This is a genomic window from Hyalangium sp., from assembly GCF_045802625.1.
In the GTDB taxonomy this organism is placed as follows: Bacteria; Myxococcota; Myxococcia; order Myxococcales; family Myxococcaceae; genus Hyalangium.
The window spans coordinates 1-57399 of record NZ_JBJMQP010000058.1 but is presented as its reverse complement, the minus strand read 5'-3'; the positions used below and the strand labels follow the sequence as shown (position 1 = coordinate 57399).

Annotated in this window: 46 protein-coding genes (1 of these 46 only partly in view); 15 read left to right on the top strand and 31 right to left on the bottom strand. The window is 67.8% G+C overall.

The annotated features are described in order from the left end of the window. The 3 genes in view from gltB to ACJ8AT_RS12325 are tightly spaced (at most 29 nt apart) and all read left to right on the top strand, a layout consistent with a single transcriptional unit that may run on beyond the window. Nucleotides 1–1862 carry the end of a glutamate synthase large subunit gene (gene gltB / locus ACJ8AT_RS12335; RefSeq protein WP_407737895.1) on the top strand. It extends 2695 nt beyond the left edge of the window, so the window shows 1862 of its 4557 coding nt (coding positions 2696–4557); its start codon lies beyond the left edge, outside the window; the stop codon is at nucleotides 1860–1862. Between the two features lie 3 nt (nucleotides 1863–1865). After that, the gene (locus tag ACJ8AT_RS12330; RefSeq protein WP_407737894.1) at nucleotides 1866–3329 is read left to right on the top strand and encodes a glutamate synthase subunit beta; all 1464 of its coding nucleotides are present in this window, start codon (nucleotides 1866–1868) and stop codon (nucleotides 3327–3329) included. 29 nt (nucleotides 3330–3358) lie between these two features. Further along, the gene (locus tag ACJ8AT_RS12325) at nucleotides 3359–4024 is read left to right on the top strand and encodes a hypothetical protein (protein ID WP_407737893.1); all 666 of its coding nucleotides are present in this window, start codon (nucleotides 3359–3361) and stop codon (nucleotides 4022–4024) included. A 36-nt stretch (nucleotides 4025–4060) separates the two neighbouring features. Here ACJ8AT_RS12325 and ACJ8AT_RS12320 read toward each other — a convergent pair whose 3' ends face one another. Then, nucleotides 4061–5230, bottom strand: coding sequence for a dipeptidase (locus tag ACJ8AT_RS12320; protein ID WP_407737892.1), 1170 nt, complete (start codon nucleotides 5228–5230; stop codon nucleotides 4061–4063). Nucleotides 5231–5339: 109 nt separating this feature from the next. Here ACJ8AT_RS12320 and ACJ8AT_RS12315 point away from each other — a divergent pair, with 109 nt between their 5' ends. Beyond that, a complete protein-coding gene (locus ACJ8AT_RS12315; RefSeq protein ID WP_407737891.1) occupies nucleotides 5340–7139 on the top strand; it encodes a DUF885 domain-containing protein in 1800 nt (599 codons plus the stop codon). A 45-nt stretch (nucleotides 7140–7184) separates the two neighbouring features. Here ACJ8AT_RS12315 and ACJ8AT_RS12310 read toward each other — a convergent pair whose 3' ends face one another. The 3 genes from ACJ8AT_RS12310 to carB form a co-directional block, all read right to left on the bottom strand. Further along, nucleotides 7185–8111, bottom strand: a complete 927-nt coding sequence (locus tag ACJ8AT_RS12310; RefSeq protein ID WP_407737889.1) for a C39 family peptidase — start codon at nucleotides 8109–8111, stop codon at nucleotides 7185–7187. Between the two features lie 54 nt (nucleotides 8112–8165). After that, nucleotides 8166–9068, bottom strand: coding sequence for a hypothetical protein (locus ACJ8AT_RS12305; protein ID WP_407737888.1), 903 nt, complete (start codon nucleotides 9066–9068; stop codon nucleotides 8166–8168). A gap of 88 nt (nucleotides 9069–9156) precedes the next feature. Then, nucleotides 9157–12396: a carbamoyl-phosphate synthase large subunit gene (carB, locus tag ACJ8AT_RS12300; protein WP_407737887.1), complete on the bottom strand. Its 3240-nt coding sequence runs from the start codon at nucleotides 12394–12396 to the stop codon at nucleotides 9157–9159. Nucleotides 12397–12527: 131 nt separating this feature from the next. Here carB and ACJ8AT_RS12295 point away from each other — a divergent pair, with 131 nt between their 5' ends. The 3 genes from ACJ8AT_RS12295 to ACJ8AT_RS12285 all read left to right on the top strand — a co-directional run bounded on the left by ACJ8AT_RS12295 (nucleotide 12528) and on the right by ACJ8AT_RS12285 (nucleotide 15514). Beyond that, entirely contained in the window at nucleotides 12528–13379 is an 852-nt protein-coding gene (locus ACJ8AT_RS12295; RefSeq protein ID WP_407737886.1) for a hypothetical protein, read from the top strand. Between the two features lie 292 nt (nucleotides 13380–13671). Then, the gene (locus ACJ8AT_RS12290) at nucleotides 13672–15006 is read left to right on the top strand and encodes a hypothetical protein (protein ID WP_407737885.1); all 1335 of its coding nucleotides are present in this window, start codon (nucleotides 13672–13674) and stop codon (nucleotides 15004–15006) included. Nucleotides 15007–15019: 13 nt separating this feature from the next. Further along, nucleotides 15020–15514 carry a hypothetical protein gene (locus tag ACJ8AT_RS12285; protein WP_407737884.1) on the top strand — a complete coding sequence of 165 codons (495 nt, stop codon included), beginning with the start codon at nucleotides 15020–15022 and terminating at the stop codon, nucleotides 15512–15514. A 392-nt stretch (nucleotides 15515–15906) separates the two neighbouring features. Here ACJ8AT_RS12285 and ACJ8AT_RS12280 read toward each other — a convergent pair whose 3' ends face one another. The 4 genes from ACJ8AT_RS12280 to ACJ8AT_RS12265 all read right to left on the bottom strand — a co-directional run bounded on the left by ACJ8AT_RS12280 (nucleotide 15907) and on the right by ACJ8AT_RS12265 (nucleotide 21098). Then, the gene (locus tag ACJ8AT_RS12280; protein ID WP_407737883.1) at nucleotides 15907–17382 is read right to left on the bottom strand and encodes a serine/threonine-protein kinase; all 1476 of its coding nucleotides are present in this window, start codon (nucleotides 17380–17382) and stop codon (nucleotides 15907–15909) included. Between the two features lie 162 nt (nucleotides 17383–17544). Next, complete coding sequence (locus ACJ8AT_RS12275; protein WP_407737882.1) at nucleotides 17545–18411, bottom strand: MBL fold metallo-hydrolase; 867 nt, start codon at nucleotides 18409–18411, stop codon at nucleotides 17545–17547. A gap of 297 nt (nucleotides 18412–18708) precedes the next feature. Further along, on the bottom strand, nucleotides 18709–19980 hold the full coding sequence (locus ACJ8AT_RS12270; RefSeq protein ID WP_407737881.1) for a sensor histidine kinase: 1272 nt from the start codon (nucleotides 19978–19980) through the stop codon (nucleotides 18709–18711). Then, nucleotides 19977–21098, bottom strand: coding sequence for a sensor histidine kinase (locus ACJ8AT_RS12265; protein ID WP_407737880.1), 1122 nt, complete (start codon nucleotides 21096–21098; stop codon nucleotides 19977–19979). The genes ACJ8AT_RS12270 and ACJ8AT_RS12265 overlap by 4 nt, the downstream gene beginning before the upstream one ends. 158 nt (nucleotides 21099–21256) lie before the next feature. On the opposite strand from ACJ8AT_RS12265, the gene ACJ8AT_RS12260 reads away from it, so the two are divergent. Together ACJ8AT_RS12260 and ACJ8AT_RS12255 are read left to right on the top strand one after the other, a co-directional pair. After that, complete coding sequence (locus tag ACJ8AT_RS12260) at nucleotides 21257–22282, top strand: alpha/beta hydrolase (protein WP_407737879.1); 1026 nt, start codon at nucleotides 21257–21259, stop codon at nucleotides 22280–22282. 93 nt (nucleotides 22283–22375) lie between these two features. After that, nucleotides 22376–23308, top strand: coding sequence for a hypothetical protein (locus ACJ8AT_RS12255; RefSeq protein ID WP_407737878.1), 933 nt, complete (start codon nucleotides 22376–22378; stop codon nucleotides 23306–23308). 31 nt (nucleotides 23309–23339) lie between these two features. Here ACJ8AT_RS12255 and ACJ8AT_RS12250 read toward each other — a convergent pair whose 3' ends face one another. From ACJ8AT_RS12250 to ACJ8AT_RS12225, 6 genes are all read right to left on the bottom strand, one after another. Continuing rightward, on the bottom strand, nucleotides 23340–24482 hold the full coding sequence (locus ACJ8AT_RS12250; protein ID WP_407737877.1) for a DnaJ family molecular chaperone: 1143 nt from the start codon (nucleotides 24480–24482) through the stop codon (nucleotides 23340–23342). Nucleotides 24483–24608: 126 nt separating this feature from the next. Next, on the bottom strand, nucleotides 24609–25799 hold the full coding sequence (locus tag ACJ8AT_RS12245; protein ID WP_407737876.1) for a pyridoxal phosphate-dependent aminotransferase: 1191 nt from the start codon (nucleotides 25797–25799) through the stop codon (nucleotides 24609–24611). A gap of 49 nt (nucleotides 25800–25848) precedes the next feature. After that, nucleotides 25849–26331 carry a pantetheine-phosphate adenylyltransferase gene (coaD, locus tag ACJ8AT_RS12240; RefSeq protein ID WP_407737875.1) on the bottom strand — a complete coding sequence of 161 codons (483 nt, stop codon included), beginning with the start codon at nucleotides 26329–26331 and terminating at the stop codon, nucleotides 25849–25851. 33 nt (nucleotides 26332–26364) lie between these two features. After that, a complete protein-coding gene (gene rsmD / locus ACJ8AT_RS12235; RefSeq protein WP_407737874.1) occupies nucleotides 26365–26922 on the bottom strand; it encodes a 16S rRNA (guanine(966)-N(2))-methyltransferase RsmD in 558 nt (185 codons plus the stop codon). 4 nt (nucleotides 26923–26926) lie between these two features. Then, nucleotides 26927–27970 (bottom strand): hypothetical protein, encoded by a 1044-nt coding sequence (locus ACJ8AT_RS12230; protein WP_407737873.1) that lies wholly within the window; start codon nucleotides 27968–27970, stop codon nucleotides 26927–26929. Between the two features lie 83 nt (nucleotides 27971–28053). Further along, nucleotides 28054–29070, bottom strand: a complete 1017-nt coding sequence (locus ACJ8AT_RS12225) for a cation diffusion facilitator family transporter (protein ID WP_407737872.1) — start codon at nucleotides 29068–29070, stop codon at nucleotides 28054–28056. 114 nt (nucleotides 29071–29184) lie between these two features. Between ACJ8AT_RS12225 and ACJ8AT_RS12220 the strand changes: the two genes are divergently transcribed. The 3 genes from ACJ8AT_RS12220 (at nucleotide 29185) to typA (ending at nucleotide 33711) form a co-directional block, all read left to right on the top strand. Beyond that, nucleotides 29185–30765 (top strand): sigma 54-interacting transcriptional regulator, encoded by a 1581-nt coding sequence (locus ACJ8AT_RS12220; RefSeq protein ID WP_407737871.1) that lies wholly within the window; start codon nucleotides 29185–29187, stop codon nucleotides 30763–30765. A gap of 4 nt (nucleotides 30766–30769) precedes the next feature. Then, nucleotides 30770–31681, top strand: a complete 912-nt coding sequence (locus ACJ8AT_RS12215; protein WP_407737870.1) for an alpha/beta fold hydrolase — start codon at nucleotides 30770–30772, stop codon at nucleotides 31679–31681. A 188-nt stretch (nucleotides 31682–31869) separates the two neighbouring features. Next, entirely contained in the window at nucleotides 31870–33711 is a 1842-nt protein-coding gene (gene typA / locus ACJ8AT_RS12210) for a translational GTPase TypA (RefSeq protein WP_407737869.1), read from the top strand. Nucleotides 33712–33716: 5 nt separating this feature from the next. On the opposite strand, the gene ACJ8AT_RS12205 is transcribed toward typA, so the two are convergent. Continuing rightward, nucleotides 33717–34280 (bottom strand): Uma2 family endonuclease, encoded by a 564-nt coding sequence (locus ACJ8AT_RS12205; protein WP_407737868.1) that lies wholly within the window; start codon nucleotides 34278–34280, stop codon nucleotides 33717–33719. 128 nt (nucleotides 34281–34408) lie between these two features. After that, nucleotides 34409–35881 (bottom strand): diguanylate cyclase, encoded by a 1473-nt coding sequence (locus tag ACJ8AT_RS12200; RefSeq protein ID WP_407737867.1) that lies wholly within the window; start codon nucleotides 35879–35881, stop codon nucleotides 34409–34411. Nucleotides 35882–36086: 205 nt separating this feature from the next. Here ACJ8AT_RS12200 and ACJ8AT_RS12195 point away from each other — a divergent pair, with 205 nt between their 5' ends. Then, the gene (locus ACJ8AT_RS12195) at nucleotides 36087–36536 is read left to right on the top strand and encodes a DoxX family protein (protein WP_407737866.1); all 450 of its coding nucleotides are present in this window, start codon (nucleotides 36087–36089) and stop codon (nucleotides 36534–36536) included. A gap of 24 nt (nucleotides 36537–36560) precedes the next feature. Here the strand turns inward: ACJ8AT_RS12195 and ACJ8AT_RS12190 are convergent, their stop codons facing one another. From ACJ8AT_RS12190 to ACJ8AT_RS12150, 9 genes are all read right to left on the bottom strand, one after another. Then, nucleotides 36561–37943, bottom strand: a complete 1383-nt coding sequence (locus ACJ8AT_RS12190; protein ID WP_407737865.1) for an ammonium transporter — start codon at nucleotides 37941–37943, stop codon at nucleotides 36561–36563. 259 nt (nucleotides 37944–38202) lie between these two features. Beyond that, complete coding sequence (cglE, locus tag ACJ8AT_RS12185) at nucleotides 38203–38799, bottom strand: adventurous gliding motility protein CglE (RefSeq protein ID WP_407737864.1); 597 nt, start codon at nucleotides 38797–38799, stop codon at nucleotides 38203–38205. Between the two features lie 222 nt (nucleotides 38800–39021). Next, a complete protein-coding gene (locus ACJ8AT_RS12180; RefSeq protein ID WP_407737863.1) occupies nucleotides 39022–40965 on the bottom strand; it encodes a TonB family protein in 1944 nt (647 codons plus the stop codon). 59 nt (nucleotides 40966–41024) lie between these two features. Then, the gene (locus ACJ8AT_RS12175; RefSeq protein WP_407737862.1) at nucleotides 41025–41300 is read right to left on the bottom strand and encodes a hypothetical protein; all 276 of its coding nucleotides are present in this window, start codon (nucleotides 41298–41300) and stop codon (nucleotides 41025–41027) included. A 188-nt stretch (nucleotides 41301–41488) separates the two neighbouring features. Next, nucleotides 41489–42943 (bottom strand): tetratricopeptide repeat protein, encoded by a 1455-nt coding sequence (locus ACJ8AT_RS12170; protein ID WP_407737861.1) that lies wholly within the window; start codon nucleotides 42941–42943, stop codon nucleotides 41489–41491. Between the two features lie 38 nt (nucleotides 42944–42981). Further along, complete coding sequence (locus ACJ8AT_RS12165; protein WP_407737860.1) at nucleotides 42982–46614, bottom strand: tetratricopeptide repeat protein; 3633 nt, start codon at nucleotides 46612–46614, stop codon at nucleotides 42982–42984. Between the two features lie 202 nt (nucleotides 46615–46816). Next, nucleotides 46817–48376, bottom strand: a complete 1560-nt coding sequence (locus ACJ8AT_RS12160; protein WP_407737859.1) for a tetratricopeptide repeat protein — start codon at nucleotides 48374–48376, stop codon at nucleotides 46817–46819. 14 nt (nucleotides 48377–48390) lie between these two features. After that, on the bottom strand, nucleotides 48391–49635 hold the full coding sequence (locus ACJ8AT_RS12155; RefSeq protein WP_407737858.1) for an outer membrane beta-barrel domain-containing protein: 1245 nt from the start codon (nucleotides 49633–49635) through the stop codon (nucleotides 48391–48393). Nucleotides 49636–49640: 5 nt separating this feature from the next. Next, nucleotides 49641–50426 (bottom strand): outer membrane beta-barrel domain-containing protein, encoded by a 786-nt coding sequence (locus ACJ8AT_RS12150; RefSeq protein WP_407737857.1) that lies wholly within the window; start codon nucleotides 50424–50426, stop codon nucleotides 49641–49643. A 295-nt stretch (nucleotides 50427–50721) separates the two neighbouring features. On the opposite strand from ACJ8AT_RS12150, the gene ACJ8AT_RS12145 reads away from it, so the two are divergent. After that, on the top strand, nucleotides 50722–51060 hold the full coding sequence (locus ACJ8AT_RS12145; RefSeq protein WP_407737856.1) for a PilZ domain-containing protein: 339 nt from the start codon (nucleotides 50722–50724) through the stop codon (nucleotides 51058–51060). Between the two features lie 10 nt (nucleotides 51061–51070). On the opposite strand, the gene ACJ8AT_RS12140 is transcribed toward ACJ8AT_RS12145, so the two are convergent. After that, complete coding sequence (locus ACJ8AT_RS12140) at nucleotides 51071–52078, bottom strand: class I SAM-dependent methyltransferase (RefSeq protein ID WP_407737855.1); 1008 nt, start codon at nucleotides 52076–52078, stop codon at nucleotides 51071–51073. A gap of 82 nt (nucleotides 52079–52160) precedes the next feature. Here ACJ8AT_RS12140 and ACJ8AT_RS12135 point away from each other — a divergent pair, with 82 nt between their 5' ends. Then, the gene (locus ACJ8AT_RS12135; RefSeq protein ID WP_407737854.1) at nucleotides 52161–52751 is read left to right on the top strand and encodes a DUF2378 family protein; all 591 of its coding nucleotides are present in this window, start codon (nucleotides 52161–52163) and stop codon (nucleotides 52749–52751) included. A 24-nt stretch (nucleotides 52752–52775) separates the two neighbouring features. On the opposite strand, the gene ACJ8AT_RS12130 is transcribed toward ACJ8AT_RS12135, so the two are convergent. From ACJ8AT_RS12130 to ACJ8AT_RS12110, 5 genes are all read right to left on the bottom strand, one after another. Next, nucleotides 52776–54044 carry a hypothetical protein gene (locus ACJ8AT_RS12130; RefSeq protein WP_407737853.1) on the bottom strand — a complete coding sequence of 423 codons (1269 nt, stop codon included), beginning with the start codon at nucleotides 54042–54044 and terminating at the stop codon, nucleotides 52776–52778. Between the two features lie 99 nt (nucleotides 54045–54143). Then, nucleotides 54144–55112: a hypothetical protein gene (locus tag ACJ8AT_RS12125; RefSeq protein ID WP_407737852.1), complete on the bottom strand. Its 969-nt coding sequence runs from the start codon at nucleotides 55110–55112 to the stop codon at nucleotides 54144–54146. Between the two features lie 33 nt (nucleotides 55113–55145). Then, nucleotides 55146–55598 carry an ABA4-like family protein gene (locus tag ACJ8AT_RS12120; protein ID WP_407737851.1) on the bottom strand — a complete coding sequence of 151 codons (453 nt, stop codon included), beginning with the start codon at nucleotides 55596–55598 and terminating at the stop codon, nucleotides 55146–55148. 208 nt (nucleotides 55599–55806) lie between these two features. Next, nucleotides 55807–56481, bottom strand: coding sequence for a 50S ribosomal protein L3 (rplC, locus tag ACJ8AT_RS12115; RefSeq protein ID WP_407737850.1), 675 nt, complete (start codon nucleotides 56479–56481; stop codon nucleotides 55807–55809). Between the two features lie 143 nt (nucleotides 56482–56624). Next, nucleotides 56625–57399 (bottom strand): hypothetical protein (locus ACJ8AT_RS12110; protein WP_407737849.1); only part of this gene is annotated, 775 nt, incomplete at its 5' end.

The window sequence follows — 57399 nt, the reverse complement described above, 5'->3', positions numbered from 1 at the left end:
CCATCGCGATGAACCGCATCGGCGGGCGCTCCAACAGCGGCGAGGGCGGCGAGGAGGCCCACCGCTACGTGCTGGACGAGAACGGCGACTCGCGGCGCAGCGCCATCAAGCAGGTGGCCAGCGCGCGGTTCGGCGTCACCACCGAGTACCTTGTCAACGCCGTCGAGCTGCAGATCAAGATCGCCCAGGGCGCCAAGCCCGGCGAGGGCGGACAGCTCCCGGGCCACAAGGTGGATGAGCGCATCGCTCGCGTCCGCTGGTCCAACCCGGGCGTGACGCTCATCTCGCCTCCGCCGCACCACGACATCTACTCCATCGAGGATCTGGCGCAGCTCATCTACGATCTGCAGTCGGTGAACTCGGCGGCGCGGGTGAGCGTGAAGCTGGTGAGCGAGGTGGGCGTGGGCACCATCGCCGCGGGCGTGGCCAAGGCCGGCGCCGGGTGCGTGGTGATCTCCGGGTACGAGGGCGGCACAGGCGCCTCGCCCCTGTCCAGCATCAAGCACGCGGGCCTGCCGTGGGAGCTGGGGCTCGCGGAGACGCAGCAGGTGCTGGTGCACAACGGCCTGCGAGACCGTATCCGCGTGCAGGTGGACGGAGGACTGCGCACCGCGCGGGACGTGCTCGTCGCCGCGCTCCTGGGAGGCGAGGAGTTCGGCATGGCCACCGCGAGCCTCGTGGCGGTGGGCTGCGTCATGTTGCGCAAGTGCCACCTCAACACCTGCTCGGTGGGCATCGCCACCCAGGATCCCGCGCTGCGAGAGCGCTTCCAGGGCAAGCCCGAGCACGTGGTGAACTTCTTCTTCATGGTGGCCGAGGACCTGCGGCGTCAGATGGCGGCGCTCGGAGTCCGCCGCCTGAACGAGCTGGTGGGCCGGGTGGATCTGCTGCGGCAGCGGCCGGGCGCCACGCACTGGAAGGCCCAGCGGGTGGATCTGTCCGCGCTGCTGGAGCCGCCTCGGGCGCCGGAGAGCGAGCCTCGGCGCTGCGACACGTTCCAGCGCAAGGACGTGTCCGACCACCTGGATCATGAGCTGCTCAAGCATGCGCGCGCCACGCTGGAGGGCGGCCCGCCCACGATCCTGACGCGCTCGGTGAGCAACACCCACCGCACCGTCGGGGCGATGCTGTCCGGAGAGATCGCCCGGACCCACGGCGCTCGCGGACTGCCGGACGGGCAGATCCGCATCCGGCTTCAGGGCTCGGCGGGGCAGAGCTTCGGCGCGTTCCTGACCGGCGGGGTGACGCTGGAGCTGGAGGGCGATGCCAACGACTACCTGGGCAAGGGGCTCTCCGGCGGGCGCATCATCGTCTACCCGCCCGCGGGCAGCCGCTTCGTCCCCGAGGAGAACGTGCTCGTGGGCAACACCGTCCTCTATGGCGCAACGGCCGGCGAGGTGTACCTCCGAGGCATGGCCGGCGAGCGCTTCGCGGTGCGCAACAGCGGCGCCCAGGCCGTCGTCGAGGGCGTGGGCGATCACGGCTGCGAGTACATGACGGGTGGCGTGGCGGTGGTGCTCGGGCCCACGGGGCGCAACTTCGCCGCGGGCATGAGCGGCGGCATGGCGTTCGTGCTCGATCGCGAGCGCTCGTTCCGCAAGCGCTGCAACCTGGAGATGGTGGAGCTGGAGTCCCTGGTGGACGAGTCGGAGATCTGGCTCGTCCACGGGATGATCGAGCGCCACTTCCAACACACGGGCAGCACGCTGGCGCGGCGGGTGCTCGACAACTGGGAGCTGATGGTGCCGCAGTTCGTGAAGGTGATGCCCACCGACTACAAGCGCGTGCTGCAGGCGCGCCGGGCAGCGCGCAAGGCGCCCACCATGGTTCCTCAGCGGCGGCATGCCGGGGGAGAGGGCTGAGCCATGGGAAAGCCCACCGGCTTCATGGAGTGGTCCCGAGTCCCTGCCTCCAAGCGGGAGAAGCCCGAGCGCGTCCACGACTCGCGCGAGTTCGTTCTGCCCCTGGCGGCCGAGGAGGCCAAGCGGCAGGCGGGGCGGTGCATGGACTGTGGTGTCCCCTTCTGTCAGCAGGGCTGTCCGCTGGGGAACCCCATCCCGGACTTCAACGAGGCGGTCTACCGCGGGCGCTGGAAGGCGGCGTTCCTCGCGCTGAGCAGCACCAACAACTTCCCGGAGTTCACCGGGCGGCTGTGCCCCGCTCCGTGCGAGGCCGCGTGCGTGCTGTCCATCGACCAGAGCCCGGTCACCATCGAGCAGATGGAGAAGGAGATCGCCGAGCGGGCCTTCGCGGAGGGCTGGGTGCAGGCGCAGCCGCCAGCGCGGCGCACGGGCAAGCGGGTGGCGGTGGTGGGCTCGGGGCCGGCGGGGCTGGCGGCGGCGGCACAGCTCAACCGGGCGGGCCACTCGGTCACCGTGTACGAGCGGGATGATCGGCTCGGTGGGCTGCTGCGCTACGGCATCCCGGACTTCAAGATGGAGAAGGGCGTGCTGGACCGGCGCCTGGCGGTGATGGAGGCCGAGGGCGTGGAGTTCCGCACGGGCGTGGACGTGGGCAAGGAGCCCGGCTACCGCGCCCTGCGCGAGCAGCATGACGCGCTCGTGCTGGCCATCGGGGCGAGGAAGGCTCGGGAGCTGGAGGTGCCGGGGCGCGAGCTGGCGGGCGTGGTGCAGGCCATGGAGTACCTGGAGCACCAGAACCGGGTGGTCTCGGGGCTGGCCACGCTGGAGCCTCGGCTGAACGCCGCGGGCAGGCGGGTGCTCATCCTCGGCGGTGGAGACACGGGCTCGGACTGCCTGGGCACGGCGCTGCGCCAGGGCGCGCAGAGTGTGACGCAGGTGGAGCTGCTCCCGGCCCCGCCGATGACACGAGCCGCCAACAACCCGTGGCCGCGCTGGCCGCTGGTGTTCCGCACCTCTTCCAGCCAGGAAGAAGGCGGCGAGCGCGCGTTCGGGCTCATGACGAAGCACCTGTCCGGCAGCGACGGACGGCTCCAGCAACTGCACGCGGTGAAGGTGGAGTTGCAGCGGCAGGAGGACGGCTCCACGCGGCTGGTGGAGGTGCCGGGCTCCGAGCAGGTGTCCGAGGTGGACCTGCTCATCCTGGCCATGGGGTTCACGGGGCCGGACACGGCCCAGCTTCAGGAGGAGCTGGGGGTGCGGCTCACTGCTCGCGGCGCGGTGCAGGTGGACGGGCGCTTCGCGACTTCGGCGGACGGGGTGTTCTGCGCGGGCGATGCGAGCCGAGGCGCCAGCCTCATCGTCTGGGCCATCTCGGACGGGCGCGAGGCGGCGAAGGCGGCCGATGCGTGGCTCTCCGGAAAGCCCTCCGCACTGCCGACCCGAGGCCGGGACGCTTCGTTCGGCTGAGCACCTGCCTTTGGACTAGCCTGCCGCGCATGAAGCCCTGGGAAGTCCTCGCGCGAGTGCCCGCTCCGGACGGTGGTGAGTTCGTGCTGCACCACCGCGATGGCGAGTACGTCATCCGCGTGCACGGCCAGGAGCTCATGTCCTCGCGGGTGCATGGCTCGGAGGAGGCCATGGCGCGGCTGGGGTGCGCGGGCCTGAGCCCCGTCTCGGGGGCTCGGGTGCTCATCGGTGGATTGGGGCTCGGCTACACGCTGCGCGCGACGCTGGATGTCTTGGGCGCAAAGGCCCAAGTGGTCGTCGCGGAGCTGGCCGAGGCCATCGTCGAGTGGAACCGAGGGCCGCTGGCCCCTCTGGCAGGTCGGCCCCTGGAGGATCCACGTGTCCGAGTGGAGGTCTCGGATGTGAGGCGCGTGATGCGCAGCGCAGCGCCCTGGCACGCGATCCTGCTCGATGTGGACAATGGGCCCGCGGCGCTCACTCGGGCCTCCAACGCGAGCCTCTATGACAAGCAGGGACTCGCCGCGGCACATGAGGCCCTGGCTCCCCGTGGCGCGCTGGTGGTGTGGAGCGCGGGCCCCGACGACCGCTTCACCTCACGGCTCGGGCAGGCGGGCTTCGACGTCGAGACGCACTCGGTGCCCGCGGGCAAGGGCCGAGGCACGCGCCACACGCTCTTCGTCGCACGGCGCCGCTGACAGAAGACGTACACCGTGGAGCAATGAGCCCCGGCCTCACTGCGCCGGCAGATTGCCCTTCAGGACCCGCAGGGCGTTCTCGCCCGCGATCTTCCGGATCTCCCCTTCGCTGAAGCCCTCCGCGATCAGCGCGTCCGTCAGCTCGACCAGGCCCGCCGTATCGAACGGGGCCGCTACGGCACCGTCGTAGTCCGAGCCCAGCCCCACGTGATCGATCCCGGCCACCGTCACCGCATACCGGACCGCTCGGGCGATGGCCTTCGCGTCCTTGCCACAGGTCGCGGTGTCCCAGTACCCGATGCCCACCACTCCACCGTTGCGAGCCACCGCGCGGAGCTGCTCGTCACTCAGGTTCCGGGTGTTGTCGCACGTGCCCTTCACCCCCGTGTGCGAGACGACCAGGGGCCGAGTGGCCATCGCGAGCACCTCCGAGATGGTCTTCGGCGAGGAGTGCGCCAGATCGAGGGTCATCCCCTTCTCCTCCATCCGCTTCACGACGGCGCGCCCCAGCTCCGTCAGGCCGCCCTTCTGGACACCATGGGCCGAACCGCTGACCTCGTTGTCGAAGAAGTGAGCGAACCCCAGCATCCGGAACCCGGCGTCGTAGAGCTCATCCACCGCGTCGATGTTCCCTTCCAGCGCGTGCATCCCTTCCAGGGAGAGCAGCGCCCCCACCCGGCCCTTGTCCTTCTCCCGCTCCGCCAGGAAGCGCTCCAGGTCCGCGCGGGTGCGGATGAACACCAGCTTCCCGTCCGAGGCCTCGGCGGTCTTCGCCAGCTTCTTCGCCTCGTACAGCGCGCGGGCCTTGAGGCTGAACCACGTCTTCGGCGGCCAGCGCTGGGCGAAGGCGAGGAGCTGGATGTCATCCGTCTTGTCGTCGTTGCGCTCCGTGTTCATGTGCTTCGGCGTCTTGGTGACGACGCTGAAGACCTGCAGGGCGACGTTGCCCTCGATGAGGCGGGGCACGTCCACCTGTCCCTGCGTCCCCCGCTGATTCAGGTCGCGGTTCCACAGCAGCGGATCGGCGTGGAGGTCCGCGATGAGGAGCCCCGAGTGCAGCGCGGCCCCTTGCTTCGTGGGCGTGTACGGAGTCTTCCGGAGCACCGGGTTCATCTGCGCGGCGACGCGAGAGGCCTTGATATCGAGGCCCACGGCGGTGCCCGCGAGCAGGACGACCACGACTCCCAGGATGATCCATTTCTTCACGACACCCTCCGGCAACACGAGCATGAGGATTATCACCGAGAGTGCCATCGTCTTGTCGGGCAAGCAGGTATCGGCGAGGCTCCCGCGGCACTTTTCACCCCGAGGCCTCATGTCCCCGCTGCGTGCAACGAGCGCCCTCTCCGCGCTCCTGCTGCTGTCCTCCGCCTGTACCGCTTCGCACCCGCCGTCCCAGACCGAAGCCACCGCTGGCTCCCTGGCCTCCTCCGAGCAGACCGCGAGCCTGTCCCCCGCCCAGGCCGCCCTGCGCACCTTCGTGGACGCGCACTTCGAGGACACCTTCCGGCGCTTCCCCACTCAAGCCACCCAGGCAGGCATCCACACCTATGACGGGGAGCTGCGAGGCTTCACCCCCGAGGATCGCGCCGCGCACCTCGCTCAGCTCAAGGCGGAGCTCGCCGCGCTGCCCCAGCAGGTGAACCGCGCCGCCCTGCCCCCGCTCGACCAGGCCGACTACGACATCCTCGAGAACCACCTGCGCGCTCGCATCCTCGACTACGAGTTCGTGCGCGGCTGGGAGCGCAACCCCAACACCTGGCTCGGCACGGCCTCCTACGCCGTCTTCCAGCTCATCAACCGGGACTTCGCTCCGCTCGATCAGCGCATGCGCTCGGCCGTGAGCCGCATGAAGCAGATCCCCGCCGTGTTCGCCACGGCCCAGGCCACCCTCAAGAACCCGCCGAAGCTGTGGACCGAGATCGCCCTCCAGCAGGCCCAGGGCACTCGAGCCCTGTACGCGGAGACGCTGCCCAAGGCCTTCGAGCCGGTGAAGGACGCCGCCCTCCAGGAGGCCTTCAAGCAGGAGCAAACCCGCTGCCTGGCCTCCATCGATGGCTTCATCCGCTTCCTGCGCGAGGAGCTCCTGCCGCGCTCGAACGGAGACTTCGCCATCGGCGAGGCCGTCTACCGCCAGAAGCTCCAGTACGAGGAGGGCGTCACCGAGGACATCGACTCGCTGCTCGCCTGGGGGAAGGCGGAGCTCCAGCGCACCCAGGATCAGTTCCGCCAGGTGGCTTCGAGGCTCGCGCCGGGCAAGGACCCGATGGACGTCTACCGCGAGCTGGGCAAGGACCACCCCACTCCGGCCGAGCTGGTCCCCTTCACGCGCGCCACGCTGGAGGAGATCCGCCAGTACCTCGTGGATCACCAGATCATCACCATCCCCAGCGAGGTGCGCGCCCTGGTGGCCGAGACGCCCGCCTTCAACCGGGCGCTCTCCTTCGCCAGCATGAGCATGCCCGGCCCCTTCGAGACGCACGCCACGGAGGCCTACTTCTACGTGTCACCGCCGGAGCCCACCTGGAACGCCGAGCAGACCGAGCAGCACATGAGCTTCTACAACCGCTACGCGGTGCCGCTCGTCTCCATCCACGAGGCCTACCCCGGCCACTACGTGCAGTTCCTCTGGACGAACCACCGGGTGCGCTCGAAGGTGCGGCAGATGCTGGGCTCGGGCTCCTTCACCGAGGGCTGGGGGCTCTACACTGAGCAGATGATGCTGGATGCGGGCTTCGGCGGCTCGGGCCCCAACGCGGACAAGCTGCGGCTCAACCAGCTCGCGCTCTACCTGCAGCGGCTGGCGCGCTACCAGGTGGGCCTGTCCCTGCACACGCGCGGGATGACCTACGAGCAGGCCGTGCGCTTCTTCGAGGAGCAGGCCTATATGACGCACACCAACGCCGAGCGCGAGGCCAAGCGGGGCACCTCGGATCCCACCTACCTCGTCTACGCGCTGGGAAAGAAGATGCTGCTGGAGCTGCGCGAGGAGGCCCGCGCGAAGTGGGGCGCGAGCTTCACGCTCCAGCGCTTCCACGATCAGGTCGTCTCGTACGGCTACCCGCCCATCCCCATCCTGCGCCGGCTGGTGCTGGCGGAGGAAGGCGGGCACTGAGGCAGGGCGCTCGGTGAGGAGCGCCCTGTCCCGAGGGCGCTCCTCTCAGCCGAAGATGGAGTGCCAGGCCTTCTTCGCGCCGTCGCCGATGGCCTTGCCCGCGTCCTTGGCGGCGTGCTCGACCTTGTCGGCGGCCGTCGTCACGTCGGTGATGACATCGGTGACGGCGCGAGCCGGGGCGGTCTTGATGGCGCTCCCCAGGCTGGACTTGGGCAGATGGATGTCCGCGGCGTTGCGCGTCGCTCCGTCACCGCCCACCACCTTGCGCCCATCGTTCGGCACCACGGAGATCATCACGTTGCTGAGCCCCGTGCTGATGCCTCCCATCTTGAGGTTGTTCCACTTCTGCTGGAAGTCCTCGGCCGACATCTTGTAGCGGTAGCCGCCGGCGCTGTCCGCGACGACCACGTCGGTGATCTTCCCGCTGTCGTCGCGGTCGTAGCCGGACACCGTCATGTAGTGCATGTTGGCGTTCTTGTTGCTGTCCGGATCCATCAGGATGATCGGCGGCACGCCCTGGTCCACCATGTGCGCGAGATCCTCCACGCTGGCGTCCGTCTTCATCTCGGCGCGCATGCCGTGGTCCCGCGCGTAGCTCACGATCTTGTCCGGCGCGGTGAACAGATCGAAGTGGCGGATGGAGCTGTCCACCTGCTCGTGGGTGGTGGGCTTGCCCCAGTAGGTCAGCACGTTGGCGAGCGACGTGGTGCCGCACGCGTTGGTGTTGCCCTGGTCCTGGGCCAGCACGCCCAGATCATTCGGGGACAGCTTCTCGGCGCCGCTCGGCGCGAAGGCGGACAGCGCGGCCGGGGCGCTGCTGCTGGCCACGCCCTTCTGGAAGGCAGAGTCGCCCGAGAAGCCCGCCGGCTGCGCCGTCGGGGTGCTCGCAGGGGCCTTGGTGGCTTGAGCCGGGCTCGGGCCCTCGACGGTGTGAGGGCGGGGGGGAGCAAGCGGGCTGTTGATGCGAGTCATGGGGGATCTCCGGGGAACGTATGGAGATTATCGCTGAAATTGAAAAGCGGTTGCTCACCGGGGTGCACGAACGACGGTGCCCCCCGCCTCATTCACCCAATAGAGGCTCCCGGAATCGATTGTGATTCCGGTAGGTTCCGCCTGCTCCGCGGCGAAGGTCTCGGGCTTTCCACCCGAGCGCGCCATCCTCCGGATCGTGCCGTCCTTGCTGCCCGCGGCCCAGTAGAGGAAGGAGCCGTCCACGGCGATGGAGCGCGGGTGGCTCTCGCCTTCGGCCAGCTTCTCCAGGGTCCCGCCGGCCAGGGGCACGCGATGGATGCTCCCGAAGAAGGTGGTCCAGTAGACGTGCGTCTCGTCGAGGGCCAGGCTGGTGGCGTTCTGGTCCCCACGCGCCAGGAGCTCCTCGGGCCCGCCGCCCAGCGGAGCGCGGCGGATGGAGCCATCGGCGTTGGTCCAGAACACGTGCGTGGCGTTGGTGGCGACGTCGCCGGGGCCACTGGTCTGATCGCTCACCGCCGAGGCCGCCCCGCTGGAGACCGCCGCCTTCATCATCGTCCCGGACTTGTTGGACCAGAAGACGTAGCCCGCCGCCACCGCCACGTCGCCCGGGTCTGACTGGTGGGTCGCCACGGGGGTGGGCTCCCCTCCCGCGAGCGGAACCTTCAGGACCGACTGGTCGCCAGGGTTGGCCCAGTAGAGGTCCGTCGAGCCGAGCACGATCCCCTGAGGCTGCGACAGCCCCGAGGCCCGCCGCTCGGGCGTGCCTCCCGCGAGCGGCAGGCGCATCACCTCGCCGCCCGAACGGTTGGTCCAGTAGAGGAACGTCCCGTCCGAGGCGAGCGAGGAAGGGCCCGCCTGCCCCGAGGCCAGAACGGTCTCAGGCCGTGGCCCGCTGCTGGTGCAGGCAGCGGCCAGGGACAGCACGACAGCCAGCGCGGCGCGGGTGAGCGAGTGCATGAGCTGCCTCCCGAGAGAAGATGGCCAGTCTGCCACCCTCGGGAAGGGCCTTCCACCCGTCGCCTTTGGCCGCGGGGGCCGCGGGGGGCTACGCGTGCCGCTGCGCCAGCTTGAGGTAGTCCTGCAGCGGCTTCACGCTCAGCTCCGAGCGCCGCAGCGCCTCCAGCGCGCCCACCGCCATGCGCGCCTGCTGCACCGTCGTGTAGTACGGGATGCCGTGCATCAGGGACTCGCGGCGGATCGAGAAGCTGTCGGCGATCTCCTGCTTGCCGAACGTGGTGTTGATCACGAGCATGATCGCCCCATCGACGATCTTGTCGACGATGTTGGGGCGCCCCTCCTTCACCTTCATCACCCGCTGGGCCTGGATGCCCTTGGTGGCCAGGTACGCGTGGGTGCCGCCGGTGGCCACCAGCTCGTAGCCCATGGCGCGCAGGCGCCGGGCCAGATCCACCACCGCCGGCTTGTCCTCGTCCTTGACGGAGATGAACACCCGGCCCGCGCGAGGCAGCTTCACCCCCGCCGCCAGCTGGCTCTTGGCGAAGGCCGACGCGTAGTCATCCGCGATCCCCATCACCTCGCCCGTGGACTTCATCTCCGGGCCGAGGATCACGTCCACGCCCGCGAAGCGCGCGAACGGGAACACGGACTCCTTCACGGCGACGTGCTTGAACTCGACCTCCTGCGTCTGGCCGAGCTCCTCCAGCGTCTTGCCCACCATGCAGAGGGCCGCCAGCTTCGCCAGCGACACGCCGGTGGCCTTCGAGATGAACGGCACGGTGCGGCTGGCGCGCGGGTTCACCTCCAGGATGTAGATGGTCTTCCCCTGGATGGCGAACTGGACGTTCATCAGCCCGACCACGTTCAGCTCGCGGGCCAGGGCGATGGCCTGATCCTTCATCCGCTCCACGAGATCCGGCGACAGCGAGTGCGGCGGCAGCGTCGCGGCCGCGTCTCCCGAGTGCACCCCCGCCTCCTGGATGTGCTCCAGCACCCCGCCCACCAGCACCGCGCCCGTCCGGTCCGCCACCACGTCGAGATCCACCTCGATGGCGTCCTTCAGGAAGCGATCGATCAACACCGGGTGCTCGGGGGACGCGCTCACGGCCTCGCGCATGTAGCGCTCCAGGCTGGCCGCGTCGTACACGGTCTCCATGGCGCGGCCGCCCAGCACGTAGCTGGGCCGCACCATCACCGGGTAGCCGATGCGCTCGGCGATCCGGAACGCCTCCTCGTGGCTGCGGGCCACGCCGTTCTCCGGCTGCGTGAGCCCCAGCTTCTCGATCAGCTTGGCGAAGCGCTCGCGATCCTCGGCCCGGTCGATGGCGTCCGGCGAGGTGCCCAGCACGGCCAGCCCCGCCTTCTCCAGCGGCACGCTCAGCTTGAGCGGCGTCTGGCCGCCAAACTGGACGATGGCGCCAATGGGCTTCTCGCGCTCGGCCACCTCGAGCACGTCCTCGATGGTGAGCGGCTCGAAGTACAGGCGGTCCGAGGTGTCGTAGTCCGTGGACACCGTCTCCGGGTTGCAGTTGACCATCACCGTCTCGTACCCCGCCTCGCGCAGCGCGAACGCGGCGTGCACGCAGCAGTAGTCGAACTCGATGCCCTGGCCGATCCGGATGGGCCCGCTGCCCAGGATGAGCACCTTCTTGCGATCCGTGGGCGGCGCCTCGTCCTCCTCCTCATAGGTGGAGTACAGGTAGGGCGTGTAGGCCTCGAACTCGGCGGCGCAGGTGTCCACCCGCTTGTAGACAGGCCGGATGCCTCGGGCGTGCCGGTGCGCTCGGACGTCGGACTCCGGGTAGCCCAAGAGCTGCCCCAGGTACTTGTCCGAGAAGCCGTGCGCCTTGGCCTCGCGCAGGGCCTCGTCGGGGAGCTGATCCAGCCGGCCGAACTCCTGCAGTTGCTGCGCGCGGTGCACCAGATCCTCGATCTTCCGCAGGAACCACGGATCGATGGCGGACAGCTCGTGCACCTGCTCCACCGTCATGCCCTCGCGGAAGGCCTGGGCGACGTACCAGGGGCGATCGGGGCGAGGCACCCGCAGGGCCTCGTAGAGCACCTTCTCGCGCTCCTCCTTCTCCTGGGGCAGCTCCACCGGCTCCAGCGCCAGGCGCCCGGCCTCCATGGAGCGCAGCGCCTTGAGGTACGCCTCCGAGAACGTCCGGCCAATGGCCATCACCTCGCCCACCGAGCGCATGCTCGTGGTGAGCGTCCGGTCCGCGCGGGGGAACTTCTCGAAGTTGAAGCGAGGGATCTTCACCACCACGTAGTCGATGGTGGGCTCGAACGAGGCCGGCGTGTCGCGCGTAATGTCGTTGCGCAGCTCGTCCAGCGTGTAGCCCAAGGCCAGCTTGGCGGCGATCTTCGCGATGGGGTACCCGGTGGCCTTGGAGGCCAGCGCGCTGGAGCGGGACACGCGCGGGTTCATCTCGATGACGACGATGCGCCCATCCTTCGGGTTGACGCCGAACTGGATGTTGGAGCCGCCGGTGTCCACGCCGATCTCGCGGATGATGCGCAGCGAGGCCTCGCGCAGGCGCTGGTACTCGCGATCCGTGAGCGTCTGCGCGGGGGCCACGGTGATGGAGTCCCCCGTGTGCACGCCCATGGGGTCCAGGTTCTCGATGGAGCAGACGATGATGACGTTGTCGGCCGAGTCCCGGACCACCTCCAGCTCATACTCCTTCCAGCCGAGCACGCTCTCTTCCACCAGGATGGTGGAGGTGGGGCTGGCCTTGAGGCCGGAGCGGCAGATGGCCTCGAACTCGTCGCGGTTGTAGGCGATGCCACCGCCAGTGCCGCCCAGGGTGAACGAGGGGCGGATGATGGCGGGGAAGCCAATCTCCGCCACGACGGCCATGGCCTCGTCGAGCGTCTTCGCGTAGCCGCTCTTGGGCAGCGCCACGCCGATCTTCTGCATGGCGGCCTTGAAGAGCTGACGGTCCTCGGCCTTGTTGATGGCCTCGAGCGAGGCGCCGATCAGCCGCACGCCGTACTTCTCGAGGATGCCCTGCTCGGCCAGGGCCTTGGCGAGGTTGAGAGCAGTTTGTCCGCCCATGGTGGGCAGCAGGGAGTCCGGGCGCTCGGCGGCGAGGATCTTCTCGGCGGCCTCGACGGTGATGGGCTCGATGTAGGTGCGGTGAGCGAACTCGGGGTCCGTCATCACGGTGGCGGGGTTGCTGTTGAGCAGCACCACCTCCACGCCTTCGTCTCGGAGCGCCTTGATGGCTTGGGTCCCCGAGTAGTCGAACTCGACGGCCTGGCCAATGACGATCGGTCCCGACCCGATCACGAGAACCTTGCGGATATCGGTACGCTTGGGCATCGGGGGGCCCCCATAGCACGTCGCTGGGCACATGCACGCGGGGAGTGAACCGGCTTCGTCGCCTGCTCATGGAGTGACACAGGCCAACCGGGCAGGGCTCTGGTAGAACCGGCGCGATCCTTGGAGGTTCCATGCGTCGCTGGTCCCTGGCCTTGCTCGTCACCCTCGCCACTCCTGCACTCGCCCAGGCTCCCGAGCCGGCCCAGGCTCCGCCGGCTGCCCCTGCGCCCGAGGCGAAGGCTCCGGAGAAGAAGGCACCTGCTGCCGCTGAGCCCAAGGCGGCCCCCGAGGCGAAGGCTCCGGAGAAGAAGGCGCCTGCCGCTGCGGAGCCCCAGGCGGCCCCCGAGGCGAAGGCTCCGGAGAAGAAGACGCCTGCCGCTGCTGAGCCCCAGGCTGCTCCAGCAGCGCCTGCTCCTGCGGCGAAGGCTCCCTCCCCTGCTTCCACCGAGGCCAAGCCAACCCCAGCGGCTCCGGCTGCGGCCCCGAAGGCGGAAGCTGCGGCCCCAGCGGCTCCGGCTCCGAAGGCTCAGGCCGCCGCACCGAGTCCTGGGACGGCGGCTCCATCGGGGGCACCGGCGCCACTGGATGCGGTGGAGGCAGACAGGCGGCAGCGGGTGAAGACGGAGGCCCGATTCATCCTCGAGAACCTGCTGACCGGGGACGCGCGCCGGGCCGTGAGCGAGCTGGCCTATCCGTTCCAGCTCGAGGACAAGAAGTACGGCACGCCCGAGGAGCTGGTGGCCGCCTGGGTGAAGCAGTTGCGCGTGAAGCGCACGGACCTCATCTCCCTCTACGACATCGAGGTCCTCCCGCTGGCGGAGATGGAGAAGAAGTACGGCAAGCCGCCGGCACGGCTGGGGCTCGGAAACCTGAAGGACACGGACGTCTACGCGGCGGTGGGCAACCTCTCCGGGCACGCGGCGGTGCTGCTCTTCCGCGCGCCCAAGGATGGGCAGGCGAAGGCATTCGCGTACACGGACTGAAGTCAGCAGTACCCCAGCACTGCGCGACTCAAGTCGCCGTTCTTCGCCCGCGGCGGAGTTCACTCGGGTCGAGCCAGTCTCTACAGACGGGAGGGATGGCCCAACTGAAGTGAGTTGCACGCGGTGCGCTTCCTTCAGGTACCCTTCCAGCCGGTTGGCTTGAGCCAGCGTCCTCTCATCCCGCTTATCCTTGTTACCCGCCAGCTACGTATGGTGTACATGGATTCGAAGTTAGGAGTAGGAAGCGCATGGCTTCCACTCGATGTGGAGGGTTATTTCCTAGGAGACTCAAGTGACTCGGTCGCGTGATTGGGACAACATGTTTGGGGGCTTTGACTCGCTCTTCAAGAGCGTGTCCCGGATGCATGAACTCTCCACGGGACTCAGGAGGGACCATACCTTCGACACGCTGCTCAAGAGCGTGAGCGGCATGAGCGCACTCTCCATGGCAGAGGCAAGCAGCCGCTCCTTTGACTCGCTTCTCAAGAGCGTGAGCGGCATGAGCGCGCTGCGCATGGCCAGCGAAAGTGCTCGAGGCTTCGACTCACTGTTTGAAAGTGTGAGGGACATGAGCGCGCTCACCAAGCCCTTCGAGAGTGCTCGAACCCTCGACTCGCTCTTCAATAATGGTGTCAGGGACATGAGCGCGCTGCGCATGGCTAGCGAGAGCACCCGGGCGTTCGACACACTATTCAAGAGCATGGCTCACTCGCTCACGCTTTCCAACGGATTTGAGAGCGCGGGGGCATTGGATTCGTTGTTCAAGAGCGTGTCTCAGATGAGCACTATGCCCCTTGCTTTCCAGGGCGCCCGAACTCTCGACTCTCTCTTCAAGAGCGTCGCTGGATTGAATGAGTTTGGCGCGGCGGCCGCGATCGCTGGGGTGGTAGGCAACTTCGAAAGGGACCTGACGCGTGCTGCGGTCGCGGCAGCTGCTTTGATTGAGGCAGCAGCCAGCGACCCAGAAGTCCTTGAGGAGGTTCGTGAACAGTCCGCGCTGGTCGACCTGATGACAGATATGGAGGTGCTCGCACAGAGTCCAGCGGACGCTGAGGTGCGAGAGGTGATGCAGCAAACAGGGGCATTGCTTCATGCTCTGTTTGCAAAGCATGAGGCACACCGAAATGCCGCGTCATCCGTCATGGAGAAGCGAGCAATTGAAAAAGTGTTTAAGTTCGCCGTGTCCTTGCTGGTTTCTCTCATCATCACCTACTACGCCAAGTGTGGCCTCCTTAATGGGAAGCAGGCTTCAGAGATTACGAAGCAGGCCTCTGAAGGAGGTGTCCAGGACACAGTGGCACTGCTCTCGAAGGCACCTACGCCTGAGTTGGTACAGGCTGAGGACCTTCCTACGGTACGCGAAGCGCTGGACCACCTCACCGCGAATGAAGAGTCCGCTAAGGCAGCCGATGCTCAAGTCTATATCGTCAGGCGCCATGCGAGGCTGCTGGTGAATCCCTCCGTGAAGTCCACCAAGGTTGCGGATCTCCATCCGGGACAGCAGGTTCTGCTGCTCCAGAAGAAGCACAAGTGGATCCAGATTCAGTACTATAACTATCTGCGTGGTGCGAGCGTGGAGGGCTGGGTGTTGAAGAAGTACGTCTTCGTGGTGTCCACAGCCTTCTAGAAAAGAGCTTGGTGTGGATCCGTTCTGGGAAAAGGTCGTCCTTGCACTCATTGACAAGGGATTGCTCGCGATGGTTGGTACCGGGCTGACCTACTTGGTCACACGTGCCATCGAGAAGTACCGACGGACCCAGGCCATGGTCCTTGAGCTTGGAAAGGCTCGGGCTGCCGCGTACATCCGCATCATCAGCGCCCTGACAGAGTTACAGACCTACTTGGATGATTACCTCATCATGGACAAGAGTGATCCTAAATCTCCGAAACTCGCGGAACTCAGTGAGAAGATCGCAGAAGTCTCAGCCGAGGTTCAAAAGATTGTCAGGCGAGAGAGTGCTCTGATCGAAAAAGAAGTGGGCCATGAGATTGATGAGTACGCTCAGGCCATTGTGCGATTGAAGGAGAGCGTTACAACGTTGACCCCCGCGCAGTTTGAGACACGAAGGGCATCTCTGAGAGAAATCCGCTACCGCCTCCTGCGGTATCTCCCACCACTGACCCTCCCTGATTGAGTAGCGCATGTGAACGGTGATCCTGCTCCGCTCATCAGAACATGTGTATCCGTCCGACGAGCACCGTCGGTTGGCGCGCCGATTGATGCGTGGCAGGTAGTCCTACTTCGCGGCAGACGGATTGAGTATCCCGAGCGCCGCGTAACAGAAGACGTCGGCGTCCAACTCGGTACGCACCTCTGCGCGGTGCATCGCGACCGTCCAATTCGCTGGGCCAAGTCGAGCACGCGCTGCATAGGCCAACTGTGTAGCAGGAACAGCAGATCTCGCAGGTAGCCGAGCGGATCGAGCTCATGGTGCTAACAGTTCGCCAGCAAGGTAATTCCGGCCGCTCCCATTTGCGAGTGGCTTCGCTGAAGAAACCTCTTAAACGAGTTGGTAGGCTGTTCTTTTCATCGTTGATCGCCTGGGCCTGAGGCAGGTTGGCGGTCGTGAGCGAAAAAGGGCACGTAGCACATGCCCTTGAACATCTGACCGTTCACACCTGCGCACTCCTCGGGCTCCAAAGAGAACGTCAACCAGCATCCTCCATTGAGGACGACCTGCCGCTTGCGAGGGCATCTCCCCTTCGCATCAGGCCGCGTCTGCCCTGGCAAGGGTTCGGGGAGCGGGTCCTCGGCCATCACCTCCAGCAAGGACTCGGGTGATTCCTCCTCCGAGGAGCTCGACGCGGCATCGCCGAGCCCCGCCGTGCCCGCATCCGCCCGGCCTTTATTCGCAGCCTCTTTCCGGGCGAAGGACGGCCTCTCTACAGAACGCGGGAGAACTGACCACGCTGCCCACGTGGCCAGCGCCAGGCCTGCGGCGGCTGTCGCAAGCCAGAGCCTCCGAGTCCATGTGCGCACTCGGAGCTTGGCGCGTCTATCTGAGACTCTCGCTCCAGAGAGCTCCTCGCGAACCTGGATTTCCACCTTGGCCGCGTCCCGAGCCTGGGTGCTGAACTCGGTGGGCACTTCCTCGCGGGGCTGTAGCGAAGGTGGCGGCAGTTTCTCCGCCAGACTCGTCGGAATGCTCACCGGCGAGAGTCGCTCCGCGGCCTGCTCTAGCAGTTCAGCCAGATCCGCCGCAGTGCCACGCTCCTCGGGGCGCACCGAGAGCATGCGCAGGATCAACGCCCGCAGCGGCGGAACCACGCGAGCGTCATCCATCAACGCGGGCGGAGCCACCACCGTCTCCACCTTCCAGTTCCCGTGCTCATCCTGGCTGGGCTCGCCCAGCTCCGGGTACTCACCGGTGACGAGCCGGCAGGCCAAGACTCCCAGCGCGTAGAGATCATCCGCTGGCCCAGCGCTGTAGCGAGCCCTGGGATCGCGGAGGAGCCGCAGCTCGAGCAGGGCCGCCTCCGGAGAGCGGTAGGCCAGAGCGCCTGGGATCACGGTGGGCGGCGTGAGTGTCGCGGCCTCCGCGTAGAAGCCCGCGCCGAAGTCCGTGAGGATCGCGCGACCGTCCGTGCGCCGCACCAGGATGTTGCTACCCTTCACGTCCCGATGGAGGCCTCCTTGAGCGTGCAGCGCCTGGAGCGCCCGTGCGAGCTGGGCCATCCACTGGAGCACCTGCTCGGAGCTGGGAGCTTCCAGCCGGGCCCTGTCGTACAGCGACACTCCGTCCACCCACTGCATTACTAGATACGGGTGGCGTGCGCCGCTGGGGTGCTGCCACTCTCCCGAGTCCAGCAGGCGCGGGACACTCGGGTGGTCCACGCGGGAGAGCAGCGTCACCTCGCGTGCGAAGCGCGGATCTCTCGGGTACACGGCGAGCTTGAGCGCCACGGGGCCGACCTGCTCCTGTCCGACTCGCACCGCCTGATACACGGCGCCCTGGATGCCCTGCCCCGCCCACGCCACCACCCGCCAGGGTCCCACCTCCATCCCCGGGGAGAGCAAGGCTGAATGCGGTGCAGAGGTGGGCGGGCTCTTCATGCAGTGCCTCGTCAGGGGTGGGCTCCCACTCTACCCGCGTGCCACACCTGTCAGGACGAAACGTGTGACGTGAAGGCCAGCCAGGAGCGGTCCGGCCGCGATGGAGCACCTTCAGTCGCCAGTGAGCACCGACCAGAAGCACCACTGCACCGTGGGGAGGATGGCCGCGTCGTAGTTCTCCCAGTCTCCATAGGTAGGCTTGAGCGCGTCGATGACTTCGAAGAAGACGCTCCCGAGCTGCTCCGGGGCCGCCAGGAACGTTGATGCCGAGTGCAGATCGTTCAGCCCGCGGCGCTGGAGCGCGGCGACGAACTCCTTGCGGAGATCAGACAGAAACGTCCGGTAGCGAATGACCTCCTGTCGCTTCACGATGGCGCCGTGGCCAGGAACGAAGGTGTCGAAGTCCAGCTGGAGGAGACGATCGAGCGCCCGCTCGACTCCCGAATACGACAGCGGCGCCCCCGGCGGAGGCAGCTGGCCCGGCCATACCAGGTCGACGGCATAGAGGAGACGGCGGCGCGGGAAGTAGCTCGCGACGAGCGCGTCCGTGTGCGCGCCCGCGAGCCGGATCAGCCGGATCTCCTCGCCGCCAATCTCGAGCACGTGCTCGTCTTCATCGAATGTCTCCGTGGGCGCGACGACGTCCGAATACCCGCGCACGCGGATGTCCTCGGCGGTGCGGCGATGCGCGAGCACGATCGGATGACCGCCCAGGGCATCGGCTCCGCTCACATGATCCCGGTGCCCGTGGCTGTAGATGACGTAGCGCAGCGGCTGCCCACCTTCCTTGAGGTGAGCGGCGATGTCCGCCGAGGCCGCGCGATTGAGCGGATCGAACACGACGACGCCTTCGCTCGTCGTCAGCCAGAGCGTGCGGTAGCTGAGCCAGCGGTAGCTTGTGAGCCCGTTGCCGAGCTCCTGGGTATCGGCGCCGGGGACCACCGTGGACTGGAGGGCATCCCGGATCTTTCCGCTCACGACTCGGCGCTCCAGTGACGCACAAGCGCCGAGGCCGAGAAAGAGCGCAAGTGACGCGACGAGCAGGGGGCGATTTGGCATGGGCGAAATATGAAGGCCGATCCATGAGCCGTCAAACTGCCCCCCTTCGGGGCTCGAGCTCGAGCATCTGGATTGAGGCCCGCCGCTACTTGCCGGCCTTGTGCACCGGGCAGAGCTGACCGAGGAACAGGCTGTTGTCGTAGTAGTGCTCCACTCCGAGCACGCCCTGCGCGATGAGAAACTGACGCTTCCGGAGTCTGCGATCGGCGAGCGCGTCTACGATTGGGGGTGCTCCGCCGCTCCCTGCTCCCGATATTCCAGGGGAAGGGTGACCGTGAAGGTGGTTCCGCTGCCAGGCGAGCTGCGTGCTTCGATGGTGCCGCCATGGCGCTCGACGATCTTCCGGCAGAGCGCGAGCCCCAGGCCCGATCCCTCATACTTCTCGGACGAGTGCAGCCGCTGGAACAAGGTGAAGATCTGCTCGCGGTAGCTCTCGTCGAAGCCAATGCCGTTATCCTGGAGCCGCAGCTCGAGGCGGCGCGCCCCCGGGTCCACCGAAGCCTCGATGGAGATGAGAGGCTTCACGCCCTCGCGGCGGAACTTGAGGGCGTTGGACAGCAGGTTCTGAACCAGCTGCCGCATCTGGGTTGGATCCGCCTCCAGCGCTGGCAGCTCGCCCACCGTGATGCGCGCCCCGGACTGCTCGATGGCCACCTCGAGATCCGTCAGGACATCCCGGACGATCTCGCCGAGCTCCACGCGGACGAAGGGCTGGGCCTTCGAGGTGACGCGCGCGAACGTGAGCAGATCCGTGATCAGCCTGCGCATGCGCGCCGTGGTGTTCAGGATCCGATCGATGTAGTCATGGCTCTCTGGCCCCAGCGCGGGGCCGGCCGCTGACTTCAGCCGCTCGCCGAAGGACTGGATCCTCCGCAGCGGCTCCTGCAGATCGTGCGAGGCGATGGACGCGAAGGACTCCAGCTCGCGGTTGGAGCGCGCCAGCTCACGCAGGCTCTGCTCGAGCCGCAGCTGCGTTCTCTTGAGGTTGGAGACGTCCGTGGTGATCACCGTGAAGCCCACGATGCGGCCCGCGTCCCGGATCGGCCCCACCTTCACCGCGTACCACTGGGGCCCAGTGAGGGCGATGGACTGGATGTCGTACGCCGCGGGCTCACCCGTCTCGAGGACGCCCCGGATGAAGCCCCGGACGCGCTCACGATCGGCGGGGAGGATGAAGTCGTAGACGCTCCGGCCCAGCACCGTCTCGTGCGAATGCCCGGACGTGGTGAAGTTGATGTAGCGGATCCGCTCCGAGGTGTCACAGGTGAGCATCATGGTCTGGGACTGCTCGACCAGCGCCTCGATGCCAAACTTCTCGGTGGAGGACAGGCGGCGGTTCTCGAGCAGCTCGGCCAGCTCGTTGAGCACCATGGCCAGCGGCGAGAGCGGCCCCGCGCCGACGCGGCACCGGACGTGAGGCTCATTCGTCATGAGCCGGACGACGAACTCGTGCAGCTCCTCCAGCGTTGTCTCTAGACCCTGGCTCATGAGGATCCCTGGGCAGAGCGCAGGAGCACCCAGAACAAGCTCCCCTGACCCGGCTGGCTCTTCAAGCCGATATGGCCCCCCATCTCTGTCGCGATGCGGCGGCAGATGGACAGCCCGAGCCCCGTCCCTACCCCCACCGGCTTCGTGGTGAAGAAGGGCTCGAAGATGCGCTCATGCAGCTCCGGTGGGATGCCGGGCCCGGTGTCGTGGATCTCCACTCGAATGGAGTCAGGCACCTCGGGCCGAGTCACCACGCGGATCTCCTGCTGATCACGCTGGCCCTCGGGGATGGCCTGCGCGGCGTTGATGACGAGGTTGAGGAAGATTTGAGCCAGCCGCGCCTCACTGCCGTGGACGGTGGCGCTCCCCTGGTAATCCTTGACGAGCCGGGCCTTGTGGATGACCTGGTGCCAGGCCATCCGCAGCACGGAGTCCAGCACCCGGTGCAGCTCCGTGGGGCCGAACTGCTCCGAGTCTGGCCGGGCGAAGATCTTGATGTCCCGGACGATGTCACGGATGTGCACGGCGCACTCGAAGGCGCTGCGCACGACCTGGGCCTCCTCCGGATGCAGCTGCCGCTCCTCGGGAGGGTTCAGGGCAAGGTCCAGGTGCACCAGCAGCGAGGAGAGCGGGTTGTTGATCTCATGCGCCACGCCCGCGGCGAGCATGCCCAGTGCGGCGAGCCGATCCGACAACAGGAGCTGCTCCTGCATCTTCCGGCGCTCGGCCCGAACCACGGCCTCGCGCAGCTCGCGAGCCAGGGCCGGGCCCAGGCGCCCCAGGCGATCCTTGAGCAGGAAGTCGTGGACCCCGGCCTTCATCGCCGCCACGGCGGTGTCTTCACCAATGGTCCCCGATACCAGCAGGAAAGGAATATCCAACCCGCGCTGCTGCACCAGGGAGAAGGCCTCCAGCCCGGTGAACCCTGGCAGCCTGTAGTCGGAGATGATGGCGTCCCAGGGACCCGCCTCGAGCGCGCGAGAGAGCTCCTCGCGCGTCATCACCAGGGTATGGGAGACGTCATAACCGCTGGTTCCCAGCTCTTGCAGCAGCAGCTCTTCGTCATCTGAAGAGTCTTCGATCAGGAGCAGGCGCAGGCGCTGGCGCTGGGCAGTCATGACGGGCGCCTGTATAGCACGAGCAAGTCCTCAGAAGCGCCGGGGAGGCTTCGAGGAAACTCGCGGCTGAGCTAGCCTCCGGCCTCATGCGTCTTGGCGCTCTTGGAGTGGCTCTGGTCCTGACTGCGGGGGGAGTGGGCGCTGGGTGCAGTGCTCGCGTGCTGGCCCCACCGGTGCAAGCGGGGCAGTTGGTGCACACCACGTTTCACAGTCCCGCGTTGGAGGGCAACCTGCTGGGAGACACCGCGGACCAGGAGGTCCAGGTCTACCTGCCCCCCAGCTACGCCCGGCAGCCCGAACGGCGCTTCCCCGTGCTCTACCTGCTCCACGGCTTCCTCAGCTCACCGAGCGGCTCGACCACGCCCGGGCCAGGTGCCCCGTCCGTGCAGGAGCAAATGGACACGCTGGTGCAGCAGGGTGCCATCCAGGAGTTCATCGTCGTCATCCCCAATGGACGCAACCGTTACGGCGGCTCCTTCTACATGAACTCCCCCGTTACCGGAGGTTGGGAGGACGCCATCGTGAAGGATCTCGTGGCCTTCGTGGACTCGACGTACCGGACGCTGGCGCGGGCCGAGAGCCGGGGCATCGCGGGCCACTCCATGGGAGGTTTTGGCGCGCTGCGACTGGGAATGAGGCACCCGGACGTGTTCGGCGCCGTGTATGCCATGTCCCCGTGTTGCCTGGCGTTGGAGGAGGATCTGGGCGTCGACAACCCTGCGTGGGCCCAGGTGACGCACTTCACCCAGCAGTCTCAGCTGGATGAGGCCGCGGCTCAGGGGATGTTTTATTCGCAGCTCCTCGTCGCGTGGTTGGCCGCGGCCTCGCCCGCGCCTGGACGCCCGCCGCTGTATTTCATGTCTCCCTTCCAGGAACAGGGAGGGCACCTGGTGCCCTCCGAGCCGGCCTATCATTCATGGCAGCAGGCCTTGGTATTGCCTCACGTGGCCGAGTACCGGGAAGCGCTGCTGCGCCTGCGGGGCCTGGCCTTTGACGTCGGCACCCAGGACAAGCTCACCCACATTCCAGCGACGGTGCGCAAACTCTCCGAGGAGCTGAAGCGGCTGGGCGTGCCTCACCGCTATGAGACCTACGAGGGTGACCACCTCAACCGCATCAACGCGCGGACAGCGACGCATGTGTTGCCCTTCTTCTCACGCGTGCTCGTGGGCTCCTCGCCGTAACTCCGCCATGCCTGCCTCCCATGAGGGACGAGGCGAGCGCGCTGTCCTATAATCCGCAGACGATGGACCACGAGGAGCGGGAGGACAGAGCGCATGCCCCAGCACCATGAACTCGTCGCCAACACGCCGTTGTTCCTTCAGAACTACGCCTACTGCTCGCATGGGGGTAACTGCCTCCAGGTGCTCACTCAGCACGCGACGTTCCTCACGCACGCCGGGAACGGTGTCGCGCCGGTACCACAGGGCAACATCCCCGCGGTCACGCTGCCCGGCGTCACGGGCGCGATCAACAACCTGGCCGCCCGAGTCCTTCCGGTCGGCGGAGGTGGCGGGCGTACGTGGGCATGGTTCCAGGCGGCCAACAACCCGGCCAACAACCCCATGATGTGGGGCTTCCTGCCCGCGTATGTGAAGTCCGACTTCCAGCTGCTGGCCAATGATCCCGTCGGCGGCGGCGGCGCCCCGAGCCGCCGGGCCTATTTTCTCCCATATCGCCAGAACGGCATCACCCACGTCACGCTCGGCAACGACGCGAATTTCTGCTTCACCGCGCCGCTCGGTGGATGCACCGTCTACATCTGGCGGCCCCCCGGAGCCGCTCCGCAGTTCTTCCATGCCAACGCAGGCGACGTGCCGGACGTCCCGGCTGGGAACAAGCAGAGCTACATGGACTTCATGTTCCAGGCCGTCACGGGCGTGGCGGCGGGGCACGCGAACGTCACTGCGTACCGTTCCGCGAACATTGGCCTCAACGCCGCCGTGGACCCGGGCCTCACCAAGGCCGTGGTCCGCAAGTTCTTCATGGGCCGCCACAACTTCCAGTGGCTCCTCTGTGGCGCCAACGTGATGGGCCGCCGGACGGGGTTCAACACCTGGGCCTTCTATTTCCAGACCGTCCGGGTTCTTGGCTACGATCGATACTCGGGGCTCGAAGCCATTCGGGCCTTCGCCACACGCGAGGCGGCGCGCCCCCTCCACGTGAACAAGCTCCAGTCGCTCGCGGTGCACAACTCAGGCGTGGTGTGAAGGGCCGACAGCGGCGAAGCGTCACCGCGCGCTACGCCCGCCCTGGGCCGCTCCGCTGGCGCAGCTCGCTCCAGGCCTGGTTGAGCCGGCGCGTCTCCTCCGCCGCCAACGCCTGAAGCTTCGGCCCCAACTGCGCCACCTTGTCCGGGTGGTACTGGGTGATGAGAGCAAGGTAGGCCCGCTTCACCTCGGACAGAGGCGCGCCCGGAGCCACGCCGAGCACCTCCCATGGGCTGCTGGCAGGAGCGGCCCGGGCCGCCGGGGGTTCGTCTCCGCCCTGCCGCGCCTCGTCCTCGCGGGGCGTTGACGCAGGGGGCTCCTCTTCCGGAAGCGGAGACGCCCCGAGTTCCTCCGCACACGGCGTGCACAGCAACAGCTCGCGCACACCGAGGCCGCCGCCCCTGGCCTCGCGTTGCCCGGCACGGGGCTCCGGCAGCGTGTAATCGCCGAAGCATTCGCCACACACCATTCGTTGGCAGTGCTCGCAGCGCGCGGCGGAGTCGGCCTGCTTGAGCGGCGCTCCGCAGGCGAAGCAATCCTCGGGCAGCGGGGCCTCCTCGCCACAGGACGCGCAGAAGGCCCAGGTGGGATCGAGCCTCGCCTCGCACCCCACGCACGTGGGCGCATCCGGCTCCTCGGAGGGTTGCCAGCGCTGCGCCGTGGCACACCAGGGGCAGTACGGCATGAGCCACGCCACCCTGCCCTGGCACCTGCGCGAGCGGCAGTCGAAGTCGAGCGCGTAGCCCTCGGCGGTGTCTCCGGCTTCGTTCTCCTCCTCGAAGGACTCGCCGCAGGCCCAGCAGCAATTGAACGCAGGGTGCGAAGGCGCTCCGCAGGCGTCGCACATGGGGTTGCCGTGCTCGGCCTCCCACGCCATCTCGGCGCCGCAGGAGGGGCAGCACCGCATCCACCGCACTGCTTGAGCATGCGTACAGGCCGCCTGCGCCGCCCGCCTGCGCCGGCCCGGAGGCTCGGGGATGGAGGGCGTCTCACCACGGGCCGCGAACGACTCCCACAGGCAGCTGCCACAGACCTGTCCTCGTGGCGAGCCCGAGTGCAGGCAGGCCTGGCACACCTCGTCCCCACAGAGGCTGCAGCTCCCCACGAGGCGGCGGCCCCCGAGGCCCAGGCGGGCGGGCGGCAGGTCCTCCAGACAGCATGGGCACGCAGACATGCTCTCTCCAGTAGCTCGGAGCTCGCTGGCGAACGGCTCGAGGGAGCAGCGTACCCCGTCGCGAGGAGTCTGCGAGAACCTGTCCGACAGTCAGACAGGTTCGCCCGAAGCGCCCACGAGGGGCGCTCAGCTCAGCGCGGCGACGAAGTCCTTCATCCGCGCCAGCCCCTTCTGAATCACCTCGCGCGAGGTGGCGAAGCTCAGCCGCAGGTAGCCCTCGGCTCCAAAGGGCGCGCCCGGCATCACCGCCACGCGGAAGTCGTCCAGGAGGATCTCGGACAGCCGCGACGAGGTACCCACCGGGCTCCCCTTGTACGAGCGCTTCAGCAGCCCCTGCACGTTGGGGAACACGTAGAAGGCGCCCTCAGGCGTGCGGCAGCGCACTCCGTCCAGCGCGTTGAGCCCCGCGACGATGATCTCCCGGCGTGCGCGGAACTCCTCCACCATCTTGCCCAGGAAGTCCGTGGGCCCCTTCAGCGCCGCCACCGCCCCCTTCTGCACCATGGAGGTCGGGTTGGACGTCGACTGGTCCTGGATCATCTGCATGCCCGTGATGAGCGGCTTGGGCCCCGCCGCGTAGCCCAGACGCCAGCCCGTCATCGAGTACGCCTTGCTCATCCCGTTCACCACCACCAGCCGAGGCACCAGATCCGGCGCCACGTTGGCGATGTTCAGGAACTGGCCCTCGTAGAGCAGCTTCTCGTAGATGTCGTCGCTGACGATCAGGCAGTCATGCCCGCGCACCGCAGAGGCGATGCCCTCCAGCGCGGCCCGCGAGAACACCGCGCCGCTGGGGTTGCTGGGGCTGTTGAGCACGATGGCCCGGGTGCGCGGGGTGAGCGCTCGGCGGATGGCCTCGGGATCCGGCGCGAAGCCGTTCTCCTCGCGCGTCTCCACGAAGACGGGGCGCCCGCCGGCCAAGAGCACCATGTCCGGGTAGCTCACCCAGTACGGCGTGAGGACGATCACCTCGTCCCCCTCGTTCAGCAGCGCCTGGAAGATGTTGTAGAGCGAGTGCTTGGCGCCCACGGACACCAGCACCTGATCCGGCGTGTACGTGAGCTGGTTGTCGCGCTGGAGCTTGGCGCAGATGGCCTCGCGCAGCTCGGGGATGCCCGCCGTCGGCGTGTACTTGGTGAAGCCCGCCTTCAAGCAGTCGATGGCCGCCTGCTTGATGAACTCGGGTGTGTCGAAGTCCGGCTCGCCGGCCACGAACCCCGCCACGTCCACCCCTTGAGCCGCCAGCGCCTTGGCACGCGCATTCAGTGCCAGGGTCGGAGACGGTTTGATCGCTTTGATGCGCTGTGCCAATTGCATGCCCGGGTGGTACCGCGAGACGCCCGGGGGGACAAGCACTACGAGTGCATCAAGGCTTCTGGCCGAACTTGGCCTGGAGCTTTGCGTGCACGTTGGCTGGCACCAGCCCAGTGACGTCGCCCCCCAGGGAGGCAACTTCCCGAACGAGCTGTGAAGAAATGTAGAAGTAGTCCTCACCCGTCATCATGAAGACGGTCTCGATGCCGGGGGCCAGCTTGCGGTTCATGTTGGCGAGCTGGAACTCGTACTCGAAGTCCGACACGGCGCGCAGCCCGCGGATCAACACGTTCACGTTGCGGCTCTTGGCGTACTCCACCAGCAGCCCCTGGAAGGAGTCCACCTCCACGCGCGAGTCCGGGCAGGCCTGGCGGATGAGCTCGCGCCGCTCCTCCAGCGAGAAGAGCGGCACCTTCTTCGGGTTCACCGCGATGGCCACGATCAGCCGATCGAACATCTGCAGGCCGCGCTGGATGAGGCTGAGGTGCCCGTTGGTGAGCGGATCAAACGAACCTGGATAGATGGCCACCGGCATGGCGCCGGAGTGTCGGACGCCCCCAGGGGTCGGTCAAGGAATGCGGTAGAAACTCACCAGCGTGTCCCCGAACCGGCGCTGATCGTCCCGGGTGAACCCCTCGTGGGACTCGGGGGCCGGCTCGCGCTTGTCGTGCTCGATGATGAGCAGGCCGCCAGGCGCCAGCAGCCCCGCCCTCCCCACCTGCTCCAGCACCGTCTCCACCACCCGCGCCGCGTAGGGCGGGTCCGCGAAGATCAGCTCGAAGCGCTCGCCCCGCTTGCCCAGCGCCTCCACCGCCCGCGCCACCGGCTGGGAGAGGATCTCCACCTGGGCGGTGAACCCCAGCGCGTCCGTGTTCTGCCGGCACAGGCCCAGCGCCTCGCGATCCGAGTCCACCAGCACCGCTCGGCCCGCCCCGCGCGAGAGGGCCTCGAGCGCCAGCGCCCCCGTGCCCGCGTAGAGATCCAGCACCGCCTGCCCTTCCAGCCACTGGCCGAGCACGTTGAAGAGCGTCTCCCGCACCCGATCCGCCGTGGGGCGGATGTGCCGGGACGTCGTCTTGGGCCCCTGCAGGGCCCGGCCCTTCGCGCTGCCCGCGACGATCCGCATCGGCTCAGTCGCCCTGGTGCTCGGCGAGCCACACCATGGATCGCCAGCCGGACTTGGACACCCCGAGCAGGGACAGCACCTCGGTGGCCTCGGTGAAGGACAGCGCCTCGAGCTTCTCGCGGGCGGCGGGCTCCAGCGCGGGGAGCTGCTCTTCAATGAGCCCCAGCAGCTCGCCCGGGGGAACGCCCGTGGCCTCCGCCTTCTGCGCCACCACGCCCCGAGCCTCCTCGGGCCACGCGGCCAGCGCCAGCCGCTCGAAGGGCCCCGCGCAGTCCACCTTGCGCACCCCGGCCGCGACCAGGGTGGGCAGCGAGCGCAGGGAGCGCTCCCCCACGTCCGCCACCGTCACGCTCACGCCGAACTCCGTGGCCAGCTCCACCAGCAGGTGCAGCAGGCCCACGTCCAGATCCTCTTCGCCGAACGCTCCCGCCGGGGCCCTCAGGAAGCGCACCGGCACGCCGCCCTTGCGCAGGCCCTCCAGCAGCGGGCGGGCCATGTCCGTCGGCGTGGACCACTCTCGCGTGGGCGCCGGCAATGACAGCTCCAGCGGCAGCTCCCGCTCTCGCAGCGGCGCGGAGAGCGACCGGACCACCTCCACCGCCGAGGCCGCATCCAGCTTCGACACGTCCAGCGACACCAGGGAGAACCCATCGTCCACCAGGCGGTGGATGGCCTCCTGCTGCACCGCCAGGCCCTCCGGCTTCGGCTTCGCCACGCGCACCGGGCCGGCCTGCAGGAACAGGGGGCGCGAGTGCTCGGCCTCGGAGGCGGCGGCCTTCACGGTGGCCAGGAAGCGCTCCGTGGCGCCCCGGTCCGCCAACGGATGGGAGCACGCCAGCCCCAGCACCGAGTCCTCCGCCCGCGCCGCCGCCAGCAGCCCCGGCACGGACGCCTTGGCGCGCACCGGAATGCAGGGCAGCGCCGCGGGAGTGCCCTCCAGCGCCCGAAGCAGCTCGCTCGGGCTGAGCAACGGCAGCCGGGATCCCGGCCCCAGCCGCGCCACCGCGTTCGCTGGCCGTAGCGCCAGCACCTTGTCCAACACGCTCATCGGCCGCCGAGGATGGTCCGACTCTCGGGCCTCCGCAAGACAACTGCGCACCGAGCGTCCGCTCCCTACCGCTTGGAGCCCCTTCAGTGCACCTCGCCCACGTGGGCGTAGGCCTCGCTCTCGATCTGGATCGTCGTGTGATCGATGCCGAACCGATCGAACAGATCGTGCTTCACCGCCGAGAGGATCTCGTCGTTGTTGCAGGCCAGGGCGTTGACCACCACCAGGTGCACCGACAGTGCGTACAGCCCGCTGGAGATGGTCCACACGTGCAGATCATGCACCGCGCTCACGCCCTGGACCTTCAGCAGCAGCTCGCGCACCGCCTCCATGTCCACGTGCGCGGGCACGGCCTCCAGCAGCACGTCCACCGAGTCCCGCACCAGCCGGATGGAGCCCACCACGATCACCACCGAGATCAGCGCGGAGATGATCGGATCCACCACGTACCACCCGGTGAGCGTCATGATCCCCGCGCCCACGAGCACGCCCACGCTGGACAGCGTGTCCCCCAGCACGTGCAGGAACGCCCCGCGCACGTTGAGCGAGTGCGCGCGGTGCAGGAACGCCAGCGCGCCCAGGTTGGACACCAGGCCCACCGTCGCCACCACCGCCATGGGGCCGAGCTTCACCGGCGCCGGCATGCGGAAGCGCTCCCAGGCCTCCATCAGAATCACCACGGTGATGCCCAGCAGCAGCACGCCGTTGAACAGCGCGCTGAGGATCTCCATCCGGTAGTAGCCGTACGTCTTCTTGAGGTTGGCCGGCTTGCCCGAGAACCACAGCGCCAGCAGGCTCAGCGCCAGCGCGGACACGTCCGTCAACATGTGGCCCGCGTCGGACATCAACGCCAGCGAGTTGGTGAGGTAGCCGCCCACGGCCTCGGCCAGGGCGATCGCCGCCGTGAGGCCCAGCGCGAACAGCAGCCGGTTGCGATCCTTGCGCCGCTCGTCCGCCAGGTTGGTCGGCCTCCGAGGCGGGTGACCGTGCCCATGCCCGTGCCCATGCCCGTGTCCATGATCGTGATCATGGCCCGCGTGATCGTGTCCGCCGCTGTGGGCTTGTCTCGATCCGCCACGGGTATGCGCCGATGTAGTCACGGGAGAGAACCCTGGGGACAGCACGCCGCACCCATGTATATGAGCATTGGCGAAAAATCGGACACCTTGGGGTCTCGAGGTGTCCTGAGCCGCGACACCGGCACGAGGAGCGGGATGGAATTCGAGAAGTACCAGAACCTGCACACCATCATCATGCTCAAGGAGGTCATCCGCAAGTGGTGGCAAGCGGAGCTGGTCTTCGCGGACAAGCACGGCGTGGTGCAGGAGCGGCAGCGCGGCGACATCATCCCGCCCCCCAATGATTTCTGCCGCCTGTCGCTCCTCTCCAAGGAGGGCGGCCGTCGCTGCGGCCAGTCGGTGCGCGTGCTCCACGAGAAGTTCAAGAGCAGCAAGCGGCTGCGCCGGGCCCTCACGCACGAGTGCCACCTGAACTTCAGCATCATCGGCGCGCCGCTCTACATCGAGAACGAGTACGAGGGCATGCTCTTCATCGAGGGCTTCGCCCGCCAGGTGCCCGGGCCGCGCGAGGCGGAGGTGCTCAAGTCGCAGATCCGCGAGCTGACCACGGTGGACATGGATCTGGACCGCGCCGTGGCGCGCGTGCCGGTGATGGACGCCTCGGAGATGGGGAAGCTGTCGGATCTGCTCGAGTTCGCGGTGAACGAGATCGCCAACTACGAGGCGGAGCTGACCCGCAAGGACGAGACCATCCACTCGCTGTCCAACGAGCTGTCGGACCGCTACCGCTTCGAGAAGATCATCGGGCGCTCGTCGGCGATGATGGAAGTCTTCAAGCTGATGGAGAAGGTGGCCAACTCGGACTCCACCGTGCTGATCAACGGCGAGTCCGGCACCGGCAAGGAGCTGGTGGCGCGCGCCATCCACTTCAACGGGCCTCGCAAGGACAAGCCGTTCGTGGTGCAGAACTGCTCGGCCTTCAACGACAACCTGCTGGAGAGCGCCCTGTTCGGGCACACGCGCGGCTCGTTCACCGGCGCCATGCGCGACAAGAAGGGCCTGTTCGAGGTGGCCGACGGCGGCACCTTCTTCCTGGACGAGGTGGGCGACATGTCCGCGGCGCTCCAGGTGAAGCTGTTGCGCGTGCTGCAGGAGGGCACCTTCCTCCCGGTGGGCGGCAACCAGTCGAAGGAGGTGGACGTGCGCGTCATCGCCGCCACCCACAAGGATCTGGGCGAGCTGGTGAAGAAGAACGAGTTCCGCGAGGATCTCTTCTACCGCATCAACGTCATCCGCGTGCACCTGCCGCCGCTGCGCGAGCGCCGCGAGGATCTCGCCGTCCTCATCGATCACTTCCTGCGCAAGCACCACCGCGAGAACCAGCGCACCCGAGGGCTGTCCCAGGAGGCGCTGTCCATCCTCCACGCCTACCCCTGGCCGGGGAACATCCGCGAGCTGGAGAATGAGATGGAGCGCCTGCTGGTGCTCGGAGGGGATCTGGAGCTGATCCCCGGGGATCTCATCTCCAGCCGCATCCGCGACGCGGTGGTGCCCGGGGGCGCCTCGCTGCTGTCCCCGGTGCGCGCCACCGGCAAGCTGAACGAGGCGGTGGAGGCGCTGGAGCGGGAGATGATCCAGCGCGGCCTGATGCGCACCCAGCACAACAAGAGCCGGCTGGCCCGGGAGCTGGGCATCAGCCGCTCCAACCTCATCCTGAAGATCGCCAAGTACGGCCTGGGCCGGGGGCCGGACGGCAGTGAAGAGGAAGAAGACTGAGCCCATGAGCCACTACTTCCGCCAGGACTACCTCCGCGTCCCCGACGAGGCCGAGCTCTACTTCCAGGCCATCGGCGAGGGCGAGCCGGGCATGGTGCTGTGCGATGGGCTTGGCTGCGATGGCTTCGCGTGGAAGTACCTGACGCCCTACCTCTCCCGGCACCACCGGGTGCTGCGCTGGCACTACCGCGGCCATGGCCGCTCGGGGCTGCCGAGGGATCGCTCCCGCTTCGGGATGCTCTACACCTGCGGGGATCTGGACCGCCTGATGGACGCGGCCCAGCTCCAGCAGGGCGTCATCTTCGGCCACTCCATGGGCGTGCAGGTGGCGCTGGAGTTCCACCGCCGCTACGCGCACCGCGTCCGCGGGCTGGTGCTCATCTGCGGCAGCTACGGTAACCCGCTCGACACCTTCCACGACTCCACCTACCTCAAGCGCGTCTTCCCCCTCATCCGCACCCTCGTGGAGCGCTACCCCGCGCGGGCCGGGCGGCTGATCCACTCGCTGCTGAGGACCGAGCTGGCCATGCAGGTGGCCCTCACCGTGGAGGTGAACCGCGAGCTGCTGTCCCGCGCGGACTTCGCCCCCTACTTCGAGCACCTGGCCCACATGGATCCGGTCGTCTTCGTCCGGACGCTGGACTCGATGGCCCACCACACGGCGTGGGACCACCTGCCCCACGTGGACGTACCCACCCTCATCATCGCGGGCGAGCGGGACAAGTTCACCCCCGCCTGGCTGTCCCGGAAGATGGCCGAGCGCATCCCCCACTCGGAGCTGATGCTCGTCCCCCTGGGCACCCACACCACGCCCCTGGAGTACCGGGAGCTGGTGGAGCTGCGGATCGAGCGCTTCCTCCGGGACAGGCTGGGCATCCAGGCCCCGGCGGCGGAGCCTCAGCTGCTCCCTGAGTAAGCGGAGAAGCGACCTGAATGGGCCTTCAGGTTGGGGGCCAAAGGGGCTTGAAAGCAAGCAAAGTGCCGCCGTTCATTGCGGACGGGGGGGCTGCGGCATATAAGCCCCCGCCTCGTGCGTTCCGGTGGGATTCAGGGAGTTCCTGTTCCACGGAACGCCCGCTCCTTCAGCTCTGAGTCTTCATCCGTATGATCGCTCGCGAAAACATCCGTAACGTCGCCATCGTCGCCCACGTCGACCACGGCAAGACCACCCTCGTTGACCACATGCTCCGCCAGGCGGGCATCTTCCGCACCAACGAGGCCCTCGTTGAACGCGTGATGGACTCGAACGACCTCGAGCGCGAGAAGGGCATCACCATCCTCGCGAAGAACACGGCCGTCACCTACAAGGGCAAGCAGATCAACATCATCGACACGCCGGGCCACGCGGACTTCGGCGGCGAGGTGGAGCGCGGCCTGCGCCTGGTGGATGGCGTGATCCTCCTGGTGGACGCCGCCGAGGGCCCCCTGCCCCAGACGCGCTTCGTGCTCAGCAAGGCGCTGGGCATGGGCCTGAAGACGGTGCTGGTCATCAACAAGATCGACCGCCAGGACGCTCGGGCCAAGGAAGTGCTCGATCAGGTGTACTCGCTCTACATCGATCTGGGCGCGGATGACACGCAGCTCGAGATGCCGGTGCTCTACACCATTGCGCGCCAGGGCCAGGCCTCCACGCAGCTGGAGGTGCCGGGCAAGACGCTGGAGCCGCTCTTCACGGCGATCCTCGAGCACATCTCTCCCCCGCCTGTGAGCGAGGAGGCGGTGCCGCAGCTGCTGGTGGCCAACCTGGACTACGACGACTACGTGGGCCGCCTCGCGGTGGGCCGCATCCTGTCGGGCAAGCTCACCCCGAACATGCCGGTGTCCGTGGTGCGTGAGGGCGGCCGGATCGAGAAGGGCAAGATCGTCAAGCTGTACGGCTTCCAGGGGCTCAAGCGCACCGAGATCGCCGACGCCGGCCCCGGAGAGATCGTCTCCATCGCGGGCATCGAGGACATCTCGATTGGCGACACCATCTCGGATCCGGAGAGGCCGGTGGCCCTGCCCCGCATCACCGTGGAAGAGCCCACGATGATGATGATCTTCCGGGTGAACGACGGGCCGCTCGCCGGCAAGGAGGGCAAGTACGTCACCTCGCGCCAGCTGCGCGAGCGCCTCTATCGCGAGTCCTACCGCAACGTGGCCATCCGCGTGGAGGACACGGCCACTCCGGACGCCTTCAAGGTGGTGGGCCGCGGTGAGCTCCAGCTCGCGGTCATCATCGAGACGATGCGCCGCGAGGGCTATGAGCTGACGGCCTCCAACCCGGAGCCGATCACGAAGACGGTCGAGGGCCAGGTCCACGAGCCGATGGAGCTGCTGGTGTGCGACGTGCCCGAGGTCAGCGTGGGCACCGTCACCGAGCGCCTGGGGCCTCGCAAGGGCCGGATGGCGGACATGACGCCGCTGGGCTCGGGCCGCACGCGGCTCCAGTTCCGGATTCCGGCGCGCGGCCTCATCGGCTTCCGCTCGGAGTTCCTCACCATCACCCGCGGTGAGGGCATCATGAGCAGCCAGTTCGACGGCTACGAGCCGTGGTTCGGCTACATCCCGAAGCGCAGCAACGGCGCCATGGTCTCGGACCGCCTGGGCGAGACGGTGCCCTACGCGCTGTTCAGCATCCAGGAGCGCGGGGCGCTGTTCATCGGCCCGGGCGTGACGGTGTACGAGGGGATGATCATCGGCGAGCACGCCCACCCCTCCGAGCTGAACGTCAACTGCTGCCGCGAGAAGAAGCTGACCAACATCCGCGCCGCCGGCCGCGACGAGAACGTCATCCTCACCCCGCCGCGAGAGATGGGGCTGGAGAAGGCGCTGGAGTGGATCGCCGACGACGAGCTGGTGGAGGTGACGCCCAAGTCGGTGCGCCTGCGCAAGAAGGCGCTCGCGGTGGGCGAGCGCTACCGCGCCGAGCGTGACCGCAAGCGCGAGGAGCGCGAAGAGGCGTAACCGCGTCACCGCGCCCAGAGCGTTCCCAGCTCCAGGGCGAGCGCCTCGAAGGGCTCGGCACGCACCTCGACCGCACCTACGTGCGTGCCCAGCAGATACCACCGCCCGCCCTCCAGCCGGTACACCTCCAGCGTCTGAGCCACGGGGTCCACCAGCCACAGGTGCTTCACGCCTTCGCGCGCGTAGACGCCCATCTTCCGCCCACGGTCCAGCGCCGTCGTGGAGGGCGAGAGCACCTCGCACGCCCAGTCCGGCGAGAGCGCAATGCCCACCACGTCCGGCCACTCTGGCATGCGCTCGCGCCGCCACCCTGCCAGGTCCGGTACCAGCACATCCCGGCTTAGATGAAGCTCCGGCTCGACGAGAATGACCCAGCCCCCCGGCCCACCCTTCCCTAGGCCAAACGGCGGCCCAATCTGGGCATTCAGTACAGAGGTCGCGAAGGCGTGCCTCACAGCAGGCCTGGGGCTCACATAGAGCTCGCCGCCCACCAACTCACCTATGACGTTGGGTGGAAGCTTCTCCAGATCCTCGTATGTCGCTCCGCGCCGAGGGGGCTGGTCACTCATGCTCCCAGGATGCTGCGCTCCCTCTGTAACCGCAAGCCCCTCGCCCCACTCCACGCCCACTCCGTTGGTCATGCGGCCATCATGAATCCTACCTCTGACATCCTATCGCCTGATAGGACGTGCGCGGCTCAGAACGCCACGATCTGGCCGGTGCCCGCCCACGCCCTGCCCCGGCCCGCCCGCTTCGCCGCGTAGAGGTTCGCATCCGCCGTCGCCATCAACGCGGTCGGCTCCGGACAGTCCTCCGGCCAGCTCGCGACCCCCACGCTCAGCGACAGCCCCTTCGCTCGCGCCTGCTGCCCAATGCGCGTGGCGATCCTCGCCGCCGCGTCTCGCTGGCAGCCCGGGAGCACCACCACGAACTCATCCCCTCCGAAGCGGGCCACCGCATCCGTCGGACGCAGCGACGAGCGGAGCAGCGCGCTTATCTCCCGCAGCGCCTCGTCTCCCGCCTGGTGCCCCTGGGTGTCGTTCAGCTTCTTGAACCAGTCGAGATCGATGACCAGCAGCGAGCAGGCCTCGTTCGTCGTCAAGCAGCGCTGGCGCTCCTGCTCCAGCCGCGCCTCCAACGCCCGGCGGTTCAGTGCCCCCGTGAGCGCATCCTGTCGCGCCATCGCCTCCACGCGGTGCAGCAGCGCGAGGTTCTCCCAGATGAGCGCGAGCTGATCGATGTAGAAGCGCATGAAGCGCATCTGCTCGGCCGACACCGGCAAGCCGCTGTAGAGGTTGTCCGCGAAGATCAGCCCCCGCCGCCGGCCATATATCTGGATGACCGCGAGCACGAACTGGCCCCCCGGCGAGAGCCGCGCCAGGGACTCGTTCTCCGGCCGCTCCCGGGTGAGGCGCAGCGGCCCAAGCGCCTCGCAGGCCTCGGCGACCTCGTGGCTCTCCGTCAGCTCGATCGCCCGGACGTACCGCTGGAAGGGCGTGTCGAAGTTGCGCTGGGCACAGGACTCGATCTGCTGCTCGATCGTCTGGGACTCGTACTCGATGGTCTCCCAGATACGGTGGGCGTCCTCGACATCCGCGGGGCCAATGGCCTTGGAGCCCACGAAGCGCCCCTGCTCCTCGTCAGGCAGGAAGAGCGCGACGCGGTTGAACCCGAGCGCCTCGCCCGAGGTGATGCCCGACAGCATGACGTAGAGCGCCTGATCGAGATCGCTCGCCCGGAGCATGTGGTGCGTGAGGCTGCGCAGCACCTCCAGGTTGGAGGACTGGAAGGCAAAGGCCTCAAGCACCTGGGCGAAGTGTTCCTGGTCGAGCACCTCGCCCAGCACCCGCCGAGCCGCCTCGCGGATGCCCTGGGAGAGCTCGTGGCCCCCCAGCTCGCACTGCCGCGAGTCCCGGCGGACGATGACCCGCGCGGGCCGGCCATCCGAGTGAAGCGCCAGCCGCTCGAGCCTCAGCGCCGGCGCCTGAAGCGCGAGCTTGAGGAGCTGGCGGGCCGTGAGCGGAATGGCGGCAGGGTCCTCGGGAAGATCCGCCTCCAGGATCAGCGGCACGGGGAGGTGATCGAACACATCCCGCAGGTAGGACGGCACCGAGGCCATCCGCACCGGCCTGTCGAGCACTGCGGGGAGCGCAGCTCGGGACTCGCTCATGGGTCCCCAGCGTGGCAGAGCTTCCGATCGAAAGGAAAGCGTGCTGCCTACCTTTCGGGAGCCCCCGTCCTTCCGGGCGAACGGCCTGGGGCTCGCTGCCGTCCCGGAACCCATGCCCACCCTGAAGCTGAACCTCTCTGTCTACCGCATGGCAGGCAGCGAGGCATGCCCGCGCCCCAGCACGAGCGCGGAAAGGGAGGACATCATGAAGGCGCTCGCACCGATTGGCCGGCTGCTCTTCTCGGTCATCTTCATCTTCAGCGGCGTGAACCACTTCGCCCATGTCAACCAGATGGTGGGCTACGTACAGAGCGCGGGGCTGCCGCTGCCACGGCTCGCCATCCTGGGCTCGGGGGCGCTCATCCTCGTCTGCGGCCTCTGCGTGTTGCTGGGCGTCTTCACCCGGGTGTGCGCGGCGCTCCTGGCGCTCTTCCTGGTGGCCACGGCCTTCACGATGCACCGCTTCTGGGGGCTCTCTGATCCGCAGCTGGCCATGGAGCAGATGTCCCAATTCATGAAGAACATTGCCCTGACAGGAGGAGCCCTGATCCTCGCCTACTTCGGCCCGGGCCCCTTCAGCCTCCGAGCGCGGAAGGGAACAGAGGCCCCTCGGCCGGGCATCGCTGTCCCCCTCCGCCAGCGCCCTCAGGTGTAGCGCCGCGCCGCACCCTGGCCCTGCCTACGCGGGGACCGGGACCGAAGGCTGGGAGCTGGAAGTGGGCTCGTCGCGAGGAGTCACCGGCGCCGCGGGAGCCACCGGCGCCAGGGCCGTCTCGCCCACCGTCTCGTCGTGCTGGCTCAGGTCGAGCCCCTGCTCCTCGGCCTCGCGCGTGACGCGCAGCGGGACGATGCGGTCCACCAGCTTGTAGAGCAGGTAGGAGCCGACGAAGGAGAAGACGGAGACGATCACCAGCGCCAGCATGTGCATGAGGAAGGTGTGCGTCTGGCCATGAATGAGCCCCACGTCCTTGGCCAACACGCCCGTGAGCACCATGCCCACCACGCCTCCCAGGCCGTGGCAGGGGAACACATCCAGCGTGTCGTCCAGGGCGGTGCGGCTCTTGAAGTACACCGCGACATTGCTGACCAGACTCGCCACCAGTCCCACCATGATGCTCTGGCCCACGGAGATGAAGCCGGCCGCCGGAGTCACCGCCACCAGCCCCACCACGGCGCCCACACAGGCGCCCATGGCGCTCGGCTTGCGGCCGCGGAGCCAGTCAAAGGCGAGCCACCCCAGCATGGCGGCGGCGGAGGCCGTGTTGGTGGTCGCGAAGGCGAGCGTCGCCAGGGACGAGGCGGTGAGCGCCGAGCCCGCGTTGAAGCCGAACCAACCGAACCACAGCATGCCCGTCCCGAGCATCACGAACGGGAGGTTGGCCGGGGTGTGAGTGGCGTGCTCCAGGTGCACGCGCCGCCGGCCGAGCACCAACGCACCCGCCAGCGCCGCGAAGCCCGCGGACATGTGCACCACCGTACCGCCCGCGAAGTCGAGCACGCCCCACTTGTGCAGGAAGCCATCCGGGTGCCACGTCCAGTGCGCCAGCGGCGCGTAGATGAACAGGCTGAATAGCACCATGAAGATCACGTACGCCTTGAAGCGCACGCGCTCGGCGAACGCGCCCGTGATCAGCGCCGGAGTGATGATGGCGAACTTCAGCTGGAACAGCGCGAAGAGCATCAGCGGGATGGTGGGCGCCAGCTCCGGATGGGTCTCGCCGCCCACGCCGCTGAACATGAAGAAGGTGCGCGGATCACCGATCAGCCCGTGGATGCTGTTTCCGAAGCAGAGGCTGAATCCCACCACCACCCACAGCAGGGAGATGACCGCCATGGCCATGAAGCTCTGCATCAGCGTGGACACCACGTTCTTCAGCCGCACCATGCCGCCGTAGAAGAACGACAGGCCCGGCGTCATCAGCAGCACCAGCGCCGTCGCCGTGAGGATCCAGGCCGTGTCGGCCGCGTTGACGGGTCCCCCCTGCTTCACCTGGGCCGCCGGTTCCACCAGGCCCAACACCGCCACCCCTGCCAGGACCGCGACCGCGAGCCACTTCTTCATGATGCCTCCAGCACTGGAGTCGACGCGACGCATCATGGAGATGATTAAGCTTAATTTCAAGCCACTTTGTTCTTAATTTCTTCCCGATAAGCACGTCCGATTCAGTTTACTGGCCTATTTAGATAGAGAAATGGAGTTCAGGGAAATCCGCGTGTAGGCAAGTAAACTACCCGGTACGCCAAGGGGCTGGGTCAGCCAACGCCTGTTTACGCGATGCCACCGTCCACAACCGTCTCCCAGCGTGGACGGTTCACGGAGCTCAGAACGTGTACTTCACGCGGGGAAACAGCGCGAACGTGGGGATGTTCGGACCGATGACGTAGCGGGCCAGGAAGTCCGCTCCCACCGAGAAGTGGTCCATCAGCGTCCCGTACTCGAGGCCGATGCCCACGCCCGCGTTGAGCGCATTGATGGAGCGCCCGGGCTCGCCCCCCATGTCCACCGGCGCCGGATCCAGCCGCGTGTAGCCGGCCGCCACCTTCGGCGTCAGGTAGAGCCGATCGGTCATCCGCACGTGGTACGCCGCCGTCACGTCCCCGAACGCCACCGTGAAGTTGTCCGACAGCGCGCAGGTGTCCGTGTTCGGCAGGTAGCCGGCGAAGCAGTTCGCCGCCGACGAGCCCAGCCCGAAGTGCAGCCCGAGCGAGATCGCCTCCGTCAAGTCGTACCCCACGCCAAGCTGCAGGTAGGACTGGGCGTTCGAGTACACGTTCTGCCCGCCGAGCGTGAAGAACATCCCAATGTCCGTCTCGGTGAAGAAGCCGCGGCGAGGCTTGTACTCCACGCCCTCGGGCGGCGGGCCGGCCAGGGCGGCGGTGGACAGCACGAGCGCGGCGACCAGCAGGGACTTCCTCACAGAACCTCCCAATGCAGGCCCCCCCCGGAACATCCGGAAGCGGCGCTGGACGTTAATGACGCCTCCCTCGATGCGGCAACGCTCGACACGAAAACTCTTCAGCCCGAACGTCATCCACTCCACGACTCAAACACCCCAAGCCCGCTCCCGCAAAGAGAAGAGCCCCCAGGCACCCGAAGGTGCACCGGAGGCTCTCAGCACTTCAGCTCCGAGCGGAGCGGCTCAGCCCTCGCCGCCCTCGCTGCCCGCGGGCGAGAAGAGCCACGGGTACGTCACGGCCACCACGCCGCCGCCCTTGGGCTCGGGGAACTTCCAGCGGCGGATGCGCGACAGCATGCAGTTCTCCGCCGTGGAGTTGTTGAGCGTCGTCTCCGTCACCGAGGCGTCCGACACCGCACCCGCCGGATCGATGGTGAAGGCCACGGCCACCTTGCCCGCCAGGCTCGGGTTCTTGTTCAGCTCGGACTCGTAGCAGTATTTGATCTCGTTCTGGTGCTGCCGGATGATCTTGGCGATCACGTCCTTGTCGAGGCCGCCGACCACCGTCGTCTTGCCCGGGATGATCTTCGTGGTCGCCTTGCCCTTGCCGCCCAGATCGATTCCGCCGTGGCCACCGGTGCCATGGCCGTCACCCTTGGTGCCCAGGCCGCCGATGCCCAGCGCCGTGCCACCACCGCCCGTGCCGTGGCCCCGCGTCCCGAGCCCGCCCACGCCCTGCGCATCCCCCAGCCCCGCGCCCGTCTTCAGGCCGCCGAGCGAGTTGTTGATGCCGGTGCCCAGGCCGCCGGGCCCGAACACGTCCGTGGCGCCGCCCTTGAGCCCCTTGAAGGCGCCCAGCAGGCCCACGCTGCCCACCACCTGCCGGTCCTTCTCCCGCTTGGTCTTGTCCACCACCGGGGTGCCCGCCTTGGAGGGATCCGCCTCCTGCTTCTTCGCCTCCTGCTTGCCGAACTTGCCTTCCTCGTCCTTCGCCTTGGCGCCCTCGTCCGCGCCGGACAGCTTCAGCTTCTTCACCTCGACCTTCTGCTCCGGCTTGATGAGGAACTTCGCCATCCGCTGCTGATCATGGAGGACGTCGTCCGCGTTGGGCTGCGTCGAGCGCGGCGTCAGCAGGAACGCCGCGATCACCGCCGCCGCCGCCATCACCGTGATGCAGGTGATCTTGAAGTAGGTGAAGTCCGCCTCGTTCAGCGTGTTCACCTTGAGCACCGGCGAGGGCTTCACGTACCGCACCACGAAGGAGATCGTCCCGAGCGACACCTCGGCCCGATCGTGCAGGCCCAGCGTGAAGACCTGGCCCTTCTCCGCCACCGCGGGCGCCAGTTGCCCCGCCGCGCGCAGGGCCTCCTTGGTCCGCACGTCGCCCTGAGTGGTGACGATGACGCCACCGCCCGCCGGGACGCGCAGCTCCACCTTGCCGTCCTTGCTCACCGCGAGCACGTGGCGCGCGCCCACCTCGGGGCCGAAGGCGTGGAAGTAGTTCTTCTTGCCCTCGCCGATGGTGACCGGCACCCCGTCCTTGAAGTGCTGCACCTCGAGGATCTGGTCGCCCCAGAGCATCGCCACCTGGAGCACCTTCGCCTCGGGCGTGGGCAGCGCGTCCGGAGGCAGCGGCTCCTGCAGGTGGGCTGGCTGCTCGGGCTTCTTCGCCGCCACCGCGGCCGCGGCCGCCCTCACCTTCAGGCCCGGAGGCGTGATCGTCCGGCTCGAGGGAGGCACCACCACCTCGGGCGCCGCGTGCCTGGAGGGTGCCACCGGCGTGGCCACCGGAGCCCGCTGCGTCACCGAGCCCTGGAAGCCCGTCCCGCTCACCTGCGCGCCCGCGGGCACCTTGGGCGCAGGAGGCTCCGCCTGGCCGAAGAGCACCTCCACCCGCGAGGAGCCCACCGTGATCACATCTCCCGAGGCGATCACCTTGGGCACCATCAGCCGCTGGCCGCCCACCTGCGTCCCGGACTCGCTGCCGAGATCAATCGCCGTCACCCCCCCGTCCTTGTCCACCTTCAACATCAGGTGGAGGTTGGAGACGCTGGGGTCTGGAATCTTCACCGCCGCCTGTGCGCCCGAGCCGACGATGACGCTCTCGGCATCCGCGATGGTCTCCATCGTGGACCCGTCCGGTCCGGTGATGCGCAGCCTCAGTCCGTTATTCTTCGCCGCCGCCATGAGGATCGTTCCCTTCCGCCCTTCCGCACCCAAAGAAAAACGAGCGTCCCTTTCAGACGCTAGAGGTTGTCCACCGACTTCTGCAGCTCGGGGTTGAAGTTGTCTCGGACCTTGATGAGGCTCTGGAAGTCCGTCTTCTTCCGGTTGAGGACGTAGGAGCCCTCGGGCTTGGTGAGCTCGCCCTCGACGGCGACATCCGTGAAGTCGATGACGGTCTTCTTGCGGAACACCGTCTTGTCTTCTTCCTGGATGATCTTCACCTCGTCCTTCTCCTGAGCCACCGCCGGGCCCGCCCACAACGCCGCCGCCACCACCGCCGATGCCAGTCGCTTCATACGCAGCCTCCGTTCACCCATCGGTTCTGACAGCGAGTCCTATTTGAGGTTCCCGCAGGTTCTTGCAGGAGTCGGTCCAAAGCCAACCCCTCGGATCGTAGGGAACTTGCCTCGCACCCGCCATGCCGCCTGCCCGAGGAGAGGAAAAATTTTCTCACCGGATCCAGTCATTTGTCCCGTCCCCATCCTCACGGCCCAGGAGAGGGAGCAGGCGAGCTCGCCGGAGCATCCCCGTTCGCGGGAGCCAGAGCCGGAGCCGCTGGCGCCGGGTTGCCCGGAACCGCCGCGGCTTCACCTCCAGGCGTAGCCGCATCACCCGAAGTCGCATCCGCCGGGGGAGCCGTCTCCTCGGGCGGAGTGCCCTCCTGGCGCGCCGCGTCCTCCGAGACCTTGTTCAGCAGCGAGGTGTCGCCGTTCGGGGCCTGGGTGGCCTCCTTCTTGGGCTCGGGAGGCTGGGGCGCGCCGTTCTTCTTCATGGCCTCGATGCCCTGCACCTTCGCCGTGATCAACTGCTTGTCCTGCGCCGAGGTGCTCTGCAGCCCCTTGCAGCGATCCAGGAAGCCGAGCGCCTTGTCCCAGCCGGTCCGGTCCGCCGCGTAGGCCCAACCGGCGCCGCAGACGGCCTCCGGCTGCTCCGGGCGCAGGGCGAGCACCTTCTCGTAGGCCTCGCCGGCGGCAATGCCCTTCTTTGGATCGCGCCCCTTCTGCCCGTCGAGCGCATAGGCGTAATAGAGCTGGCCCTCGTAGGAGGTGGGATCGAGCTCCACGGCCTTGGCGAAGGCGCGCTCGGCCCCGGCGTAGTCGCGGTAGGACAGCGCCATGGCGCCGATGTTCAGGTGGCCCGGAGCGAACTTCTCATCGAGCGACACGGCCTTCTGGAACTGAGCCAGCGCGCGGGCCCGATCGTTCAGCTTCAGGTAGATCATCCCCAGGTTGTTGTAGACGCCGGGATCGTTCTCCGCGAGCTTGCGCGCGTTGGCGCTCACCACCTCCGCGAGCCGGTACTGCCCCTGGTCGTAGTAGATGAGGGCCAGGTTCTTGTAGGCGTCCGGGTTGTCCTTGCTGCGAGCCAGCACGCGCCGCGCGGTGGCCTCGGCCAGCTCGAACTTGCCCGCCAGCCGGTACGCCACGGTGAGGTTGTTGAGCAGCGCCACATCGTGCTCGTGGCCCGGCGCCTTCAGCGCCTTCTCGTAGAGGCTGATGGCGGCGTCGAACTTGTCCTGCAGCCGGTACAACCGCCCCAGGTTCAGCAGGCTGGGCTGGTGGTTCGCATCCGCCGCGAGGACCTTCTCGTAGATGGCCTGGGCATCCGAGAGCCGGCCCTGGCGCTCGGCGATGAGCCCCAGGTTGAACTGCGCGTTGAGGCTCTGGGGCACCTTCGCCACGAAGTCCTCGAAGCCCTTGCGCGCCGTGTCGTAGTCGCCCTTGTCGAACGCCGCGAGCCCCGCCTGGAACAGCTCCTGCGGCGCCGGCTCATTGGCTCCAGCGGGAGTGTTCGCTCCAGCGGAGGTGGCGGCCGAGGTCTGCGCGGGAGGAGGCTTGGGAGCCACCTCCGAGACAGGCGTGGACTTGATCTGAGGAGCCGTGGCGCACGCGGTCGTGAAGGCGAGCGCGGCGGCGGCAAGCGTGCGGGCGATCGTCATGGCGGTCTTCCCTGCGGATACCTTGAGATGGGTGCTCATCACGGCCGGGCCTCCCCCACCGTGGCGGCGGGCGACGGCGAGCTCTGCGGAGCCGCCTGCGGAGCCTGCAGCGACTCAGGAACCGCCGGAGCCTGCGCGGGAGCGGCGGGAGCAGCAGGAGCCGTCCCCGCGGTGGCGGAGGCGGGCATCCCCGGATCCTTGGCCACGTCCGAGGTGGCGAAGAACTCGCTGCCACGGAAGGGCACCTGGCGCACCTGCGCGTAGGCTCCCGGACGGTACTTGTTCACCTGCTCCTGCGCCGCGAGCGTCCACTCGTTGTAGATGGACAGCTCGTAGGCCTTGTCGAGCGCCTTCTCCAGCGCCTCGGTGGACTTGTCCTCGAGCGGCAGGGCCAGGTTCTCCAGCTCGCCGCGGTACATGGCCTTCTGATCCTCATCCAGCCCCTTCGGATCCGGTGAGTCGAGGATGTTGCGAGCGAAGTCCGCATACGCGAGCCCGATCCGGGTGAGCGCGGCGATACCCCACTCGCCCGAGCCGATGGCCAGCACCGCCGCGTACTCCTTCTCCACCTTCTGGATCTCGCGCTGCTTGGCGACCAGATCGCGCTTGATGGTGGACACGCGCGAGAAGCGGATGTCCGTGTAGCGCTTCCACTCGGGCTCCAGCTCCAGGAACCGGGCGTGGGCGTAGGCGTCCAGCAGGCTCACGTTCTTCTTGTCCTCTTCGGACAGGCGGCCCCAGCCGCGCACCAGCTCGCCCTGCGTGCGCTCCATCTCCCGCGGGTTCTTGAGCTGCCGGTACGCGAGCAGCTCGTGGTACTTCGCCAGGTAGACTTGCCCGGAGGTGGTGCGCGAGTCCCGCGCATACGTCTCCGCGAAGGAGGCGAAGGCCTTGGCCGCGTCCGCCCAGCGCCCATCCTTCTCGTGGACGAGCCCGATGTTGAAGGCGATCTGCGGCACGTCCTTGCGCTCCTTGAAGCGCGCGATGTAGGCGTTGTAGGCGGCGATGGCCTTCGGCGAGGCGCCCACGCCTTCCCACCAGAGGGCCGCGTTGAACATGGCGTCAGCCACCCAGGCCTCGGCCTCCTTCACGAGTTGCTCACGCTCGGCCTCGCGCTGCGCGAGCTTCGAGTCCGCGCTCGGCGCATCCGCCTTCTTCGCCGGGGCCTTGGCGCCCTTCTTCGCGCCCTTGCCCTTCTTCGCGCCCGAGTCCGTCCCCGCGGCCACGTCGTAGGCGGCGACGAAGGACTCGTACATCTCGGCGGCCTTCTTGAACTCGGCCATCTTCTCGTAGAAGCCCGCCAGCGTGTAGCGGACCTTCAGCGCGAACGGGCTGTCCGGATACTCGCGGAGGACGCGCTCGCCGGCCTCGACGCCGCGATCCAGCTCGGCGGCCTCCTGGAAGATGATCATCGCGTAGGTGAGCGCCCGGTCCGCGTTCTCCGACTTGGGGAACTCGGTGACGAACTCCTGGAACAGCTCCGCGGCCTTCTTCGGGTTCTTCTCCTGGTGGTAGACGATCTCGTCCACGTACTTGTACTGGCTGCCCTCCACCACCTTGGCCACGCGCCCGGCGAACTCCGTGCCCGGCTTGGTCAGCTTCTTGTTGGAGAGGAACTGCCGGGACAGCTTGTTGAGCTCGAACCACTCCTCGCGGCTCTCGAGCACGAACATGGTCAGGTCCGCCGCGTCCCGCGAGCGCCGCTCCTCCGGGTACTTGGCGATGATCTCGCCGAAGCGCCGCGCCGCGTCCACGAAGTGGTTCCGGTCATAGAGGATGACCGCCGCCTGGTAGCGCAGATCCACCTCGTCCGAGTTGTCCGGGTAGAGCTTGTTGTACGTGTCGCAGGCGGCGACCAGGCGCTCCTCGAAGTGCGTGAGCGGCTGCTCCTGCATCTCCTTCGCGTCCTTCTTGACGATGCGCTTCTTCTCGACGTCGCCCTTGTACTTGTTCTCGTCGACCTTCTGGCCGTCCTTGAGGTTGCTCTGGGTGAGCTGGCCGCGCTCGATCTTCACCAGCTTGTCGTAGGCGAGCACCGCGGCGAACGAGGCGCTCTTGCGGTAGGCCTCGTTGGAGACCTCGCGCGCCGAGTCCCGGTCCGGGATCTGGAACGCCACCACGGCGTCATACTGGGCGGCGGCCTCCTGCCACTCCTCGAGGGTCCAGAGGATCTCCGCGTAGAAGAAGCGCAGGTTGAAGGCCGAGTCCGAGACGAACTCCGGATCCTCGCTGGAGGCGAAGGTGTCCACGTATTCCTTGTAGATGTCGCGGGCGAGCCGGTACGTCTCCACCTGGCGCGTCTTCTGCGCCTCCTGGTGGTACTCGGTCACCATCACGCGCATGGCCTCTTCCGTGACGTTGAAGGCGTTGCGCAGCACCGGCTTGTTGCCGGCGTTGGCCTGCCACCACGTGCCGCCCGGCCGGTAGAGCTCCACCATCTTCTTCATCTCGGCGCGGACCTGCGTGCGCTGACGCAGCCCCTCGTAGGCGCGGACGATGGCCTGCTGGTACTCGGGCGCGCCCGGGCCCATGGGCTTTTCGTCGATGAGCCACTTGAACATGTGGATCGCGCTGTCGAAGTGGCCCGCGTCCGCCAGGCCCACCGCCGTCTTCGCGATCAGCCGCGACTGCCGCTTCACCGGCGCCTTCTGCTTGAAGTAGGCGATGGCCTCCTTCGGCTGGTCGAGCTGCACGTAGAAGACGGTGAGATCGTTGAGCGCCTCCGTCTTCAGGTCGCCCAGCTCCTCGCCGCGCGTCTCCGCGTACTCCACTGCCTCCTGCAGCTTCTTGAGGCCCGCGTCGTAGTCACCCGTGTTGTAGTCGCACCACGCCAGCTTGTAGATGGCGTAGGCGTAGATCTTCGGCACGCCCGTCTCGCGAGCCTTCTCGTAGTTCTGCTTGGCGGGCATCAGCTTGTTGTTGTCGAAGTAGTAGTTGCCGAGCTGGATGTACGCGTCCGGCACGAACTGCGACTTCGGGAAGTCTCGGATCAGCTCCTCGTAGCGCTTCACCGCCTCGGCGCCGCGGCCCAGCTCGTAGAGGTTGTAGCCCTGAGAGAAGAGGACCTCGTCCCGGAGCTCGTACTGCGGATAGTCGCGCAGGATGTCCTCGTAGAGGCTCATCGTCTCCGCGCGGTAGCGCTCGCTGTCGCGGTGGTCCTCCCTCGGGGCCTCCACCTTGTCGCCGCGAGCCACCGCCGCGTCGTACTTCTTCTCCGCGGCCAGGTACTTGTCCATCTCCAGCCGGTACAGGTACTTGGACTTCTCCCAGTACAGCTCCGACAGCCGGTAGAGCAGATCCGCCTTGCGCGAGGTGCCGTCCTGGATCTTCGGGATCAGCCGCTTGAAGCCCTCGATGGCCTCGTCGCGCTTCTTGTCCGCCAGCGCGTCCTTCTTGCTGTCGGCGATGCGCGGCAGATCCGCGAACTTCCCAGCCGCGGGGCTCACCCGCGCCGGGCCGTTGCGCCGCTCCTTCTCCTCGGGCTCGCCCGGGATGGCCAGCGGCGACGCGTCCGTGGAACCTTTGTCCGCCGTGGACTTCGTCGCGGCCGCCTTGGCCGCCGCCGCTGGAGGCTTCTTCGCCGCCCTCTTGGAGGCTGCCGCCTCCCCCACCCCGCTCGCGGTGAGCGCTACACCCACCGCCAGCGCACCGAAACGAAGGAACGCCTTCATGCGAACTCCTGCCATCGAAGGGACGACCGAAGGTAGACGCGCACTTCTGGAATGAGAAGTGCTGCAACCGTGCCAACGCGAACGAATGAGCCCCACAGGGCACTATGTGTTTCAGACGCTGAACAGCAAAACGGGGCAGCCCCGGCGCGGCTCAACGCGCGGGCCCACCCCGTTGCTCCTCCCCGCCTGACTGAGCCCCGGGCTACTTGGTGACCTCGGAGCGCTCCTGGCTCGGCTTCGCCGGACAGCCGCGCTTGAGCGTGTATTGGTAGTAGCCGATCTCGTCGATCCAGAACTCGCCCTGGAACTTCCAGTAGTTCCAGGCGGCCCCCGGCATGGCGGGCCGGTAGAGCGACTGCCGGGTGAGCAGCGCCTTCTGATCCACTCCGGCCTGGAGCAGATCCTTCTGATCCAGCGCCGTCTGCACGCGGATGATCTCCGCCTGATCCGAGAAGGTGCGCAGGTTGTCGGCCGCCTCGCGCAGGCGGCTCTTGGCCAGCGTGCCGCCCACCTGCAGCAGCGTCTTGCGCACGTCCTCGAGCGAGGCCATCGTCTGCGTCGCCAGCGGCGTGCCCTTCCAGGACGACATGCCGGCGATGGTGCGCTTCTCGTCGTCCACGTTGGCCAGCACTCGCATCACCTCGCGAATGCGCTCGTTGTTGCGAATCCACAGGTACACCGGGCGCGGCAGCCGCCGGTTCTCCGAGGCGGACACCAGGTTGAAGGCAGGGATCAGCTCCATATCCTCGCCGGTGAAGGGCTGGAGCTGCTTCGCCATCGGCCCGTAGACCTCGTCATACGCGGCCAGGGTCGTCTTCACCTCATCGAAGAGGCAACTGTAGTAGTAGACGGTCGCCTTGAGGATCCATGATTCGGGCTGGAAGGCCCCGGCGAACTGGGGCGCATGCAGCGCTTGGAGGCTGCCGAGCGCCCCGCCAAAGTCCTCGTTCTGGAAGCGGGCGAAGCCGTTCTCGAAGAGGGCCTGATCCCAGTAGCGCGAGTAGCGCGGCACCAGCTCGTAGGCATCGCTCGCCTCCTTGTACTCTCCCCGCCCGTAGTGCAGGCGCCCGAGCCCCAGCATCGCCAGCTCGCGCGTCTCCTTGAGCTCGATCTGCCGCTCGCCGCGCTGCCTCAGCACCGTCTGAAACGCGGCGAGCGCGGCCTTGTCCAGGGTGTCCTTCTCACTGGGACGCCCAGGGAAGCGCGGATCGGCCAGGACGATGCCCAGCAGGTACTGCGCCTTGGCGTAGATGCGGCTATCGGGCGGCACCGCCTCCAGCAGCGAGCGTGCTTCCTCGAGGCGGCCGCGGCGGTGGCTGATGGTGCCCACCAGGTAGTTGATGCGCGCCAGCACCTCGCGGGGGAGCGTGACCCATTGATCCCTCACCTCTTCCGTGTAGGCCTGGTTGAGCAGGCTGGGGATCAGGTTCTGCTCGTCGAGTTGCTGCTGCATGTCGACGAGCCCCTCCACCGCCTTGAGGTACGAGGGGTGCTTGGGGCCGGCCTTGACGATGGCCGCGTAGGTGACGAAGGCGCTCACCGGCAGCCCCTTCTTCGAGAAGGTCTGCGCCAGGTAGTACTCGGCCTTGCCCTTGGTCTCCGGATCCGAGGCGCCCTCGGAGGTCTCGAAGAAGAGCGGCGCGGCCGTGTCGAGATCGCCCGCGTTGAAGGCGGCGAGCGCGCGGTTGTACGCGCCTACGTCCTGAGCGAGCGCCGGAAGCGGAGCCAGGGCGACGGCGACGAGTGCGAGCAGTCGGGACATGACAGGGGTTTCCATCAGAAGAGGATCGAGAAGCCGGTGTAGAAGCTCACGTTGTTGAGGACGTCCGAGGAGGGCTCGGCGACCAGATCCCTCCCGAGGATGATGTCCTCGCGGTAGTTCTTCTTCGTCTTGGGGTCCACGCCGTCGAACTTCTTGTACTGGCAGCCCCCGCTGAGCCCCAGGTTCTCGAAGGACTCGTTGCCGGCGCGAGCCGACTCCATCTTCTCGAAGTCGGCCAGGTTGCAGCCATCCACCCGGTCCACGCGCGCGGTGTAGACGAGATCCTTCACCTCGAAGCGCATCGCGTACGAGTCACCGAACTGCACCCGGAAGCCCCCGCCCACCGAGCCCAGGAACTTGGGCCCCGTGTTCCCGAAGCGCGCCGGGACATTGAACGTCTCGCCGTCCACCTCGTTGGCCACCTGCGGCCGGATCAAGTGCCGCGTCCCGCCGAAGCCAGCGCCGCCGCTGAGGATCAGGCTGAACTGCGCCAGGTGGTTCTCGTAGAAGGCGAACTTGCCGTAGAGCGGCGTCACCTCGACACCCGCCTGCGCGCCCCACTCCAAGAGCAGCGACGAGGCGGCCTGGGCCTGCTCGCGCACCTTGTCGATCAGCTCCAGGTTGAAGTGGCTCTCGTTCGAGTACCAGTTGTACTGGCCCGTCACCTGGAGCGCGAAGTTCTCCTGCAGGTGGTAGGTGTAGTTGAGCGCGCTGCCCACGTGGTTGGTGAACTTGCCGTTCACCTGCAACGCCAGCGGGTAGAGGGCGAACTCATGCCGGCCCTCGTCCGCGAACTGCTTCTTCTGGACGATGTGGACCGAGACGTTCGGGTTGTAGAGCGGCGCGCCGTTCACCAGCCGCTGCTGCTCGGGCGTCGTCGTGCGCAGCTCCGTGTCCACGTCCGCCACCGTGGGCGCATCCGGGGCCGGCTTCGCCTCAGCGGGCGCGGCGGCCTCGGCGGGTGCCGGAGCCTGCTCGGACGGCGGAGGCTGGGCCGCCTCGGGCTCCTCGGCCGCGCCCGTGGCTTTCTTGGAGTGCGCACGCGCCGCGGGCTCGGTCTGCTCCGTGGGCACCGCCGTCCCCAGCTCGCGCGGAGGCGAGGACTCTTGATGCACCGCGGGCGCCGCCGGAGGGGAGAGCCGCGGCGGAATGGAGCTCTCGGCTCCCGGCGCTGGCACCGTGGCTTCGGATTGCACGACGGCCGGATCGGCCCCGGCGACCGTGGACAGAAGGACCGCGAAGGACAGGATCGTTCGCATGGGATCTAGAAGAGGAAGGTGTAGCCGACGTCGAACTGGACCAGGTGCGTGAGCCCCGGGTGGGCCGAGGGCGTGCCCGTCGTGTGGCCCGCCTCCCAGTCATCCCGGGACAGCTCCACGTTGTAGGCGTCGCGGAACACCCAGTCCCGCAGCTCCAACTTCACGCCGTGCCGCTCGAAGGCGAAGAACCGGAAGCCCACCGCCGCGCTCACCACCGGGGCCACCCGCGACTCCTTCACCCAGAAGTTCTCGGTGGCGGTGGAGCGATCCAGCGGATCCGTACGGTTGTCACAGACGCCCAGATCCCGGTTCACCACGTTGGTGCACTGGATCAGCGACTGGCGCTGGAACGAGGCCATTCCGCCGCCGGCCCACAGGTAGGCCTGGAAGTGCGCGGGCACCTCCGCCATCAGCGACAGCTTGCCGTACACCGGCGCCCACCGCACCCCGACGACGCCGTGGAGGTTCATCCGCCACAGATCCTCGAGCTCGTCGGTGATCTTCTTGTCGTCCCGGTTCAGGAAGCTCTCGGAGATGGAGCGCGCCAGGCCCGTCTGCCTGCTGAGCGCATAGCCGGTCCGGCCCTCCACCGCGAGGGTGTCAAAGAGGTTGTAGGCCACCGCCACGTCCATCGTGTAGTGGGCCGTGAGGTACGTGAGCACCGAGACGCCCACGCTGGGAGACAGCTCGAGGTTGCCCGCCGGCCGGTAGAGCCGGTTGCGGACCACGGCTGGCTCCAGCACCTGCTCCTGCTGCCCGGCGGCGCTCAGGGCCGTCAGGGCCAGGATCATCGTGGAGAGCACGCGAAGAGAACGGACGGTCAACATAGGGTCCTGGCGCGGCCACGGGGGCAGGCCGCGATGCACTTTGGGAGGATCAACGCCCCCGTGTTGGCGCATCCAAGTGCACATCCGATGCCCCACGGGCAAGGTGCGTGGCCCCTCGGACCGTGCATTTTTTTCACGACTGGCGCCCGCACCGCACGGTGGATGACGTTTGCGCGGCAAAGCATGTGCCTGCGCGTCATTCCAGGTACGATGGAGTGCGAGGCGCCACCGCACCCCCATGAAGCCAGGAGTCCCCGCCTTGAGCGGTCCCGATCGTCGCCGTCACACCCGCTACAAAGTCCGCATCAGCATCCAGTTCCTGCGTGGCGAGGTGGAAGTCGTGGGGGAGATCTTCAACATCTCCCGCTCTGGCTGCCTGCTCGTCACTCCCGTGTCCTTGCGGATGGGCGAGCGCGTCGAGGTCTATGTGCGAGAGCTCGGCCGGCCCCCCGAGGCCTTCCGGGTGGTGCGCACCCGGTCGCTGGGCGCATGGAACGCGGTGAGCGTGGAGTTCGAGCCCCACCTCCCCGACGACACGGTGCTGGCCCGGCTCGCCAGCCAGGACGAGGCCTCCGAGGACCCCGAGCAGATCTTCTGAGCCGGTCCGGCTACCCCGCCTTGCGCGCCAGCAGCAGGTGGAGGCAGCCGGTGTCCTCGGTGAGCACCTGGGCCTCCACCAGCTCGGGCAGCCCGGCCACCAGCCGCAGCATGTCCTCCGGCTCCCGGTAGACGAGGTACCAGTCCAGGGCGCTCTCGGTGAAGTGGTGCATGGGGTTGCGCGCGTTGAAGTTGCCCAGCGCCAGCAGCCCGCCCGGAGCCAGCCCGTCCCAGAGCTTCCCGGTGAGCGTGCGGGCGAAGCGCTCCGTGAGGTAGTCGTAGAGCCCGATGGAGTAGATGAAGTCCTGCGAGGCCCGCTTGAGCTCGCTGCGGTTGCGCAGCAGCTCCAGCACCGAGCCGCTCCACAGCCGCAGCGCGTCGTGCCGGGTGGCAGGCAGCGCGCCCACCCGGCCGAAGTGCGCCAGGGCCGCCTCCAGCGCGCCTTTGTCCTGGTCCATCAGCGTCACGCCCTCGAAGGCGATCTCCCGCGCCACCGCCACCAGCTCGGGCGCCGAGCCGGAGGCCACATTCATCACCCGGCGTGCGCCTCGGGCATGCTCCGCGCGTAGCAGCCCCGCCAGCATGTCCCGGCGGTTGCGCACCGCCTGGAAGCCCGGCAGCGCCAGCGCCCACAGGTCCATCCAGCGCTCGGCGGGGGTGTCCCCGGCGGGGGTGTTCCGGTAGAGGGACTCCATCATCAGGAAGTCTCCCGCGTAGCCGCGGGGCTTCTCCCAGCACCGCCGCAGCACGGCGCTCTTCCAGAAGTAGGGCCCGGCCTCGGCCCGGAAGCGGACCTGCTCCGGAGAAGCTCGCGCTAAACCGGGTTCTCCGGGTTTCCCCCCCCCCGTCCACACGTCGCGCAGCAGCTCGCCCAGCCGGGTCGCATCCGCTGGGGTGGGAGGCGCGTGGATCCGCTCGGAGTTTTCCAGGGCATCCAGCCACGCCAGCAGGGTGGAGAGCGCGGCCCCGAAGGCGGAGGATTCCTGGGGCGAGGGAGGGGGGGGGGTAGATAAATTCAAGGCAACGCTACCCTAGCGTGACATGGGAGCGCGCCCAAAGAGGCGCCAAGTACTTGCGTTCTTGTGACAGAATTCTCGGACCATGCTTTCCCCTGCTCTCCAGGAGCGTGACCGACGGATACGTGTCACCCCCGAGACGGCCACCGTCCGCGGGCTCATCTTCAATTCGGTCTTCAAGCTGGTCTCCCACCACCTGGGCGAGAACGTGGCGCTCGAGGTGCGCTCCGCCATCTCGAAGAAGCCGCTGGTGGACTTCTTCCCCTACCCGGCCCGGGACTTCCTCGTGGTGCTGTACGACGCGGCCGAGCGTCTGGCCGCCCACCCCAAGTTCGGATCCGTCGAGGTGGCCATCAACGCCTGTGGGGCGGCGGCGGTCAGCGGGTTCTTCCAGTCCGCGGTGGGTAGGACACTGACCCAGATCATCGGCCGGGGAGATCCCAAGAAGCTCTTCTCGAGCGCGCCGACCGCCTACGGCACCACGGTGAGCTACGGCCAGCGGGAGTACACCGCGCTGAGCGATCGCCGGGTGCGCCTGCACTTCCGAGGAGACATGCAGCCGGTGGAGTTCCACCAGGGCCTGCTGGCGGAGGCGCTCCGGGCCGTGGGCTTCAAGGGCCAGGTCAAGGCCACGCGGCTGGGGCTCGACGAGGCCGAGTACCTCATCGAGTGGTGAGCGCGAGCCGGGAGGCCCGGCCGCTCAGGCGCCCGTCACCGAGGTGGACTCCCCCTGCGTGGAGGCAGGCAGCGCCGCGGGGCCGGCCAGGGCCTCACGCACCACGAGCACCGCGCCCACGGTGAACGGCACCAGGAAGAGGAGGAGGGCCCAGGGCCCTTCCGCCTCGGTGGTGAAGACGCTCGAGCCGGTGAACTGCGTGGCGCTGAGCCGGTTCTCGATCAGCTGCTTCATGCTCCAGGCGCCGAGCAGCCCCGCCGTCGCCAGCGGCACGATGGGGAGCCACACACGCCGCGAGCCATTCCAGGACAACGCCAGGGCCGTGGCCAGCAGCGCCCACGTGGGCAGCCCCGCGCCCAGATCGTGCGCGGAGAGGTTGCCGCCGAAGCTGCCGCCCGCCACCCACTGGTGGGTGGTGGTCTCCACCTGCACGTCGACGCCGCGGGTGGTGTCGTAGTGCGTGGACGTGGAGGTGTGGCTGCGATCGTAGCCCGAGGTCCGGTAGTTGTTGTCCCACGTGAGCGTCAGGCTCATGGCCACCAGCGCCCCGCCCACGAAGATCGCCCGCCGGGCGTTGCCTCGCCACAGGAGGCGCGGATCGAAGGGCTGAAGCTCGCCTCGCTCCGCCGCGTCCCGGATGAACACGATCGTCGCGGCCAGCCACAGCAGGCCGGTGGGGGTGAAGGCCACCAGCGCCAGCGTGGTGAGCAGGTACACCGCCGAGGCCACCGCCCCCAGCGTTGGCCGGCGCAGCCACGCGGGGAAGCGCGCCGCGAGCTCCGGACGCACCGTCTGCGCGAGCACGATCGCCGTCACGATGAGCCACAGCACGCCCAGCCGCGGAGCCGTCGGATTGTCCCCCACGTTGGACAGCAGCCACGCCGCCGCGAACAGCCCGAGCGCCACGTACACCTTCCGGCGGGAGCCGGTGCCGGACTGGGAGGAGGCGGCCGAGGACTCGGCGGTCACTCGCAGCGTGTCACTCAGCAGGTGGGGCTCACGCCGCTTCCAGGAGTCGAAGAGGAACAGGCCGGTGGCCACCAGCCAGAGCACTCCCCCGAACGTCCACTTATCGAAGGAGATGGCGTTGACGAGGTAGATGGCCGACGCGGCGACTCCCAGCCAGGGTCGGCGCAGCCAGGCCGGCACCCGGTACCACTCGGGCGCGAGCGCATCGAACACCAGCAGCGCCGAGACGATCACCCACGGCAGGGAGACCCACTGGCCTCCACGAAACGGGGCACCGAGCAGAAAGAGGCCGAGCGGGAGGACCAGCGGATGACGAAAGTTCATGGATGAGGGCGCTGGGTCCAGCGCTCGGGGTCCTGCGTGGAGGCGCAGGATAAAGGGGGGACTCTTGGGCCGTCGAGCCCCCCCTGCTCCTCCGCCAGCTCAGGCCGCCGCGATGGCGAGCTGCCGCTTCCGCGCGAGGCTGGCCGCGAAAGTGACCAGACTCGCCAGCACCACCAGCGCCAGGGTGGCGGTGCCGGTCGCGTCCCAGTGGAGGATGGGCAGGCCTCGCAGCGCCTGGACCGCGAGGGCCAACGTCAGGCCGAGGTAGGCCACGCCCGAGGCTCGAACCAGGGCCAGCCGCAGCGCCTCGGAGCGCCCCCGGCGACGCGCCAGAAGGCCCGCGAGCAGGGGCAGCACCTGCATGCCGTGCAGCCCGAGGAAGTGCGCCGGCCGCATGTCACCCGCGCGGGTGCTCCAGCCCACGAGCGGCAGTCCCGGCCCCCCATCCTTCCCGCCAAAGGTATGCGAGCCCGCCTCCATCGGCTTCTGTCCGGCCTTCATGAGGGCGACCTGCTCGGCCCGAGGCGAGGACATGAAGAAGCCCATCCCCGCGCCCACTATGCCCACCACCAGGCCCACGCGCAGCGCCGAGGCGAGCGGCGGATCCTTCAGCTTCGCCCGCAGCAGCGCGACGGCGAGCACCAGCATCGTCACCCACAGCACCATGATGGTGATGCCCATGGTCATGAAGATGGCCTGGTCGAACGCAGTCGCGACGTTGAAGTGGCTGCGCACTCCGCGAGCCGCCTGGAGGGTGATCGCCACCATCTCGATCCCGCCGCACGCACTCAGGATGGTGGCCACGACCCGCACGAACCGCGAGCGCTCGGAGAGGAAGCTGAGCAGGTACAGGATGGTGGCGTCGTAGATCGCCAGCGAGACATAGAACTTCGTCGGCTTCAGCCAGATGGGCTCGCCCACCAGCTGGCGCGAGTCGAGCACGAGGCCCGCGCTGGTGCACACGGCGCCGACCAGCATCAGCACGGTGCTCACGGCGAGGATGGGCGACAGGCTCCAGGCGCGGCGCCAGAGCTCACTCGGGGAGGGAAAGGCAGAGGGCGTGGACATGGGAGTACTCCTGGGCAAAGGCGATGAACGGAATCAGTGAGCGGGCTGAGGCAGCGGGGCCACGGCGGGACGGAAGCGCCGCGACAGCAAGCGGACGAGCGCGTAGGCCAGGTAGCCCACCGGCCCGAGCATGAACGTCAGCAGCAGGCACGGCGCGACGAACAGGTGCGAGATGCCGCGCCGCTGGGCATCGGCCAGCACCACCCGGCCCACCATGAAGTCGAACGCGAGGTAGTGAATCCACGCGGCCAGCAGCAGTCCCGGGCGCTGCAGCGCGGCGCCGATGTGCGCCAGCGTGTCGAACTCGCGCAGCAGGCCCGGCAGGTGGGGAGCCACCAGCCCCAGGTACAGCACGCCAATCCCCAGCGGCAGGGCATCGCTCTCCAGCAGCCACCGCGTCACCCGAGACCGGGGCAGCAGCACCATCGCCAGCCAGCCCAGCAGCACCGGCACGTTCAGGATCTTCAGGATCAGCTCTTCATTCATGGGCCACCTCGGCAGGGCTCGCGGACACGCCGTGTCCGCCCTTGATGTAGACAATGTAAACTAGAGATGTTGCCACTGTCAACACCCAGGGCATGCCTCGAGGGGCGGTGAGCCGCTCCGCACTGGCGCCGGGCTGAAAAGCGAACGCCCCGCCAGGAACCCTCGGAGGGCTCCTGTGCGGGGCGTGGGTACCGCGGCGAAGCCTGCGCTAGCGGGCGCGGGCGGCCTTGTGCTGCTCGCGCAGCGCCAGCTTCACGCTGGGCTTCACGTAGACGATGGCCTCGCTGTGGCCCGGGACGGCGCCCTTCACCAGCAGCAGGCCCTTCTCCACGTCCACGTCGACGATGGTCAGGTTCTGCGTGGTCACCTGCTCCACGCCGTAGTGACCCGGCATCTTCTTGTTCGGGTAGGTGCGGCCCGGCGTCTTACGCTGACCGATGGCGCCCGGGTGACGCTGATACTCGTGCGTACCGTGCGTCTTGGTCTGCGAGCCCTTGAAGCTCCAGCGGCGCATGACGCCCTGGAAGCCGCGGCCCTTCGTCACACCCGTGACGTCCACGAGCTGGCCCTTGGTGAACAGGTCCGCCTTCACGGCGTCGCCCACGTTGAACTTCGCGGCGTCGTCCGTCGAAACGCGGAACTCCTTCAGGTGCCGGCGCGCGGGGGAGTTGTTCTTCTTGAAGAACCCCTTCTGCGCGTTGGTCAGCACCTTCTCGCGAATCTCGCCGAAGCCCAGCGTCACCGCCGAGTACTGATCCTTCTCGGGCGTCCGCTTGCCCACGACCTGGCAGGAGTTCACGTCGATCACCGTGACCGGAACGAGGTTGCCCTCGTCGTTGAACACCTGGGTCATGCCAATCTTCTTGCCAATCAGACCCTTCACGTCATCCTCACTGCGAGCGCCCGTGGCGCAGAAAACTCAATGAATTCCACTGCTTGGCCCGTTTTATGCTCTCCGGGCGGCAGGAAGCGGCGCAATCTAGCAGACACGCCCCTCGCGTCAAGCACCGATAGCAGACCCCACCCTCACTGGGCGCGATCGAGTCTCGGGTAGAACGGCGCGAGCTGGGCATCCGAGATGCGCTGCTTGTAGACATCCTCGCCGAGCAGGAACAACGCCTGGTCCAGGTAGTCTTCCGCCGCCTGGATCTCGCCCTCCTTCTGGGCGATCGCCTGGTCGATCTCGGCCATGCGCTGCTTGAAGGCCTCCTCGCGATCCTGGGCCTCGTCCTCGATCTCCAGCAGGCGCTTGTGCGCCAGGATGCCGGGCGCGCCGGGCTGGCCGGGCAGTGGCGTCAGCGCGTTGTTCAGATCGTCCTGGACGGCCTCGATGTCGCGGGCCAGCCGCATCAGCTTGAGGCGGTTCTTCTTCAGGTTCTCGCGAGCGGTGGCGATCTCCAGCGGATCCCGGCGGGTCATCTCCATGTCGTGGATCTTGTTCTCGAGCTTCTTCAAGCCGTCGTTGCCGTAGCGCAGCTCGGCCTTCTTGGAGGACAGCGACTTGCGCATGTCCTTCACCTTGCCCTCGATGGCGTCCACGGCCTTCTTGTACTTCCTCACCGTGGTGTTGAGCTCGGCCTTCTCCTGATCCTGCTGGGCCTGGAACTCCTGGTAGGCCCCATCCTCCTCGTTCATCTCCTGCTCGAGCGCCGCCAGCTCATCACGCCGCGCCACCAGCGCCTCCTCGGCACGGTAGACACGGTCCATGGTGCGCGGGCAATTGGGCTTGCCCGGCAGCCGGTCTCGCGCCAGGTCTCCCAGCTGAAAGATGAGATCGTCGTAGCTCTCTGCCTTCGCCATG

What these genes read in the sequence shown, in the direction of transcription:
- ACJ8AT_RS12330 (WP_407737894.1), top strand. Translation starts at nt 1,866, where the DNA reads ATGGGAAAGCCCACCGGCTTCATGGAGTGGTCCCGAGTCCCTGCCTCC.
- ACJ8AT_RS12325 (WP_407737893.1), top strand. Translation starts at nt 3,359, where the DNA reads ATGAAGCCCTGGGAAGTCCTCGCGCGAGTGCCCGCTCCGGACGGTGGT.
- ACJ8AT_RS12315 (WP_407737891.1), top strand. Translation starts at nt 5,340, where the DNA reads ATGTCCCCGCTGCGTGCAACGAGCGCCCTCTCCGCGCTCCTGCTGCTG.
- ACJ8AT_RS12310 (WP_407737889.1), bottom strand. Translation starts at nt 8,111, where the DNA reads ATGACTCGCATCAACAGCCCGCTTGCTCCCCCCCGCCCTCACACCGTC.
- ACJ8AT_RS12305 (WP_407737888.1), bottom strand. Translation starts at nt 9,068, where the DNA reads ATGCACTCGCTCACCCGCGCCGCGCTGGCTGTCGTGCTGTCCCTGGCC.
- carB (WP_407737887.1), bottom strand. Translation starts at nt 12,396, where the DNA reads ATGCCCAAGCGTACCGATATCCGCAAGGTTCTCGTGATCGGGTCGGGA.
- ACJ8AT_RS12295 (WP_407737886.1), top strand. Translation starts at nt 12,528, where the DNA reads ATGCGTCGCTGGTCCCTGGCCTTGCTCGTCACCCTCGCCACTCCTGCA.
- ACJ8AT_RS12280 (WP_407737883.1), bottom strand. Translation starts at nt 17,382, where the DNA reads ATGGAGGTGGGACCCTGGCGGGTGGTGGCGTGGGCGGGGCAGGGCATC.
- ACJ8AT_RS12270 (WP_407737881.1), bottom strand. Translation starts at nt 19,980, where the DNA reads ATGAGCCAGGGTCTAGAGACAACGCTGGAGGAGCTGCACGAGTTCGTC.
- ACJ8AT_RS12265 (WP_407737880.1), bottom strand. Translation starts at nt 21,098, where the DNA reads ATGACTGCCCAGCGCCAGCGCCTGCGCCTGCTCCTGATCGAAGACTCT.
- ACJ8AT_RS12255 (WP_407737878.1), top strand. Translation starts at nt 22,376, where the DNA reads ATGCCCCAGCACCATGAACTCGTCGCCAACACGCCGTTGTTCCTTCAG.
- ACJ8AT_RS12250 (WP_407737877.1), bottom strand. Translation starts at nt 24,482, where the DNA reads ATGTCTGCGTGCCCATGCTGTCTGGAGGACCTGCCGCCCGCCCGCCTG.
- ACJ8AT_RS12245 (WP_407737876.1), bottom strand. Translation starts at nt 25,799, where the DNA reads ATGCAATTGGCACAGCGCATCAAAGCGATCAAACCGTCTCCGACCCTG.
- coaD (WP_407737875.1), bottom strand. Translation starts at nt 26,331, where the DNA reads ATGCCGGTGGCCATCTATCCAGGTTCGTTTGATCCGCTCACCAACGGG.
- rsmD (WP_407737874.1), bottom strand. Translation starts at nt 26,922, where the DNA reads ATGCGGATCGTCGCGGGCAGCGCGAAGGGCCGGGCCCTGCAGGGGCCC.
- ACJ8AT_RS12230 (WP_407737873.1), bottom strand. Translation starts at nt 27,970, where the DNA reads ATGAGCGTGTTGGACAAGGTGCTGGCGCTACGGCCAGCGAACGCGGTG.
- ACJ8AT_RS12220 (WP_407737871.1), top strand. Translation starts at nt 29,185, where the DNA reads ATGGAATTCGAGAAGTACCAGAACCTGCACACCATCATCATGCTCAAG.
- ACJ8AT_RS12215 (WP_407737870.1), top strand. Translation starts at nt 30,770, where the DNA reads ATGAGCCACTACTTCCGCCAGGACTACCTCCGCGTCCCCGACGAGGCC.
- typA (WP_407737869.1), top strand. Translation starts at nt 31,870, where the DNA reads ATGATCGCTCGCGAAAACATCCGTAACGTCGCCATCGTCGCCCACGTC.
- ACJ8AT_RS12205 (WP_407737868.1), bottom strand. Translation starts at nt 34,280, where the DNA reads ATGAGTGACCAGCCCCCTCGGCGCGGAGCGACATACGAGGATCTGGAG.
- ACJ8AT_RS12200 (WP_407737867.1), bottom strand. Translation starts at nt 35,881, where the DNA reads ATGAGCGAGTCCCGAGCTGCGCTCCCCGCAGTGCTCGACAGGCCGGTG.
- ACJ8AT_RS12195 (WP_407737866.1), top strand. Translation starts at nt 36,087, where the DNA reads ATGAAGGCGCTCGCACCGATTGGCCGGCTGCTCTTCTCGGTCATCTTC.
- ACJ8AT_RS12190 (WP_407737865.1), bottom strand. Translation starts at nt 37,943, where the DNA reads ATGAAGAAGTGGCTCGCGGTCGCGGTCCTGGCAGGGGTGGCGGTGTTG.
- ACJ8AT_RS12180 (WP_407737863.1), bottom strand. Translation starts at nt 40,965, where the DNA reads ATGGCGGCGGCGAAGAATAACGGACTGAGGCTGCGCATCACCGGACCG.
- ACJ8AT_RS12175 (WP_407737862.1), bottom strand. Translation starts at nt 41,300, where the DNA reads ATGAAGCGACTGGCATCGGCGGTGGTGGCGGCGGCGTTGTGGGCGGGC.
- ACJ8AT_RS12170 (WP_407737861.1), bottom strand. Translation starts at nt 42,943, where the DNA reads ATGACGATCGCCCGCACGCTTGCCGCCGCCGCGCTCGCCTTCACGACC.
- ACJ8AT_RS12165 (WP_407737860.1), bottom strand. Translation starts at nt 46,614, where the DNA reads ATGAAGGCGTTCCTTCGTTTCGGTGCGCTGGCGGTGGGTGTAGCGCTC.
- ACJ8AT_RS12160 (WP_407737859.1), bottom strand. Translation starts at nt 48,376, where the DNA reads ATGTCCCGACTGCTCGCACTCGTCGCCGTCGCCCTGGCTCCGCTTCCG.
- ACJ8AT_RS12155 (WP_407737858.1), bottom strand. Translation starts at nt 49,635, where the DNA reads ATGCGAACGATCCTGTCCTTCGCGGTCCTTCTGTCCACGGTCGCCGGG.
- ACJ8AT_RS12150 (WP_407737857.1), bottom strand. Translation starts at nt 50,426, where the DNA reads ATGATCCTGGCCCTGACGGCCCTGAGCGCCGCCGGGCAGCAGGAGCAG.
- ACJ8AT_RS12135 (WP_407737854.1), top strand. Translation starts at nt 52,161, where the DNA reads ATGCTTTCCCCTGCTCTCCAGGAGCGTGACCGACGGATACGTGTCACC.
- ACJ8AT_RS12130 (WP_407737853.1), bottom strand. Translation starts at nt 54,044, where the DNA reads ATGAACTTTCGTCATCCGCTGGTCCTCCCGCTCGGCCTCTTTCTGCTC.
- ACJ8AT_RS12125 (WP_407737852.1), bottom strand. Translation starts at nt 55,112, where the DNA reads ATGTCCACGCCCTCTGCCTTTCCCTCCCCGAGTGAGCTCTGGCGCCGC.
- ACJ8AT_RS12120 (WP_407737851.1), bottom strand. Translation starts at nt 55,598, where the DNA reads ATGAATGAAGAGCTGATCCTGAAGATCCTGAACGTGCCGGTGCTGCTG.